Below are 57671 nucleotides of genomic sequence, written 5' to 3' on the forward strand. Positions count from 1 at the left end.
AGAGGCCAACATGGGAGAAGCCCTGCACGGGGATCTCGTCCGCGTGGCCGTGGCCGCCCGCGCCCCCGAAGACAAGAAGCGGGAGTGCGAAGTTCTCGAGGTTGCCGAGCGGCGCTGCACCAAGGTGGTTGGCACCTTCCGCCACCGAGGAGACTTCGCGTTCGTGGAGCCGGACGACCAGCGCATTCTGCAGGATGTGTACGTCGCCCCGGATGCATTCAGCGGTGCGGAGGACGGCGAGAAGGTGATGGTGTCCATCGAACGGTTTGACGACCGGAAGGCCTCTCCCGAGGGACAAATCCTCCGCGTCATCGGCCCGTCGGACGACCCGAACGTGCGGGTCTTGTCCCTTGCCATGAGCATGGACGTGAAGGCCGACTTCCCCGAGGAGGTGGAGGCTGAAGCCCAAGACATTCCCGTCGAGATTCCCGAGGAGGAGATCGAGCGCCGTCGCGACCTCCGCGACAAGCCGATCTTCACGATTGATCCGGACGACGCGAAGGACTTCGACGATGCCATTCACGTCGAGGAACTAAGCAATGGCCACTACGAAGTGGGCGTCCACATCGCAGACGTGAGTCACTACGTGGAGCCCGATACGGCCATCGATACAGAGGCGCTGGAGCGTGGGACGAGCGTGTACCTCGTGGACCGCACCATCCCCATGCTCCCCGAGAAGCTCTCGAACAAGGTCTGCTCCCTACGGCCCCACGAGGACAAGCTGGCCTTCTCCATTCTTATGGAGGTAACGGGGCAGGGCGACGTGGTGGACCACGAGATTTGCGAGACGGTGATCCACTCCAAGGAGCGCCTCACCTACGACCGCGCTCAAGACTACATTGAGGGCGGCTATCCCAACGACGAGATGGCGGCGGACGTGGTGCAGGCCAACCGACTCGCCAAGACCATTACCCAACGCCGAATGCAGGCGGGCGCCATCGACTTCGGCTCCGACGAGGTAAACGTAATTCTGGACGAGGACGGTACCCCGACGAACATCGTGCGGAAGGAACGCCTCCGGGCCAACCGCCTCGTTGAAGAGTTCATGCTGCTGGCGAACCGAACCGTCGCGAAGCACATCGCCGCGCCGGAGCATGTGGAACGTCACCGTTCAAACGGAACCGACGAGCCGCTCCCCTTCGTGTACCGGGTGCACGACAGCCCAGACAGCGAGAAAATTCAGCAGCTTGCCGAGTACGTTCGCGTCTTTGGTCACGAACTGCCCCTCACCGACGGCAACGCACGCTCTTCAGACCTGGGGGCCCTCATCGATGAGGTCAAGGGAGAGTCCGAAGAACAGGTCATCGTGCGGGCGGCCCTCCGCGCCATGTCGAAGGCTGAGTATGCCGTCGGCAACATCGGCCACTATGGCCTTGGCTTCGACTACTACTCCCACTTCACAAGCCCCATCCGACGGTATCCCGACCTGATGGTGCACCGGCTGCTCAAGCACTACGCCAAGGGCGGGTCGCCTGCGGACATCGAGGATCTTGCGGCCCGGTGCGAACACTGCTCCGAGCAGGAACGAAACGCCGAAGGAGCCGAGCGAGAGTCTGTAAAGCTGAAGCAGGTGGAGTACGTGAAAAACCACGTCGGTGAAAAATTCGACGGGGTCGTCAGCGGCGTGACGAAGTTTGGGGTCTTCGTCGAGATTACCGACCTGTTGGTCGAGGGCCTCGTCCACGTCCGCGAGATGGACGACTACTACGTGTACGACGAGTCGACGTACACGCTTCGGGGCGAGAACAACGGCACCTCGTACCGCCCCGGCGATTCGGTGCGTGTGGAGGTGGCAAGCGCCAGCGTCGAGGACCGCGAAATCGACCTTCTGTTCGTGGACTAGGTCCCGGATTCTTGGGGCTCAGAACCGCTCGTGGGGGCGAGGATGGTGGCCTCGCCCCGCACGCCCGGGCCTCTAGATCGCGGGCGCTCCCGACACATCGCTGGGCACGTCCTCAGCGAAGTCGTGGACCAGCAACCCGCTCCGCAGCTTGGGCTCAAACCAGGTGGACTTCGGGGGCATCAGGCTTCCCTCGTCCGACACGGCCACCAGCTCTTCGATACGAGTCGGGTACATACTAATGGCCATCTGGGCCGTCCCCGCTTCTACCCGAGCCTCCAACGCATCCGTCCCCCGAATGCCTCCGACGAAGCCGATCGTGGGGTCTCGGCGCTGGTCGGTGATGTCGAGCAGAGGCTCCAGAAGATGCTCGCTCAGGCGCGACACGTCCAGCTGGTCAACGACGCGGTTCCCATCCGGGGCCGGAAGGGAGAGTCGGTGCCAGGCCCCATCCACGTACAGGCACACCGTTCCTTTCTGGGCCGGCACCGGATCGTCGACCTTCCGGTCTAGCTCAAAGTTGCGGGCCAGCTGCTCCAAAAAGTCAGTGGGGGAGGCGGGCAGCTCGTGGATGACCCGGTTGTAAGCCATGATGTGCATATGACTCATGGGAAAGAGGACCGCGGTAAACATCTCGTACCCGGGCACATCCGCTTGATCGTCCGACACAGTCCCCGCTGCCTCTCGCAGCGTCGCGGCGGCTCGACTGGCCGCTTTGGATCGGTGGTGTCCGTCTGCGATGTACAGGTGCTCCACATGGTGAAATGCATCGACGAGCGGGGCCGGTGCTGAGGCTTTCCAGACCGTGTGCCGCACCCCATCGTCCGCCTCAAAGTCGTACAGCGGGTCCTGTTCCTGCACGTCCGACACGAGCCCGTGGATTGTGTCGTCGTCACGGTACGTCAACATTACGGGCTCGGCGTGGGCCTGCTGGGCGAGGATGTGCCGGGTCCGGTCGTCCTCCTTGGCCGGACGCGTCTCTTCGTGCTTTACGATGGTGCCCTCGTCGTACTCCCCGACCGAGACCCCTCCGAACACGCCGGTCTGCTCACGGCCGTCCGCCACGAGGCGATAGACGTAGACGGCGGGCTTGTTTTCCTGTACCGTGTGGTCCGCTTCTACAAACTGACGCAGGTTGGCGGCCCCCTGTTCGTAGACAGCGCCTTCGGGCGTGTCCCCCTCCGGAGGCAGGTCAATTTCGGGCCGGGCCACGTGCAAGAAACTTTGCGGTCGTCCCTCGGCTCGGTCTCGCGCCTCGGCCGCATCGACCACGTCGTAGGGCACCGACGCAATCTCCTTGAGGTGCTGAGGACGAGGGCGCACAGCCCGGAATGGATGCACAGTGGCCATGGACGTCAGAACTTTGGTGGCGAATCAATGAGCACTGTTTTAGTATACAGCCCAGCGTGTGAAGACGCACACCCACTTCTCGGTTCTTTAGAAAGGGTTTCTCCTCCCTAGCCTCTCCACTCCTCACCTGTTTGGTACGCACAACTTTGGTGCACACGCCCCCGGCATGGCTGCCGGGCGGATCCGCATTCGCCTCATTGGAACAGTCCAGGACCACTGTGCCCTTCCCCTCCGGAGACTCCTCTCTTCGGCCCGCATGGATTGGGCATAGGCGTTCGGCGAGTCCCCCGCAGATCCTTCTCGGTCCGAGGGACCGTTCCGGTATCTCCCTCCACGGCCCGTTCTCCGTCCAGGAGGCAGCCCGCCGAGGGGCTGCACACGTCGTATCCGGACACCATCGCCCGGGCGCCGCTCGGAGCGCACGTCCCCGCACTCGTTTTGTATCGCAGAATGCCGATGCTCGGCGTCTCTGACCACAATGTTCAAAAGGACATCCGGATGACCAGCGGCGGACCCAAAGACGATTTCGAGGAGGCCTGGAACGGGGCGGGGGTCACCGCGTGGCGGAGGTGGTGGACGAGCAGAGCGACCCCGATGCCCAGCACAGTTCCGGCCAGCACATCGCTGGGGTAGTGCACCCCGAGGTGCACCCGACTCAGTGCCACACTCGTGGCCCATAGCACACCGGGCCCCACGACATACCACCGAGGATAGGACAGCCCCCAGGACGTCACCAGCGCGGCTGAAAGTGACGCATGGCCGGACGGGAACGACAGGCGTGCGTCTTCAGAGGCCGAGGAACGATGACGATCAGTACGTGCCTCCAACGGCCGATGGACATACGGACGGGGGCGCTCCACCACATGCTTTATCCCCACCGCCAGCCCGTAGGTGAGCCCCTGGGTTAGTGTGAGGCGATAGGCGGCAGCCCGTACAGCAGGGTCCTGGGTGAGCACTGCTCCGCCCCACGCGAGGGGCACGGCCCCGTAGAAGACGGGACGCGCCGAGCGGTGTGCTCCCCGCAGCCCCTTGGACACCGCGGGCTGTGTCAGGCAGTACACGGACGCGAGACCGCGCACGTCGAGCGGGCGATCAGGGGACGCTGTGCAGAAACGTGGGGCAGCGGCCCCGGATGAAGGCGGCGGTGACTGCGCCTGAACTGGTTCTCCTCCCCCCGCGCACAGAAGCAAGAGGACCCCCCACACTGATCCGAAGAGGCACCGTCGGACGGCCATGGATCTAGGCCTCTTCGACGGCCGCTTCAGACTCTTCATCGAGATCCCCTTCGTCGTCCTCGTCGGACTCGTCCCCCACCGTCGAGAGTCCGATTTCTCCACGGAGGGCCGACTTGATCTCTTCGCGCTGCTCCGGATTTTCTTCGAGCCACTCCTTCGTGTTTTCACGCCCCTGGGCAATGGTCTCATCCTGATACGAGTACCAGGACCCTCGCTTCTGAAGAATGTCGTACTCCGTTCCAAGGTCGATAATTTCTCCGAGCGACGAAATGCCCTCCCCGTAGATGAGGTCGAACTCCGCTTCCTTGAATGGAGGCGCCACCTTGTTCTTCTTCACCTTTACCCGAGTGCGGTTGCCCACAACATCCTGCCCATCCTTAACGGCCCCAATTCGGCGGATGTCCATTCGGACCGACGAGTAGAACTTCAGCGCCCGCCCGCCGGAGGTGGTCTCTGGGTTCCCAAACATCACACCGATTTTCATCCGGATCTGGTTGATGAAGATCAGGGACGTCTTGGTACGATTGATGTTGCCTGCCAGCTTGCGGAGGGCCTGGCTCATGAGACGTGCCTGCAGGCCCACATGGGTGTCTCCCATGTCTCCCTCCAGTTCGGCCTGCGGCACAAGCGCCGACACGGAGTCGATGACGATCACGTCGAGGGCTCCACTACGCACCAGGGTGTCCGTGATGTTGAGGGCCTGCTCGCCGGTGTCCGGTTGCGAAATCAGGAGCTCATCCGTGTCCACCCCAAGCTGCTCGGCGTAGTTGGGATCAAACGCATGCTCGGCATCAACGAATGCACAGGTCCCATCGAGTTTCTGGGCCTCCGAAACGATGTGGGCTGCCAAGGTCGTTTTGCCCGACGACTCGGGCCCAAAGATCTCAATGATGCGACCGCGCGGCACCCCTCCCACCCCCAAGGCATCGTCCAGTGCGAGCGACCCCGTCGGGATCGCCTTTACCTCCTGGTTGGGATCATCACTGAGACGCATGATCGCCCCTTCACCGTGGTCCCGTTGAATCTGCTCAACGGCGAGGTCGAGGGCCTTGTCCTTCGCTTCTCCGTCTTTGTCTGACATATCGTACCTGACGCGACTCGATCAAAAGAGCAGGACTGGGTGTGCTACGCCCCCGACCAACACATGACTTCGTAGACACGAGAGCAACACGATTCTAACGTGCCTGAGAGGGCACACATGATTTCCAAAAAGATGAACGAAACAACCGACTGGATGGTCCCTGCCCTGAGACTCTGCACACATCATTCGAACATGTAGTGTGGCATCTGAGGGCAGGGCATCTCAACAGCTGCCTGACGGATGTGCCTTCGGCCAAGACACGGTGGGCAACGCTTCAAGGATCCGCCCAAACAGGCCGCATCGGGAGAACTACTAGGCGGGCACAGGAGGGCTTTTGCACGAGAACCACGAGGTCACAGCGCCCTGTGCGAAGCGAGGAAGCACAGCCGGGGAGGCGAAGAACACCCCTCAAACAGCCTCTCAGTCCGTGAGGCGGTTGTACTGCGAGGAGTGTGAGGGATCCATTTGAACGAGAAGATTTTGGGCCTGCCCCTCCATATCGCTTCCCTCGAAAATTGCAGTCAGTTCCTGATTCTTCGTCGAGAAGAAGAGGTTCAGGGCATAGGACTGAGACAAGCGATCGTTGAGCGTCCGAAGCGTCCGAAGCACCTCCATCAGGGTGTCTCGGGCCCCCTCGGTCTCTTGCGCAAACCGGTCAAGCCCCCGTCGATGGTACTCGTAGTACACCCGGCGCAGGGGCTCGTGACGTTGTGCCTGTAGGTTCGAAAGAAGCTGCACGCGGGTCTGCTGGGTCCCCACCGAGGACCAGCCCGGATCTCCGCTTCCTTCTGCCTGGTCGGCCACCGTCTGTGCTCGGTCAAAGTACGGGGTGCCGCCCAAGGGGCGGAACGTATCGTAGTCGTAGCCGAGGATCAAATACGCGTAGAAGTCAAGCACCGACGTCAACGGGTCGTAGCGGTCGAGGTCACGGGTGAGGGAGGAGCCCCGACTGTACTCAAAGCGCCATTCTGGATCGTTAATCCGAGCGACCACCGACGACTGCGTCGTTCCGTAGATGGGGCGGCGGGTGGTGACGATTAGCCGTGCCTGAAACTCAGAAAGACTGACCGACTCGAGAAGAACAATCTGCATCGAGCAGGAAACGCGCTCGTAGGGCAGAAACTCGTCGTCCGTCCAGGAGCGTGTGTTCATGTACTCCTGAACCTGACGTTCAAGATCATCAAGAAAATCGAACTCGGATTCGGCCCCGCTGATCTGCGAGTCGTCAATCTGAACGCGGCACCGCAACTCTTGTCCGTCGGCCACGGGAACAAACAGGAGCACCCCCACGACCACAAATCCCCACACCGCCGCCGGCATTTTGGACACGGCCATAGAAGAAAGATGATCAATTTGTGAAGCAGACTTCCTACCTTTCACGTCGGCGCGAGGTTTCTGACGTCCCTGTCCCGACCCACCGAACTCCACGGTCTCTCGCTTCATCTCACCAGTGCATTCTATGCCATTAGGACTTGCACACGTGAACTGGCCACCGGCCAGTTCTGAGACGAAAGCCCGTCGCTCGCCGGTGAAGCTCCCAACGAATACAGGTCATTCTGAGCAGGGCAAGGCGGAGCTGAAGCGCTGAGAACGCAGTGCCCGAGTGCTACTGGAGAAATCTCTTCAAGTAAGGCGGAAACGACCCTGCAAGGCAGAAACGTTTTCTCTTGCTTTTGGCATTTTCAAAGAGACTCACTCTCGAAGCACTTCTTCGCTAACGCTCAGGGCGCTTCGGTCGCAGGCTCCCTCAGAATGACTTCGATTCCTACGTGGGCAAACAAGGAGTGTCTCCGGCGAAGGGAGTAAATTTCGCTGGCTAACGATCTTAGAAGCTGTTTGGTGGATTGACGTTCAGCCGACACGAGCGTAGCGACTGACGAGGCCCAGCCGAGTAAACACAGTGGGCGATGCTGCAAAATGGCGCTCAAATGACGCCCTGTAGCGGGGGCCGAGCAGGAGCGAGGTCATGCCCGTGGTGAGCTACCGGGCGAATGCAGAAGCCATTTTGCGCCAGGAACGCAGTGACCAAGTAGTTCCCAGGCTGCACGAGATCCACGAAGTCGCAGGCCAGAGAACGTCCGCCAAATAGCTTCTTAACTTTGCGAGTCCTAACCATTCACGACAACTCAGTGTGCCCCGCTTTTTTGAGACGGTTCTTCTTTCAATTCTGAGGACAGAGCCACACGAGACGACCCGCACGGGACTCTCGTGAAGACATCGGCGGATCCCCCTTCGGCTCCGAGGCGCCGATTTCGTCCCGGTCGATGAATCTTTTCTGCACACATGCATCTTGATTTTCTACATTTAGCATCGCCCGTTTGATTTTTTGTAATGCAAAAATTAAAATTATAGCCTAGAGACATGGCATCAGTCGCCCCTTTCTGCCATGCATCGTTTCTTGGGGCTCTTCGTAGTTGGGTGTCTGATGGCGGGCCCAGCACCGGCCCACGGCCAGTCTGCGTACGATCTGTTCGGCAGTGCTCGGTCCTCTGCCCTCGGCTACGCCTCTACGGCCCTCACGACGACATCCGGCGTGTACGCCAATCCGGCGACGCCGGCCCGCCGGTCCCGTGGAGTCTCCTCCTTCTTCGTGCGGGAGTCATTTGGACTCTCGGCCCTCCGGTACGGATCGGTGTCGAGCACCTGGCCCGTCGCTTGGGGCAGCCTCTCGGCTGGGGCCAGCACCTTTGGGGGCGATGGGTACCGGGAGGTTCACTACAGTCTGGGCTATGCCCGTGGGCTCTCGTTCGGAACCAGCCGCCGTACGTACGTCGGCCTCACGGGACGATACTATCACACCCGAATTGATGGGTATGGCGCCGCCGGCGCGATGGGGTTGCACCTCGGGCTTTTGCTTCCGCTCCTGTCGTCGCTGCACCTGGGCGCCCACGCCACGAACGTCAACGGTCCCTCACTGGTCGAGGGGGAGCCGCTTCCCCAGACCCTATCGGTGGGCCTCCAGTATCGTGTAGGAGACGATCTGCGGGTCCTCGCAGATGTGTTCAAGGATCGCGCTTTTCCCAGCGCCGTCCGGGGCGGACTTGAGGTCCGTCCTCTGTCTCTACTGGCCCTTCGGGCGGGCGTCACGACCGCCCCCACCCGGTTCACTGGGGGCGTTGGTCTCCACCTCGACTGGCTACAGGCGCACGTGGCCGCCGAACAGCACGCCGAACTCGGCTGGTCCCCCTCCGTGTCGTTGGAGATTCACTGGTAGCGATGCCCCAATGCCTCCGGTACGCCCCACCTTTCAACCCACCCTGCCAGCGCTCCTTGGGCTACTCCTTCTGATCGCTGCCCCCCCCGGCACGGCTGCCCAGCCATACACAGACACACTGAGTGTAGACACGACAGACCTTGGGCCACGTCTTGAGCGCGTCTTGGACGCACTCAGTACCACGGACCGCACGGGGACGCTGGCAGCCGAGCATCTTGCTGACCTAGAGGCACGCCCCCTCGCCCTCAACCAGGCCTCTGCCGCTGACCTGTCGATGATTCCCGGTCTTTCACTCAGGAACGCCCATCGCATCGTCCGGCACCGGGCCGAGAATGGCCCCTTTGGCGCGTTGGGGGCCCTGCAGACTGTGGAAGGCATCGGCCCCACGACGGTGCACGCTGTTCGTCCCTTTTTGCGACTGGAGGCCCCAACCGCTCCGTCCGTCTTCCCCACATTCGCCGCGATTACGTCGAACCTTAGCGTCCAGCTTACTCAGCGCGTTACACGGCGGCTCGACTTGGGACGTGGGTTCCACGGGAATCAATTTTTGGGACCTCCGGGACGCCTCACGACGCGTCTCCAGCTCGCCCACGAACGTCGCCTTCAACTAGCGTTGACGCTTGACAAGGATCCCGGCGAACCGATTCGGTGGAACCCCGAAACCCAAACCTATGGATTCGATCATGTGACCGGCAGCCTCACCCTGCGTGACCTTGGGCGCCTCGAGACACTTGTTTTGGGCGACTTTACCGCCCAGTTTGGACGAGGCGTTACCCTTTGGCAGGGGCTCCGATTCGGCAAGGGCCGGGACCCAATTGCCCCGCCCCAGGCACACGGCCGTGGCCTCCGCTCCTATCGTTCCGCCTCAGAGACCTCGTTCTTCCGCGGAGCAGCGGCCACACTTGGGCTGCCCGGAGCTCTTTCTCTCACTGCGTTCGTCTCGCGTCGGCATCGGGACGCCTCGATCGATTCCTCGTTCACGGGTGTCGACGGCCCATTTCCCGTGCGGACCGTGTCCGGTGACGGCCGGCACCGGACTCCCAGCGAGCTTGCCCGGAAAGGCACATTCGGGGAGACGACAAGTGGGGGCGCGCTGGAGTACCGGCGGTCGGGGCTTCGGCTCGGAGTCACGGGATATCACGCTCGCTTCTCACGAGCACTCCGGCCCGGCGATCGGCCTTACCGTCAGTTCCGAGTTACGGGCCACGAAACGTCGATGATTGGGGCACACGGAACAGCATTTCTCGGGGATTACACCCTGTTCGGGGAAATCGCTCGGGCTCCTCGTGGCTCCTATGGGGGCCTGCTGGGGGGCGCGCTAAACGGAGAGTACGCGGACGCAGTACTGCTAGGGCGCCGGTATCCACCTGACTTTGCGTCATTCTACGGCAGTGCTTTCGGGGGCGGAGTCCAGACACAGAACGAAACGGGCGTCTACACCGGCCTGCAACTCCGGGTGGCCCCAGCATGGACCCTCGGCGCGTATTTCGATCAATATCGTGCTCCCTGGCTCCAATTTAGCATCCCTCGTCCCTCCACCGGATGGGAGGCGCGCCTGGTTCTTGAGCATGAGCCTCGTCCCTGGCTCTCCAGCTATCTTCAGGTCCGTGTTCAGGAGGACGACGAAGGCACCGAGTACCAACGGGGCAGTCGGCTTCTCGAGGGCCTTCACCGGAAGCGGCGGCACTCGGCGCGCTGGCACACCGAATACGCATTCAGCGACGCTTTCACAGTACGAACGCGCCTCGAATTGTCCCTCCACACGAGCCCAGAGGCCCGTTCACGTGGGTTCTTCTTGGCCCAAGGGGTTCGTTGGACCCCCACCCCTGTTTTGACCGTAGATGCACGTACTGCGATCTTCGATACGGAAGGATTTGCAGCCCGAATTTATGCCTACGAGCACGATCTGAGGTACAGTTTCTCCGCGCCCGTTTTCTTTGATCGAGGACGGCGATCTTATCTCCTGGTGCAGTACGAACCGCACCCGTCGCTCACACTGGAGGCAAAGTACGGGGTCACCAGCTATGAGAACCGTAGCACAATCGGCTCCGGGCTCAATCAAGTAGAAGGATCCCGACGCCGCGCGCTTCGACTACAGGTGCATTGGACCCTGTAGAGAGCGTCAGGAAACACCGAATCTTCGTTGAAGCCTGGCATGATGGTTGATCTAAACGAAGTCCGGCTGGATCTCAGGATCCGTGCGCGCATTGACTTTTTTGCTTCTAGCCGTCGCTTTGCCTGTAGTAGCACGGACCGAGGCCTGTTAAGAAGTGCCTTCCAGCCCTCGTTTTTCTTGGTTCTCTCACCCCCACCCTTTGATCTATGCCTTCACCGGAGAACCCTCACATTTTGGCCGTAGAAGACAACTCGGAAACCCAGCCGTTGTTGGAGCATCTCTTGAAGGAGTCGTACGAAACTGAAGTGGTGCCCGGCGTCGAGGCAGCCCTATCCGCCGTGGAGGCGAGCTCGTTTGAGGTTTTGCTGCTCGACATCAATCTGAGTGAGGACCAGACAGGAACGGACCTGCTTCACCTGATCCGGGAACGGGACGGCATGGCTCAGGTCCCCGCGATCGCGCTCACGGCCTATGCCATGCCGGGAGACCGCGAAGACTTTCTTGAGAAGGGCTTTGACGAATACGTCAGTAAACCGTTTACCCGTGACGACCTTACGGAGGCGATCGACAGCACCCTCAGCCCCGCGTAGTCCTCCCGACCCTGAGAAGAGCCCAGGACGAGAAAAGCCCAGGACCGACGGCCCTGGGCTCGACGCCAGACGGATCCGGAAGTAGCGTGGCACGGCACGCCAGGAGCCCCTAATTCATGCATGTGGCCTTGAGCGTATCACGTCGGTCCGAAAGAAGTGATTCCCATTCGGACTCCTCCACAGGCTCGTCTCCCTTGAAATACTCCCACTCATCGACGCTCTCGTCAGAGATGACGACCGCGTTCGACATGTGAGCCACACGCTTGAGAACCGGAGACGTCTCCATCTGATGGACGAAGGTGATGGTGCACTCGCCGTCGGCGGTCCTCTCTTTCACCGACAGCCAATTGTCGCCACAGACCTGACAACTGTAAAACCGAGATTCTTGCTCCTCGCCGAGCAGGTTATCAAATTGATCCTCTTCTTCGAACACGACCTGCATCGGACGCAGACTTTCACATCCACACGTCTTGCAGCGGAGCGTTTCCATACAGGCAAGGTAGACTGATGAACAGTCAATGTGCCAAAGGTAACGCCGGCTTCGCGTGCAGGTTCGTTCAGTCGCGCTGAAGACCCATTGGGGACCCTGGCCCTCTCCGCACTGGCCCTCTCCGCATTGCACGTTCCCTCACTCAGCTCGAATGGCAGTGCCAGTTTGCAGGTCAAATTCTAGCACATGGACAAAGCGAAATTGGGGTCCACTTCCAATCCCACGCGAGACACCCTCTCGCCGCTCGGACCCTGAATTTCTTGGCTGAACGGGAAGGGCATGACAAATTCGTTCGACCAGTCCAAAACATTCCCTCTCTGAATGATGAGGTCGACGTGGTCGTGGGGAGCTCGTGTTCAACTTCGGGCAGTGAGCCGAACTGCAGTGAGGGGGCATCGTGTTGCTCCGAAACAAGGAGACCGGTGCTCGTGTCTTCTCTTCTCCTTCCCCTTGCAGCCCAAGCCCGTCACAGCCCTTCTCATTTCCCCATTTGCCCGATGACCGTCACCCTCGAAGCCCGCTGGTTTGGCCCAGCGCCCCTCCCTGGTGCCCTTCAAGAATGGTTCACCTCTTCGGGATCGGCAGAGACCTCAACCCAGACGGACCTTTATTTGCCCGCCGAAGACCCAGCGCTCAACCTGAAGATGCGGGACGACCAGATTCAGATTAAACGTCGCCTCGCCGGCCCACTCAGCACCACCTTCAGCGATGCGGCAAGCGGGCGGTGCGAGCAGTGGGGAAAGTGGACGCTGGACCTGGCAGGCCCATCCTCGGCCCTGTGGGACGACGACCCCACCGATCTGTGGGTGCCCGTGGAGAAGACGCGTCACCAACGCTCGTTCGCCCCAGACGAACAGCCTGCCCTTACGGATGCCCTTCCCACGACGCCCCCGGCGACCCTCGATGCGGAGCTGACTACGGTCGAGGCTGCAGGGAACACCGCCTGGACCTTGTGCCTGGAGGCCGAGGGGCCTGCTCAGGGCCTCGCGGACACGCTCATGGCGGCCGGCCCGGTTGTGCTGGACGAGACCCTGCCGGTCTCCCTGACCCCCGACCAGTCATTCGGCTACGTGCGATGGCTACAGCAACGCCCCACCGTCACGACACGGCCCGCCCCCGACGTGCAGATTCCTCGCCGCTAACGAACACGTCTCCCCCCTGTGCACGGTGGAGCGTAAAGCTTTTGTCCCGAACGGGGAGACCTGCCCCGATGCTGCCGTCCAAGGTGGGGGCAGCGCTCGGCGGGTTGGTGCAGGTCCGACGAAGGAAGCTGCCTCCCGTTCAGCCACACGCCCATGCCGCCTGTCCGCGCCCAAGCAATGGCTGTGGACAGGCCCCGACAGAGCTACATGTGCCATCCGGTGCAGGGCCTGCGAGTGATTTCTCAAATGCGACTCGACGCAAACTGTGAGGCATTTCCATCGCCCCTGTTCCCCATGGATTCTCCTTTGTACGTGTGTTTTTGGCACCCTAGCCCTGACCGGTTGCCAGGGCACCCAGTCGGAAACAGCCGGCCAGGCAGTTGCCCCCCCTACAGCGGAGCACTACCGGGCCTTTCAGCGCGCTGATCGCCTCGCGGCATATCTCCGTTCGTCCCCGAATCCGCTGGTCAGCGCTCACCGAGGCGGCCCAGACGCAGGCTTTCCCGAAAACGCACTCCAAACCTTCGGGCACGCCCTTACACAGGGCCCAGTCCTCCTGGAAATTGATGTGCGAATGACCAAAGACAGCGTGCTCGTGCTGATGCACGACGATACGCTCACCCGCACAACAACAGGGCGCGGCGCCGTCCAGGCCCAAACCCTAAAGGAGATACGGTCCGTGCAGCTCGTGACCAACACCGGAACCCCGACTCGATTCGAGGTTCCGACGCTCTCGGAGGCGCTGGCCTGGGCGGAAGGCCGGGCCGTTCTCCAGCTTGACATCAAAGAACATGTGCCCCGCTCTCGGGTGGCTGCGGCTCTCCAGCGGCAGGACGCCCTGGACCAAGCACTGGTCATCACCTACACGCTAGAAGACGCAAAGTGGTACCACCAACGTCTGCCGGACCTCGTCCTCTCGGCGTCGGCGGAAACACGGGAGGACGCCAGCGCTCTGGTTCAGCGGATCGACCCGTCGCGCCTACTTGGATGGGTGGGAATTGGAGAGGTTGCCGACGGCCCCGCCGAGGTCTTTTCGGAGAACGGAGTTCCCATAGCGGTTGGGACCTTCGGGGAAACGGATCGTCAGGCACGAAACCAGGGACTCATCGTGTACCACCGGCTGTTCAATCAGGGGGTCGACGTGGTTTCCACCAATGAGCCCGCCCTTGCCAGCCAAGCAGCCGCCACCTACGCTCCTTAGCCCTCGAACTGAGGGGCAGCGGGCGTCTGCGTGTTCTGGAGTCAAAAGCGCTGAGCCTCCTGTGCCGTGTGGATGCAGTCGTATTCCAGACGCCGGGCGTGGGCTTTCGTAAAACTACGGGTTTTGGACGTGATGGGAACGGCTGTCGTCCAGAAGTCTTTCTGCCGACGGTGACCAGCAATGCGCTGCAGGCAGTTCTTGGCCTCCCCAATGTACGCCGGAGGCTTGCTCGCGTCGTCGCCCACCTCATCGAACCGGAAGAAAGATCTGTACGGTCTTTGGACGAGCGTTTTTCATCAAGACCAAGGGGATGGAGAATGAAATGTGTTACTGGGCAAACGTGCCATCGTAGAGCAACTGCGAGACGTTCTCCCTCGGTCGCCTCTTCCTTGCTTTGTGTCTGAGTGGAAGGCACTTTGCAGCCTATCCAAGGCAAGGCCAATGGGTTGTTGCCTGCGGGCGCGGTGGACGACCGCCCAGACGACCGTCACAGATGGACCTGGAAGTGATTTTCAGCCCCTCTCAAACTAAAAAGCACAGACGAGCCAGCCGCCGCACGCAAAGTCCTCGTTCGCGTACTTTTATCATATCAAGCAGTTTTTATTTTGCAATAACGGCATTAAAAACAGGCGTCTTCGCAGACTGTAGGTAGACAGTGCGGGGACGGCACGAAGCGCACGGCTTGGGCAACCACGGCAAGCTTCATGCACGCCGTAGGTTCTCCGTGATAGCCCTGAACCTACGATGGCGAACGGCGATCACAGGGGCCCAGAACGGCGCCTGTGTGTGTCTATGTGTAGTTTCATGGGTCGCGGATTGGGACCATTCACCTCCAGGGGGACATGCCACTCGTGGTCTGCACAGAAGCGTATTCGAAACCACACTACACGGCAAAAATTCTGAGCAGAGGTCATCCTGAACGGAGCAGAGCGAAGTCGAAGGACCTCTTTGGCGTCAGCGGACGCTCAGCCTCTATGCCTGTGGGGCGTGCAACCAGTGTCGGCCGTGAAAAGGGACCACCGCCTTGGTGCAACACTTTCCCCGACGGCACAGTGTTGCTCTGTACCTTCCATCCACCGTTCGACCACCAGCCCACTGATGCGAACTGTCGTCGTCTTACTTGTCGCTGCTCTCATTCCACCAGTCGCCAACGGGCAGGTTTTGGACACACTGGAGACCGCATCCGACTCGACCGACTACGAAGTCGAGACCTACTTCGTCAGGGGAGACACCGCCTCGTTCTTCACACCACACGACGACGAAGAGGCTGTTCGGACCCTCATCGATCGGACAGGCCAGGGACACTGCAGAGTCATCACCCTGGTGCGAGCAGTCAACCAGCGAAGGGCGGAAACACTCGCAAAGCGCTACGACGGAGAAGTGATCAACACACGCCTGATTGTCCGCTGTGCACCGTTTTCTACCTTACAATTTTCGATGCCAACCTTGACTTTGCACCGGCCGAGGGACAGGAGGAAACGGTTTTCTCATCCGTGCAATGAGACGGACTAGCCGTCCACGTAGGGCACGCTTCGAGACAGTGGAGGAGCCTGGGTGCAGAACTGTGAATCCACCGCCGGAGCACTCTGGCGGTCCAGGTCACACAAAAAGCCCCTCAGCAGATGCCAAGGGGCTGTGGTTGCCAAAGCGGTGGGGGAGGGATTCGAACCCCCGGGACCCGCGAGGGCCCTCCGGTTTTCGAGACCGGTGCATTCGACCAGGCTCTGCCACCCCACCGTGAGTGACGATGGTGACGTACATCGGAGTTCAGGAACACGTTCCCCCTAGTGGGCACAGATCATAGCTAAATCGATGTGAACCTCCCCACCTACTGAGGACTTTTCGTTCCGTCTCGTCCACGGCCCCAGGAGCCGAGACACCACCCGTCATCGGTGCAGGATGAAGTTGGGGAGAGGGGCGACCTCACTGCCGAACGTGGTCGACATCCGTACGGCGGCAGGATGCGGTAGAAAGCTTTGGGGAACCAATGCAGTGGAGACTGCGCGGCGGTTCGGGACCGTGCGCCCTGGCGATCCAGCGTTCCGTAGAACGTCCACTCCGGAGACGTCTCCGAGGTGAGCCCAAGCGCCGGCCATCGCCGCCCTCCACGTGGGACGGATCTTGATCCCATGTCGGACAGGGCCGCCAGGGCAGCTCGCACACTACGGTCCTCCAAGTCTCTCATCTCCCTCGGCAATGGTTGTCGCCGCCTTCATTTTTCTGAGGAGGAGCAGACGGACTGAAGATGCTTGCCAAGGCTATCCCAGATGCTCACGGACGAGGGCCGGAACCTCACTCAGCACCGCGTCCAGCGCCTCAGGATCGCGCCCGCCGGCCGATGCGAGAGACGGTCGCCCCCCCCCACCGCCACCGAGGCGGTCGCCCAACGTCCCCACAAGGTCTCCGGCCCGCAACTGGCCCTCGTCGAGCAGATCGTCGGCCACCGTAGCCACCACGTGTACCTTCTCCTCCTCTTCGTCTACGCTCCCGAGAACCCCAACGGCCCCCTCGCCCAACTTGTCGCGGAACTGCTGACCCAGCTCCTGCAGGTCGTCCGTGGTCGCTCGATCGAGCCGCCCAGTCACAACCGACACCTGGCCCACAGGGGTCGTGTTTTCGGCAATGAAGGTCTCCAGCTGGTCCGAGAGCTGGCCACGGCGCAGCTGGTCAACCTCGTCCTCCAGACGGTCGCGTTCCTCCTGCAGCTCCGCAATGGCCTCCGGCAGGGACGTGTGCAGTGATCGGAACTGTCCTCGCGCTTGGGTCAACGTCTCCAGCTCCGACTCCACGTGCCCCAACGCGGCTCTCCCGGCCACGGCCTCCACGCGGCGCACGCCCGAGGCCACAGACCCTTCGGACACGACCCGAAAGAGCCCAATCTCGCCGGTGGCGTCCACGTGAGTGCCTCCACACAGCTCCATCGAGAAGTCCGGGGCGAACGTGATGACCCGCACCCGATCGCCGTACTGCTCGTCGAACAGGGCCGTCGCGCCACGGTCCATCGCCTCATCGATCGGCACATTGCGCGCCTCCTGCTTTGGAATGTTCTCCTGGATGGCGGTGTTGACCCGACGCTCGATGTGTCGCAGGGCATCCTCCTCGACCGCATCGAAGTGGCTGAAGTCAAACCGGAGCCGATCCGGTGCCACGAGCGACCCTTTCTGCTGCACGTGATCCCCAAGTGTCTCACGCAGCACAGCGTGCATCAGGTGCGTGGCGGTATGGTGCGCTCGAATCTGGTCTCGGCGGTCCGTGTCCACCTTCGCTTCCACAGATCCCTCCAGATGCTCGGGCAGGGTGTCCACCGTGTGCACAATGCGCTCCTCCTCCTGTTGGGTGTCGAGCACCCGCACTTGCTCCCCCTCAACGTGGAGCGTGCCCGTATCCCCAACCTGCCCTCCAGCCTCCGCGTAGAACGGCGTGTGGCTGAGTTCAACCTCGTACTGGTGGGCATCATCGGCCTCTCCCCCCCGCACGGCCCGGATTTCGGCGTCGTCAACGACGTCCCGATCGTACCCAACAAACACGGACGCGTCGCCCTCCGACACCGGCTGCCAAGCATGCACGCTGCTCTGGTCGACCGCAAAGTCGGAGGCAGCTCGGGCACGCTCCTGCTGGCGGTCCATGAGCGTTTCGTACCCCTCCATGTCCACGTCTAGGCCTCGCTCGCGGGCCATCAGCCGGGTGAGGTCGATCGGAAACCCGTACGTGTCGTGGAGAAGAAACGCGATCTGTCCCGGCAGCGCCCCCCCGCGGGCCGTGCGGGCAAAGCGGTGCAGGACCGTGCCCGAGTCGTCGGCATCGACGTACGCCTTCTCGAGCAGATCCAGGGCCTGGGCGTCTTGTTGGAGCTCACCAAGAAGGCCGTCGGTCTCTTCCCCGTCCGTCTCCTGAAAACGGGTGACATGAGGCACGACCCGCTCGAAGAACTCGATGCCTGTGCCCAGGGTCTCCAGGAAGCTCTCCTCCTCGGCCTGGATCGCCCGCTCAATAAACTCTTGTTGTTCGGTGAGCCCGTCGAACTGACCGCCCATCTTTTCGAGCAGCGGGTCGACGAGGCGATGCAGAAACGGCTCTTCCAGTCCCAGGGTCTGGTAGCCGTAGCGAACGGCCCGGCGCAGGATACGACGGATGACGTAGCCTCGTCCCTCGTTGCTCGGCATCGCACCATCGGAAATGGCAAAGGCGATTGTGCGGATGTGATCGGCCACCACACGGAGAGCGATCCGCACCTGCTCGCGTTCATCGTCATCGTCGATGTGCAGGTCGTCGTAGCCCTGAATGTTCGCACGCGGGGAGAGATCGGCCACGGCCTGCAGCAGCGGCGCGAAGAGGTCCGTGTCGTAGGTCGACTCTTCCCCCTGCAGCACAGCCACCATCCGCTCGAAGCCCATGCCCGTGTCCACGTGCTGGTCGTCGAGCGGCTCCAGGCTGCCGTCGGGGTGCGCGTTGTACTGGATGAAGACGAGGTTCCACAGCTCCATTACCTGCGGGTGATCGGCGTTTACCAGTTCTCGTCCCGGGGTTTCGCGTCGGGCCTCTGGGGGACGCAGATCCACATGCAGCTCCGAACACGGGCCACAGGGCCCGGTGTCGCCCATCATCCAGAAGTTTTCCTTCGACGGCTCGTAGAGAATCCGCTCCTCCGGCAGGGACGTCTGTGCGTGCCACAGGTCGTACGCCTCCGCGTCGGCGGAGACGCCAAAGTCGTCGTCCCCTTCATGCACCGTGGCGTAGAGCCGCTCCGGTGCCAGGCCCCACCGCTCCACCAATAACTCCCATGCCCACCGGATCGCCTCGGCCTTGAAGTAGTCCCCGAAGCTCCAATTGCCCAGCATCTCAAAGAAGGTGTGGTGGTACGTGTCGTGCCCCACCTCCTCCAGGTCGTTGTGTTTGCCGGAGACGCGAAGACACTTCTGCGTGTCCACGGCCCGCGAGTACGGACGCTGGCCCGTCCCCAGAAAGACATCTTTAAACTGGTTCATCCCCGCATTTGTGAAGAGCAGAGTGTCGTCCCCCTCCGGCACGAGGGAGGCACTCGGGACGGCCTCGTGGCCCTTCGCCTGAAAAAACTGCAGGAAGTCTTGCCGAATCTCTTCGGAGGAGCGAGACGGATCGGCGGAGGACTGAAGATGCGGATTCATCGGGTGGTGGGGGAGTCGATTTCAGGTGAACAGAACACTCGTACGAAACTCAGGGCCGACAGTGTACGCCTGCACGCTTCAAGTGAGACCTTAATGCACGGGCGAGTCTACCGCGGGCTCAAAATGGTCGTCAGGCCCAGGCCAAGCGCCACTGCGAACGTCCGCGTAGGTTTGAACATCGGGGCGGCTGCGAGGACACCTTAGCGGAAGGGCGTGTACGGCTAAAACCGTTGAGGATTCCGCCCCGAGCCCTTCACGTTCAGAAGACATGACGGTCTCATCCGCTCGGGCGGGCGGGCGAGACGAATCGGTTCTCCGCCACGTACCAGCGCCACGGGCGCTCCACCGCTTTGGAAATGCCGATGCGTGCGGACTGGGCGACCTGCGCATCGTCCACGGCCTCCCCGGCGGCGAGGTACAGCGGAGGAGCCGTCAAACTCTTGGTGTGGGCGTCACCGTCGATCTCGAAGGCCTCCGCGAGCTTGCCGGGACCGTTCGTTAGACGCACCCTACGCTCAACGCCCCGCTCCGCCTGCATGTCGTCGATTCCCTCTTCCGGCTCCACCGCGCGAAGCAGGACGGCCCCGGCCGTGCCCTTCGGCTCCGTCACCACGTTCAGGAGCCAGTGGACCCCGTAGATGAGGTAGACGTACGCCGTGCCCGGCGCGGCAAACAGGTCTTCGCCCCGCCCTTGGCCGGTCACCGCTCCGGTCTTCGGGTCACGCGAGAGGTGCGACGCATGACAGGCCGGGTCGTCCTCCGTGTAGGCTTCAGTCTCTACGATTCGTCCCACGCGGCGATCTCCAGATGGGGCCTCGTGGACGAGACGCTCTCCGAGCAGGTCTCGGGCGACGGACACCGTCGACCGGTCGAAGAAGGACGCAGGAAGAGGCTCCATGCGGAAGCAAACAGTTTTTGGCAATCGGTAGGTTCAGACGGAGTCGCCCTCGTGGCGCCTTCGCCCATTCGGTGTCGTGTCTCTCCTCTCAGAGCCCCGCAGCGTTGTGTACAGTTCGGCACACGGGTGCCGGAGGCCCCTCCTTCCGCTAGGTCGTGCGTTCGATGGCCAGGGCCACGCCCCCGCCCGTTCCGTGACAGATGGAGGCCATGCCCAACGTCCCGTTGTGCTGCCGGAGGGCATGGAGGAGCGTCACCGTGATCCGCGTTCCGGACGCCCCGATCGGATGGCCGAGCGCAATCGCCCCGCCGTGCACGTTCAACTGGTCGTACGGCACGTCGAGCTCGCGGTGGAAGAGGATGTTGTTGATCGCGAACGCCTCGTTGTTTTCGTAGAGGTCGTAGTCGTCCAGCGCCGTATCGGTCGCGTCGAGCACGTTGTGGACGGCCGGGATGGGGGCCTCCGGGAAGCGCCACGACTCGCGGGCCGACCAGCCGCCGCGATGCACCTTCGCAAGGGGCGTGAGGCCGTGGGCCTCCACCGCGTCGGCACTGGCGAGGAGCACGGCCGCGGCCCCGTCGGAAATTTGGCTGCTGTTGCCCGCCGTCAATACGCCATCGTCCGCAAAGGCTGGGCCCAAATTGGCAAGCCCGTCCGCCGTCGTGTCCGGGCGGATGCCCTCGTCCGTTTCCAACGTCTCGGGCCCGGAGCGCGTGTCGTACTCCACCGGGGCAATCTCATCGTCGAAGCGGCCTGCCTCCGTCGCCTCGGCGGCGCGCTGCTGGGAGGTAGCCGCAATCTCGTCGAGGGCCGCCCGGTCGATGTCGTGCTCCGCACAGAGCCGTTCGGTCTGCTCCCCCATCGCGTTGCCGGTCTCTGGGTCGCTGAGGCCGTCGCGATGCATGACGTCTTGCAGCTGCTCCCCCCCCGGCGAGAAGGTGTAGCCCCATCGTGCGTCGGAGTCCAGGTAGAAGCCCGCGTCGGACATCGCCTCGGTGCCACCGGCCAAAATAAGGTCGGCCTCTCCGGCCTTGATCATGGTCGCCCCGTTCATGATCGACATCATGCTGGAGGCGCACACCATGTCCACGGCATACCCATCGACGCTGTCGGGAATTCCTGCCTGGAGGGCAGCCTGGCGCGGGACCAGCTGCCCCTGCCCCGCCCGAAGCACATTGCCGAAGATGTACAGGTCGAGCCCGCCTCCATCGACCTCGGCACGGTCGAGCGCCGCCCGCATCACCGGCGCGGCAAGATCAACGGGAGAGTGGTTCTTAAGCGCCCCGCCGAGGCGCCCCATCGGGGTTCGCACGGCCGCGGCAATGTATACGTCACGCATGGCGAGAAAGGAGGTCTATGAGAGGGGAAACGCTGAGGTAGAGCAAACGAACAGATCAGTTGTCGTCACGGGCATGAAGCTGTGCCCGCAATCCCTCCGGATCCGTGACGGGCGCCTCGCACTGAAAGTCGTGACACACGTACGCCGTCGCCTGGTCTCCAACGGGCGTTTGTGGCTCTACAAACGGGGCGAGGGTCGTGATCTCCGCATCCTCGGGCGGCCGATGGAGCGTGACGGTGGTCGGCGTGTAATGGCCGCGGAGGACACGAAGGAGAGCGTCGGTGTCGGGCGCTCCTTCCTCCCCCACCACCACGACTTCTCGCGGGGTGCCCAGTGCCCAGTGCAGTCCCGAGAGCAGGGCTGTAAACCCGGTCGGGCGACGACGAGCGCTCGCCCCGGCCCACCGGCTCAGGGCCGCCGCACGCTCCTCAAACTCGGTGCGACCGGTGAAGCGGGCCAGACGCAGCAGGTTCATCAGCTGCACCGAGTTGCCGGATGGGAGGGCGCCGTCGGTCGCCTCCTTGGGCCGTACGATCAAGGCCTCTCCGTCTTCGGGGGTCATGTAGAAGCCACCGGCCTCCGCGTCCCAGAAGCGCTCCAGGGCCGTCTCCATGTGTTCCGTCGCCGCCCGGAGCCATGCGGCATCGAACGTCGTCTCGTAGAGCTCCAGGAGCCCCCAGGTCAGAAACGCATGGTCGTCGAGCGTGGCCTGGATGCCGGCGTCTCCCTCCCGGTACCGATGAAGCAGCCGCCCTTCCGCGTCGTGCATCGTGTCGAGCACGAAGTGCCCCGTCTGGACGGCGGCGGTCTCGAAGGCCTTCTCGTCGAAGACCCGAGCGGCCTTTGCAAGCGCCGCCGTCATGAGGCCGTTCCAGTCCGTCAACACCTTGTCGTCGAGCCCGGGACGAGACCGATCATCTCGCACGTCGAGCAGGGTTTCACGAGCCCTGTTGAGGCGATCGCGGAGGGTCTCCTCGTCCGTCCCCCGCTGCTCGGCCGCCGCGGCGAGGGACTGTTCGCGGTGCAGCACGTTCTTGCCAGTCCGCTCCCCCGATCGCTCCTCCTGGTAGTTGCCCTCCGAAGACATGTTGTAGACGTCAATCACGAGGTCCGCGAGGGCGGGCTCCAGATGCTCTCGAATGTCCTCAATCGACCAGACGTAAAACGCCCCCTCTTCCATGTCTCCCTCCTTGTTTAGGCTATCGGCGTCCTCGGCGGAGTAGAACCCGCCATCCGGGGCCCGAAGGTCGCGGAGGACATACGTGAGCACCTCGCGGGCCGTCCGCTTGTATCGGTCGGTGCCGGTTGCCTGATGCGCCTCCGTGTAGGCCAGGGCGTGCATGGCCTGGTCGTACAGCATCTTCTCGAAGTGAGGGAGCTTCCACTGCTGATCGGTCGAATACCGGTGAACGCCATATCCCACCTGGTCGAAGAGCCCGCCCCATCGCATTCGGTCCAGCGTCGTGGTCACCATGTCGAGCGCCTCCTGCTCGCCCGTCCGGTGCCAGTGGCGGAGCAGGAACAGCAGGTTGTGCGGGGCCGGGAACTTCGGGGCCGACCCAAAGCCCCCGTGCGTCCGATCGAATTGCTGGGAGAGCTGCTGGGCCGCCTCGTCGAGGAGCGCCGGCCCGGGCGCCCCCCCGTCCGTCTGGTCGGTAGCAATGCTTCGGAGCCGGTCGGTGACCTGCTCGGCGTCGTCGAGAAGCTTCTCTCGGTCATCGCTATTCCAGAGCTGGTTGACCCGGGGCAGGAGGTCCATGAGGCCCGTCCGCTGAAAGCGCCCCTCTTTCGGAAGGTACGTCGCCGCGAAGAAGGGCTTCCGATCAGGGGTAAGGAGCACGGTGAGGGGCCACCCCCCCTGCCCCCGCATCATCTGACAAACGTCCATGTAGATGCTGTCGACGTCCGGCCGCTCCTCCCGGTCCACCTTGATCGGCACGAACCCGTCGTTCAAGACCGCAGCCACGTCGTCGTCCTCAAAGGATTCCCGCTCCATCACGTGGCACCAGTGGCAGGTCGAATAGCCGATCGACAAGAAGATCGGGGTGTCCTTCTCGCGCGCTTTCTCAAACGCCTCTTCGCCCCACGGATGCCAGTCGACCGGGTTGTCCTTGTGCTGGCGCAGGTACGGGCTCTGTTCGTCGGCGAGGCGGTTGGGCATGGCGTCGGGGGTTCGTGAACCTGTGCGCGAGAATGCGCTCTTCGGACACGGACACTACAGGATTTGACCGAGGTGAATGGCGTTGAGGAAGAGCCCGTTGGTGCCGTACCAGAAGGCTCGGAAGTTGGGGTTGTCCATGAAGAGGATCACCTGGCCTCCGCCCACCTCGTGCGCCTCAATGGACGCGGCCCCACGGGCCTGCACCTTCTGCTCTTCGGAGAGGTAGCCGCTCAGGCGCGGCGTCTCGTCATACGTGCCCACACTCGCCCCCGGCTCGTCGCTCGGGTCGTAAAAGCCAGTCCCCACACGGAAGACGGGCACGCTCTCGCCGTAGCCGTAAGCAATCGGGTGCGTGGGGTCGAGGTTCGTTTCGAAGATGGACCCGCCAATGCCCTGAGCCCCATAGGCATTGTCCAGGTCCGCATACGACTGGTTCTGGACCAGCGAATCCACGTCCAGCTCACGCTCCTCCAGGTCCACCATGCCCTGTTCGATGGGCCACTCCACAGCGTCCTCCACGCCGATGAGTGTGCCGCCATTCTGGACCCAGCTCTCCACCTTCTCTGTCGGCAGGTCGTCGAATCGGCCTCCGGCCAGCACCATGGTGTTGTACCGGTCGAGGTCCGCGTATTGTACGTCGGACAGGTCGACCAGAGACACCGGCACGTTCATGCGCTCACTGAGGAGGTGCCACACCTCGCCGGCATTGTAGGGACTCGTGCCGCTGTACCGCGAGCCGCCGCCCGTCCCCGTGATGATCGCCACCTTCGGGGGCTCCAGAATGGGGGAATTTCGACTGCCAAGGTCCGGCCCCGCTGGCGTCATTCCCTGGTCCACGGCGTAGACGTCGATGTAGTCGTCCGCGGCGATGCGCTGGACCACTTCGTGAATGCTATCGGCGGCCACGTCGCGCTGCTCCACCTGCACGACAATGGCGCCCCGGTCAAACGACTGAGTCGACCCGTTGACGCGCGCCGTGAACGGGTCGGTCATCACACGGGGACGGATGTCGTTGTTGTGGAGCCGCTGCACCGCCCGCGGGGCGTAGTACTTGCCCCAGGGCAGCACGTAGGTGTACTCGGAGCGCCCCCCTACGACCTCCCCACTTTCGTACCTCGGGTCTTGAAGCCGCTGCCCCTGTGCCGGCGCGTCGGAGACGGCCGCGTGGTCGACGCCGAAGGCCAACGGCAGGCTCCAGGTGGAGACGTCGTAGAAGATCGAGTCGGGGTACGAAGAGGTGCGCTCCATCGCCGCCTTCACGAACCGGCCCTGCGGCTGGTCAAGCGGGACCATGTAGGCCTCTCCGGGGCGGAACGTCTGGCCGTCGGCCTGGACTTGCTCACCAAGATCAAACATGCGCACCTCGTGGCGGTCGAGCACCTGGGCGAGGGCGTGGGCGCGGGTCCGCTGCTCCGTCCGATCGACCACGTACGCTTCCGTCTCGGTGTCCTGCAGGGCCTCGTCCCGGTTGGCGAAGAAGTCGCGCTGGTACTCCAGCAGGTCGGTTCGCAGTTCCACGACGGCCCGCATCGTCGAGAGCGAGGTCATGAATTGGTTGCGCACCGTGAAGGGATAGGTCAGTTCGCCCTTGCTCGTCTCCTGCAGCAGCGCCCGCGAGGAGGCCTGCTCGAAGAGAATTCCGATTGAGCCGTTGACGTCGGGATACGTGGATCCCTTTCCGTAGTAGAAGTCGTCAAACGTCTCTCGGGTGTAGTAGAGGGAGCCGATCTGGTCGAGGTAGTCGCCGTGGCGCTCCGCGATGCGGCCGGTCAGCTCCTGATTCATCTCCGGAGTGTTGGGGTTCGTACGGCTCTGCACCCCCGGCTGGAAGAAGTAGGTCGCCTCCGAGCCCATCTCGTGGAAGTCGGTAAGCACCTGCGGCTTCCAGTTGTGGAAGTAGTCGAGACGCCCCTGCGAGGCCGGATGCTGAGCGGGCAGCCAGTCGCGGTTCAGATCAAACCAGTAGTGGTTGGTGCGCCCGCCCGGCCACGGCTGATTGTGCTCGCGGTCCTGCGGGTCGGCCGTCGGCGTGCCGCCCCGATTGCCGTTCACCCAGTCCACAAAGCGGTCGCGCCCGTCGGGATTGAACATTGGGTCGATGAGGGTCACGGCGTTTTCCAGGGCCGCGTCGACGTCCGGCCCATTGCCGGCCGCCAGGTGGTACAGGAGCAGAATCGCGGCCTCCGTCGCACTCGCCTCGTCCCCGTGGACGCCGTACCCCATGAGTACGACGGCCGGACGATCCTGCAGGGCGTCGTCCGACACTTGATTCGGCGCGGTAGTGGCCTGCCGGTTGGCACGTTGGATCTGATCCAGGTTGTCCTGATTGTCCGTGCTCGTCACGACGGCGTGGATGAGCCGCCGCCCTTCGTAGGTGCGACCGTGCTCCCGCAACTGCACCCGGTCGCTCGCCTCCGCGACCGCCTCAAAGTAGCGGACGACCTGGGCCGGACGCGTGTGACGGGTCCCAATCTCGTGGCCGATGACCTCCGTGGGGGTGGGAATGGCATCGTCATAGCTGTCGGTGCCCGGGAGCGGAGTCTCCATGGCCAGTGGGAGGTCCTGTGCCGCTACAGGACCGGCGGTAAGGGAGACGGCGAGGAACAGAAGGAGCCAATACGAACGCGGTGCGGGGATGCCCATAGGGAACGAAAACTGGTGCAGGGAACGGTGGTAACACTCTCAGAGCAGCCCCCTGAAAGCGTTTTCAGTATACGAAACCGCCCCGGCAGGTGAAATGACGGTCCCGTGAAGATCCCACACCCTCCTCGACGGCCGCGTGGGCTGTGAGGACTTTACCGCCGGCGTGCCGGTAGCGACAGAGCCGCGAATGTTGACCTGATGCGATCTGCGGTAGATCAACGTGCATTTATCGCGTCGACGGTCTCGCAGAATCGCTCACATATGCGAAGGGCCCGCACAGGGTCGATCCGCAAGGCGTCCTAATGTCCGCGGGAAGCAAAAAATGGACAGCGAAATTTCGCATCCGGTATGAGCTTCTCCCTGTCTCCACAATGGGGGCCGGGGACGACAGGCGTTGAGATTGGCGACCTGAAGATGCTCCACCTCAGCGCTTTTCTCGCCGTCGCGCTCGCTGCTCGTTCCGAAAGGCGCAGTAGGCATCAACCTGCGCGAGCCCAAGCTTCGCTTCGATGGCCCGGTTTGTTTTTTGCTGAACTCGGCGTCGTTCCATCCCTGGTCCCGTCGCCCGAAGCGGACGACAACTGTTTCGCGGAAGGGGGTCACGTAGAGCCGCTGACTGAAGAGGCCGGCGGCTATGAAGAGATCATCGGGCCCGCCGTCGTAGATCATGCCGTCCGGCCCGTCCGGCTGGAGCGAGGGCGGGGCGTTCTCGAAGGAAGAGACCGTCTTCCACGGCAGCCAGGGCCGCCGCTCTCGCGAGGGACTTCGTGCCGCTGGCGAGGAAGTGCGGGGCGCTCAAATCGTACCCGTTCTGTTCCTGCTTCAGCACCATGCCTCCCTCGTCCCGCACGACGAGCGCGTCCCCGGTGTGCACCGCCGAGTAGTCTGCTTCCCTCTGGAGGCGATCCGGCGTCTCGGGCTCGTCCCGGGGCGTGCCGGGGTCCTGCGCGGAGCAGCCGGAGAATGTACAGCCGCAATATGTCTGTACGGGTGCAGCGCTTCGCTCCCGAAACACTGTTATGACGCGTTACGACGAGTATCGGTCCGGCACCATCCGCCACGACGATGCGGCTTACTGGCGAGCCGGATGGTATTTTGTGACCGTATGCACGGGGGACCGGCGACCATTTTGGGGGCGGGTGCAGAATGGCATCCTCCAGGTCTCCGCGGCGGGGTGTATCGCGGCCCGGGAATGGCAACGAACGCCGGCGGTCCGCCCGTACGTCCGATTGGTCGCGGGGATCGTCATGTCCGGCCACATCCACGGATCGACCAACGAATTCCGATTGTGCGCACATTCCTTTGGGGCCATCATCGGACGATACAAATCGGTGTGCACCAAACAAATCCGGAGAGACAAACGGTCCGAATTTGAATGGCAATCCCAGTTCTACGACCGAATCATTCGCGATGCCGAGGCCGTCCGCACCGTCCGGCAGTACATTTGTGCCACTCGATGGATAGGCCAATTTCGAACGGCCTACCGTCCAGCCGTCGGTCCTGCAGGCGGCTCCACCACCAGCGTCCCGGTGGCGGTGTGGCCACGCGTCTCGGGCCGGTACATCATCTCCGCCTCCGCAGGCGGGTGTTCAAACGTGCCGGCCGTTGTGGCCCGGGCAACGTAGCTGTAGGTGTGCTCGCCCTGTCGCAGCTGATCGGCGTAGAGGAGCACGCGATCGTCTTGCGTTTCGGTATGGGTAAAGGAGCCCCACCACCGGCCCGATCCCGTGTCGGCTTCGTCCAACACGCCCTGGGCACTGGTCGCAAACGCCTCGTTCACCGGTTCGAGGCCGGCGGGAAGCGCGTCGTCGACCACGACGTAGGTGCGGCTCGTCGGCGAGGCGAGGCGCAGGGTCACCTTCACGAGCTGGCCGGAGTCGAGAGTAATCGTCTTGTTGCCGGTAGTCCGGGGAGCGCCGACCGATTCGCCGCGACTGTCCAGCCGTTGGAGGGTCCGCTCTACCCGCAGCCCCTGATCGAGGGCATCCTGCGGCGCGCCGGTGTACGTCGTGAGGCGCATCGAGTAGTAGAGACGTCCGGTACCGTCTTTGGTGATGTCGACCGGCAGTGTGCGGCCTGACGGAAACGCAGCGGTCTCCATCGTCGAGACGGCGGTGCGTAGGCTACGGCCTCGGAAGGACTCCTCCAGAATCGTCTTGCCCGCCAACTGAACGGACGCCGAGAAGTCCGAGGCGACCTGCTCGTAGGTGTCAACGTATTTCTGAAAGGCCGTCAGCACCGCGGCATTGTCCTGGGTCGACGCCCAGTGGCCCTGCTGCCGCCGATCCATGAGGTAGCGGATCATGCGCTGAGCAAGCGGCTGGACGTCGTCGGACGGGGCGGCCTCCAGGAGCGCGGTGAGGCCGAACGCGGTGGCCCGCACGTCGCTGCTGAAAATCCAGCCGTAGCTGTCATCCTCCAGCGCCTGGAGGTAGGCCGTCGTGGCTTCCATCCGGACCCGCTGCCGCAACTGCTCGACGAGGCGCGCCTGTATGTCAGGTAGATTCGGCTGATCCGTGAGGAGAAGCGTGCGCAGGAGGTGGCTCTGCCCCTCCACGCTCGTCGGCGGACGGTCGGCCAGCCAGTTGATCTCGCTCTCCAGGACCTCCCCGTGCCGGGCCAGGGCGAGCAGCATGAAGGCCCGCGTGTCGCGCCACACGGCCTCGGAATAGTAGTCGGGCCGGTCGCTCCGATTGCGCACCATGTCGGCCACCGCGTCGATCGCGTCCTGGGTGAGCGGCTGCGGCACCTCGTAGCCCGAAGCATCCGCCTCGGCCAGCGCCATCAGCGTGTAGGCGGTGACGTACGGATTGACGTGGTCGCCGCCCTCCCACAGGCTAAAGCCGTCGCCCGTCCAGTACGACGAGAGCGAGCCCATCCAGTCCCGGACGGCTTGCGCCCGGCTCTTCTCCTCGAACGCCTGCAGGTCGAACGCGTCGAGGAGCGCATCGCCCGCCAGGAGGGGCCGGACGCGCGAGGTGGTCTGCTCCAGGCAGCCGTACGGGTATTCGAAGAGGTGCTGCACCGCCCCATCGAGCCCCGTGAGGGCGGTGCCGGCAAGAGTCACGTCGAACTGGCCGAGGCCGGGCACGCGCTCGTCGGGCACCCGGAGGGCCTCGCGGGCGGTGTCCTGCGTGGAGGCGAACGTGGCGCTCGCCCGTTTCGTGGTGGGCCGCTTGACCGGAAGGGATTTGACCAGGGCGTCGGTCTGACCGTTCAGCCGGGCCCGGAACGTGACGCGGGCCGTGTCCGCGGTGGGGGCCGTCCAGTCGAACCGAACCTCCCGCGTGGCCCCCGCCGGCAATTGCACCGTTTTGGACGAGTCGTTTCGCAGCGCGAGCTCCTCCGCAGAGGCTTCGACAGTCGCCGTTCCCGCCTCGTCCGACCGGTTTGTGACGAGCACACCGGCCTCGAACTGATCTCCGAGGCGGGCGAAGCGCGGCAGCGCGGGCGTCTGCACGAGCGGCTTGGTGACGACGACGTCGGTCTGCGCGGCCCCGAACGCCTGGTTTTGCGAGACGGCCGAGGCCATGAGGCGGAAGGTGGTGAGGCTCTGCGGGAGCTCAAACGTGACCGACGCCTCCCCGTCCTCGTCCGTCCGAAGGGCCGGATTCCAGTGCGCCAGCGGCCGGAAGTCCTCCCGCACCTCTGATTTTTCCGTGGTGCCGCCCCCGCCCACATCCTCCGCTTTCTGCCCGTAGCTGCGCTGCTCCACGAGGGCGCTCCGCGTTTCGACGCTCGTCACGCCGAGCGGGCGCGGGCCGTAGAAGGTGTCGAACGGATCGGGCAGCCGGTACCCGATGAGGTCGAGCACGCCCGCATCCGCCGCGCTGAACGCAATCTCGCCCGGCACGCCGTCCCCCGAGGCGTTCGTAAGCTGAAGGTCGACGTTCACCTCCTCCCCCGGCCGATACGTGTCCCGGTCGGGCTCCACGTCGACCCGCAGGCGCTTCTGGTCGGGGTCGACCGAGAGGCTCGCGTAGCCGATCTTGAAGCTGGGCGCGCCGGGGTCGCTGCCCGCCTTCGGCGGAGCCGTGCGGCCCTTCAGCAGGATTACGCTCACGAAGACGTTGGGGAGGTGCGCATCGGTAATTGGGACCTCGACCATCGGCGTGCTCCCGGTCAGCGTCGTGACCCGGCTCTGGAGGACCCCCTCCCGCTCCACGGTGATGAGCGCGGTGGCCTCCTCGTAGGGCGACTGCACCATGAGGCGGGCCGTCTCGCCGGGCGCGTAGTCGGTCTTTTCGGGGACAAGGTTGATCCGGTCGTCGTTGTCGCGCTGCCACGCGACGTAGCCCTCGCCCGAGGCGTAGAGGTAGGTCTCGCTGCGAATCGCGTTGCCCCGCACGTCCCGGCTTTTGGCCCGAAGCCGGTACTGGCCGCCCGCGGGCACCGTCATGCGTAAACGACTCGCCTGACCGGGGTTCGTCGTCACCGATGCCGAGCGGACGACCGTCTCGGTGCGCTCGCTGCGCCAGCGGAGGCGCCCGTCGGTCCCCACCTCGCGCACACTGTTCCACTGCAGTCGAACCAGCTCCACCGTCACCCCTTTGTCGGACACAGGCGCGCCGTTCGGGTCCACCGTCACCACGTCGACCGCCAGCGTGCTGTCCTGCGTGAGGTCCATGAACGAGGTGCTCGGCTTGAGGCCGACGTAGAAGCGGCCCGGATGGAGCGTCGCGGTGGTGCGGTCGGAGATTTGCTGCTCGGAGGGGGCGGTGACGGTGCCGCGCCAGACGAGCTGGGCCGGGGCGCCCTGCGGATTGCCGGGGAAGCGCGTCCGGGGGGCCTCCGCGCTGCTCGTGCTGTCGAGGGTGGCTTCCCGGCGAAGAAGCGTTTCGCTGAGGTCATCGGTACCGATGGGGCCGAATTGGTACCCGTCGTACCCGGGTGGTGAATACGATCCGCTGCGCCGGTCCAACTCCACCGTTGCGGGCTGTCCTTCCATCCCCGCCCCGAACAGGTAGCGGGCGGAGAGGCATCCCCCGAAGAAATCCCCCGCTACGTACGCGTCGCGGGAGGTCTGCGCGTCTACCTCGAAGGTGGCCCGTCGAAAGGCATTCACCTGAAACGTGCCGGTGGCGATGCCTTCTCGCTCGTACCGGCGCTCCGCAGTAAGCGTCTCGTTGCCCACTCGTCCTACCCGAACGCGGTAGTCCCCGAGCGACGCGTTTGCCGGGACGGCCCAGTCGAGGTCGAAGGTGCCGAGGTCGCTGGGCTGGAGGCGACGGTCGAGCACGGGTTCGTCCCGCGGGTCGCGGACGAGGACCCGCACGCTGTCTCGGATCGACTGCCAGTCGGCGTCGGTCTTGGCCCGCAGGATGCCCTTGAGGTGCACTGTCTCGCCGGTTTTGTAGAGGCCGCGGTCGGAGAACACGGTTCCCGTCTCTGTTTTGGGGTCGGGTCGCCAGGAATAGTTCAGGTCGAACCGGTACGGCTCCGTGCCGTCGTCGTAGCGACTGGTGGTGAAGGCCACGTCGCCCTCGTGCTCGACGACGACGTACTGGGCCGGATTGTCGTACTCATTGGGTTTCTCCAGCCCCAGTGCATGCCAGCCCGGCGTTTGCGCGCGGCCTTCTTCGTCGGTCGTGCCGCGCCACTGGACCGCATTGCTGTCGTCCCGAAGGGTCACCGCTGCGCCCTGCACCGGATCGCCGGTGGCCAGTTCAGTGACGACGATCACGTTCTGGTGCGGGCTGAACTTGCCGGTGACGCCGAGCCGAGTCACCTGCGCGAGCGCCCGGAGGTCACCCTCGGAATCGTCTTCGCGGAGCGGCGGTCGGTTCAGTCGGACTCCCACGATGCCCGTGCCCGTCTCGCCCGTCAGCATCGAGTCGAGGCGCAGCGGGACGGCCTCCAGCGTGTTGCGCTCGACGGGCAGCTCGTACGTGCGGCGCGCCGCAACGGGGGACCGCGTGGGAACGTCGCTCCCACGGTCGTAGTCGGTGCGCTCGTCGTAGGTCGGAAGCGCGGGCACGATTTCGTCCGCGGAGAGGCGCTCCATGCCGAGCTGCACCGATTCGACGTTGGTCACCTGCAGGGGCACCACCGGGTGCTGGTCCGCCTCAATGACCATCATGCCGGTGTCCATGTGGAAGTGCGGCTCGTACGGCCCCGTCCGGAAGGACCGCTGTGCGTACGACAGCGGCTGCCCGAACTGATCCTCCAGGCCCCGGATCCTCAGCGTGTACCGGGTCTCCGGCTCCAGCGTGACGGGCAGGGAGTGGCTCACGTCCTCACTGACATCCCGCGCTTCCGCCCCCGCCGACCACTCGACAGCCGGCTCAAACGAAAGGGCCTCGCGCAGCTCTCCGAAGCGCACGGGCGTGCTGAACGAAAGCGTAATTTCACGGTCCGGCGCGAAGGGCTGGTCGCCGTAGCGCTGCGGCTGGTCGATCTCCGTGAGTTCGGGCGTCGGCCGCACACGGAACTGGATTCCCTGCTCTTCCCCAAGGCCCAGCTCATAGCCGTCACTGGGCATCCCCTCCTTTACCGTGCCGATGGACTGGCGCGATCCTTGCTTCAGGGAGCGGGCCGGTTCAAACACGAGCGTACTGTCGCCCTCTCGGCCAATCGTCTCTACCGGGAACGACGCCTCGAAATACTCCGGAACCGCCCCCAGATCGAGAGGCAGACTGAACGTCAGTCGAATCGTTTGGTCGGGCGCGGCAAAGTCGGCCCCGTCGGCCGGCGAAGACGACACCAGTTGCGGACGCGGCGTTTGGAACGACCAGCTGTACGGCTCCGATAGGGCCTCTCCATCGAGGTCCGAAACGGTGGAGTCCAGCGTGGCCTCATACTCGGTCGCAGGGCGGAGCGACTCGGACGGCCGGTAGACGAGCGTCTGCGTCCCCGCCCACCGCAGCGATCCGGGCACTGCGGGCTCGACCGTAAGGGCGTCCTCGGGCGGGGGCGTCGCCTCCCCGAGCGCGACCATCGGGCGGCTGAAGGTGACCGTGATCGGCTGCCTCTCCTGAAGTGACTGCAGCTGTCCCCCGGGCGTGGCGCTGAGGATGCGGAGCGGCCCCTCCAGCGTCGGCACATAGTCCTCCGCCTGCTCGGGGGCGTCGAGGGCAACCTGGTCCACGGCCACCTCGTCGCCGGACGGGGCGGGTGTTCCCCCTCCACATGACATGACAAGAGGAACAAAGAGAACGAGCGCAGCAACCTGACGGAGACCGGGAAACATCGGAATGAGGGGCGTCGGGAAGTGGGACTGAGATTTCAGAGGGACGCTGGATGTCGGAATGGATTCGTATCGCGTAGTGCGTAAGGGGCTCTGACAGATGATTTTCAGTTACGCAATACGAAATACGCAATACTACTCATGGAGAGCGAGCAGACACAGCGGATTGACTTCGAGTCTTCGAAGCCGAGACCACCCGAATCTCCACCGTCCGACTGCGCACCGCCTGCCCCTCGTGCCGCGCTCGCAGCTCGATGCGGTGCCGCCCCGGTTGGAGTCGCCACGAGGCGTGCCCCGCCCCGGACGCGTGGCGTTCCCCGTCCACAACCCAGTGCACGTCCCGGAAGGCATCCGGCGTCGTGCCGTTCAGGGAGAGCTGCTGGTAGCGGTCGCGCAGCACCGGATCGACGTAGAAGAGTGCCCCGTCCGCCGGGTAGCGGATGTGAAGCCGGTCCGTGACGTGGAGGCTTCCCGCCGCCGCAGTCGGGAGCTCATGGGAAGCGCGGTGCGTGGATCTCGGCGGCAGGGGCACGTCGTGCTCGTGCATCCAGGCATGGTAGCGCTCAGGGTACACCGCATAGGTCTTCTGCTTGACGTGCTTCGGATCAGTGCCGGGGGCAGCGCGGTCGCCGGTCCGTTGATCAATGGCGACGGTTCGGTGGACGGTGCAGGTGTCCGTCGGCACCGTGCCGGACAGGAAGAGCTCGCGGTGGGGCGCGGGACAGTGCGCGCCGGGCCGTTTGCCGCTGGCGGGGCACACCGTCGCGGATTTGATGCCGGGCGGTTGCTCGAAGTCGCCGCCGCTCCCCAGCACCCGCATGATGCTGTGGAAGAGCGGCGCGGCCCCCGCCACCCCGCTCATCCGGTCCATCGGCGTCCCGTCGAAGTTGCCCGCCCACACGGCCACCGTGTGCCGCGGCGTGTAGCCCACCGTCCAGCTGTCGCGATAGTCTTTGGAAGTGCCCGTCTTGACCGCCACCGGAAACGGCAGCTCCAGCGGCCCACCGCGCCCAAAGCCCGGCGCCCGGGCGGCCGGATCGTCGAGGATGTCCGTAACCAAGTGCGCGACCGCCGGAGAAAGCCCCGTCTGCTGCGGCGCCGGAAGGTCGGGGTGCAGCCCGGAGACTACTTCCGCCCCAAAGAGCACTTCCTCGCTTTGCTCGGGGCGCTCCCTACGGTCGGGGCGCAGCCCAGAGACTACTTCCTCCCTACGGTCGGGGCGCAGCGTGTCGCCCGTAACGGTACGAGCCGAGCGCACGGCATGGACCGGCGGCAAGGTGCCCCCCCGCGCCAGCCCCGCGTAGGCCCGGGCCAGTTCGATCGGCTGCACCTCCCCGCTCCCCAGTGTAAGGCCGACGCCGTAGTGCGAGGGCGCACGATCGAGGGACGCGAAGCCGAAGTCGTGGAGCGTCTCCAGAATCGCCGCAGGGCTGAACTCCCGCGCCAGCCGCACGGCGGGCACATTGAAGCTCGACGCCAGCGCCTCCCGGAGGGGCGTGGGGCCGTGGTAGGTCTCGTCGTAGTTTTCCGGCGTGAAAGCGCCGCTCGCCTCCGGCACGTTCAACTCAATGTCAGCCAGCACCGAGGCGGGCGTATAGCGGCGGGAGGCCAGCGCGTGGGCGTAGGTGAACGGCTTGAGCGCGCTCCCCGGCTGCCGCCGCATGCGGACCCCATCGTTCTGCCCCCCGTGCCGCTCGTCCCAGAAGTCGGCGCTGCCCACGTAGGCGCGGATCGCCCCGGTGCGATTGTCGAGCACCACCGCCGCCGCGTTGGTCAGGGTCTCCTGCCGGAACGTCTGCACGTGCCCCTCCACGAGATCGGCGACGGCCTGCTGGAGCGCCGGATCGATGGTGGTCCGAATCTCGGACAGCGGCGCCTCCGACTCGGGACGGCGGTGGCGGAGCACCCAGCGCGTGAGGTGCGGCGCGCGGAAAACGGACTCGGCATTGTGCAGGTCAAGGGGCACCGCGGCGAGGCGCTCGCGCTCGGCATGCGTAAGGAATCCGGCGTCTTGCATGGCACGGAGAACGTGATGCTGCCGCTGCTCGGCGCGCTCAGGGTAACGGAATGGATTGTAGCGGCTCGGGGCGCGGGGAAGGCCCACGAGATACGCGGCCTCGGCCGTCGTCAGGTCGCGGGCAGACTTCCCAAAGTAGCGCTGCGCAGCCGCCTCAATGCCGTGGAGACGGTTGCCGAACGAGACCCGGTTCAACCAGAGCGATAGGATTTCGCGCTTCGACCGCCACAGCTCCAGCCGGACGGCGAGGTGCATCTCCACGAGCTTGTTTGCGATCGTCGGCGGGGAATTTTCACGCAGTTGCTCCGCCACTTGCATCGTCACGGTAGACCCGCCGCTTACGATTCCGCCCTGTTGCATATTGCTCCAGAGCGCCCGCCCCAGCGCCACGGGGTCGACACCAGGATGCACGTAAAAGCGCCGGTCCTCAATCGCAATCAACGCGTCCGCGACGCTCTCTGGGAGCTCGCGCACCGACACCGTTTGGCTCCAGCCCTCCGGATGCACACTGCGGAGAAGAACCGGTCTTTGAGCAGTAACGTCCAGGCCCTGCCGCTGGGACTCGGGAGCCACGGGGGACGGAAGCGGCCAGAGCAAGGACAGAACCCCCGAAAAAAGCAGAAGAGCTGCTGCTCCCCAAACCGGGTGTTGACGAAGCAGGTGCACAAAACCAGAGAAGCAATCAGGAAGCCAAACGGAACGCGCTACGCTTCAAAGTAGCCAACAACATGTGGGATTGGAAGATGGATTGCGTTCTGGAAGTGTCTCAGGCGCATCCAAATCATCAGAGATGTTCCGATTTATACACCAGGCCGGACGACCCCCACATGTACGTCCATCACATTCGTATGAGTCGGGCCTGTCCGGAGGAGTTGATCAATCGCGTCGAAGAGCGGATAGGAGTCGTTGTCTTCGAGGTGCATTTCTGGATTGCAGCTGGCAGCACGGGCCCGATCGGCTGTATCCGGGCTTGTCCAGGCGCCCGCTGCGTCCGTGGGGCCATCGATGCCGTCGGTGCCCCCGCTCAGAAGCACTGTTGGCTGCGAGGCGTTTTCGAGGGCAAGCGCGCCCCCCAACGCCACCTCCTGATTGCGCCCTCCTTTTCCGTCCCCCGTGACGGTCACCGTGGGTTCACCGCCCCACAGCCAACAGGTCGGGACATCGGACGCCCCCTGGAGCATGGTCTCCACGTGTGCCTTGCCGACCGACCGCGCCTCCCCTTCTACCTCCTCCACGACACGTCGCACCTCGTATCCACGCGCCTCAGCCGCCTCCTGGGCCGCCGTAAGGGCTGTCTTGTTGGAGCCGAGGAGCATACTTTTCGTATGGTCGAAGCAATCCGCTTCCGGGCCGGGCGTCTCCGGACGGCGGCCGTGCGCCCCTGCACTGAGATGGGTGCGAACGGGCGTCGGCACCTCCGTCCACAGGTCATGGACGTAGAGCACGTGCACTGCATCCTCGTACGTGGTCGGACTGGGAACGGTGGGTCCACTTGCAATAACAGACATATCGTTCCCGACGACATCGGAGACGATGAGGCTTCCGACCTCGGCCGGGGCGGCCGCCCGCGCCAACTGCCCCCCGCCCATCTGCGTCAGGTGCTTGCGTACCGCATTCACCTGATGCACACTCGCGCCACTCCGGAGCAGAAGGTAGTAGGTCCGTGTCAAGTCCGGGAGCTCCAGATCGCCCGCCGGCAGCGTGCCGAGAGCCGTTCCGCCCCCCGATACCAACACCAGAAGCAACTCGTCGGCGCCCGCCGCTTCGGCCTGCTCTATGATGCGTCGGGCCCCACGCACCCCCGCCTGTGTCGGGAGCGGATGCCCCCCTTCCACCACGGTCCCCACCGTAGGAGCCGGGCACGACGCCGGAAGGTGCTCCGGGTACCCCTCCGGCACGATGGCGTACCCGTCGGTCATGACGTCCCCGAGCACCCGCTCGACTTTTCCCATCATCGCCATCGCGGCCTTTCCCAGTCCGACGACACGGATGCCATCGTAGTGGTCCAGCGGTCGGGGCGCCCACGCATCCGGGTCGGTCGAATCGAGCAGGCGGTCGGCCTGGACGCGGCGGACGGCCGCACGGAAAATGGCCTTTGCGTCCGTGACACTAGTGTCAAGAAGGCCCGGGGTTGGCACGGTCGGTGGATCACTTTGAAGGAGAACATCGCGAGGTCGTACACGTCGCTGTCGCCGAAAGGGGTCCCGTCGGGCCTTCGTCGGCGGGGGACCGGCAGTAGAGTAGGGCCTGCTCCCCGTTTCGATCCTGCCCCCCGGCGCACACGGGGATCTCAATCACGGCTCTGCGATACAGGGCGCCAAGTCAGACCATCATGCGCAGGACGTTGGCGCAGCGTGTACTGGATCTACTGGAGAGGGTCTCTCATGTCCTCAATTCCGGATGACGACACCAGCACGACCAACTCGGATCCCTCAACCTCAGCCCCGCCGCCCGCGGCGCCTGAAGCCTGCGCCAACTGCGGACGGACCTTCATTGGCGACTATTGCCCCGGCTGCGGCCAGCGGGCAGAGCCGGCGCTCTCCATCCTCCACATCCTTGGGGGGTTCGTCCGAGAACTCGTCGACACGGAGCGGGGACTCTGGCGCACCTTCAGGGACCTTACCCTCCGTCCTGGCACAGCCGTGCAGGACTACCTGACCGGCACGCGCCGACCGTTCACGAGTCCGGGGCGGTACCTCCTAGTCGGCGCTCTCGTCATCACGGTCCTCGCGGCAACCCTAGAGGGGATCGGGGCCCCAACCTCAAACATCGGGCGGCTCGCTGTGATTGCTGCGAACGGTTTCAGCGACGGGGTTCAGGATCCAGGGGACACAGCATCATTCGAAGGAACTGCGTGGAACGCCGCCATTCAGGATCTCGAACAGTTCGGCGCGTACCCTGCGTTGGTGCTCATGCTGATCGCAGGACTCGTCGGGGTCCTCTACTGGGCCCTGTTCCGCCGAAGCATGACCTTTCCGGCCGAGGCCTTCGCCGTAGCGACGTACGCAACCGCCCACGCGGTTATCCTCTACCAGTCCACCGACTTCGTCTTCGAACTCCTTGTGCACTACGGCGCACTGGGGACTCAAGCCTCGCTCGTGTTCGAGCGGGCCTTATCAGTGGCGTTTCTCTTCGTGTATCCCGGTGTTCTTACGTATGGATGCTTTGGGGCAAGCGTGTGGAACGGCGTAAAGGGAAGCCTGGGGTTTTTGTGGGGGTACATCGAAGCCCCCCTGGTGGCCCTTGCGGGGCTGGCAGGGTACGCCGAGTGGCTGGCCTGGACGAATCCGGACACCTACTCCGGGGACGGACCGGGAGCCGCCATCGCCGGTGCCTTCTTCGCCGTTCTCCTTCTCGTGCACGGCCTCCTTGAGCTCTACGCTCGCTACCAGTAGGGCAGCGTCCAGGACAATTTATCGTCGGGTTATCGTCGGGCCCACCGGTCGGCCCGCAGTTCGGGGTGCCGCGGAACCGCCTCGGAGTTGAAAAGTGAAGGCGTCGCACGTTGTATTTTTGAGATGCGCGCCCAAGTCATGGAGGATCCCTCACCCAACGGAGAGTCTACCACCGCCGACTCCTCAGTCGGCCGCCTGCACGTGCTCACCGACTTTCATCTTCAACAGGACCGGTCTCATGCCGAGTTGGCCCGGCTTGCCATTCGGGGCGGGGCCGACACCATTCAGTTCCGGCAGAAGCACGGCGGCATCCGAAACCAGCTTCTGGAGGCACGAGAGGTGGCCGCCGTGTGTGCCGACGCCTCCACGCCCCTTCTGATCGACGACCACCTCGACATCGTGCAGGCCACGGACGCCGACGGGGTGCACCTCGGGCAGGAGGACTTTCCGGTCGACGCGGCCCGCTCGGTGCTGGGCCCCGACCTTCTCATCGGCGGCACGGCCAGCAAGCCCCACCAGGCAGCGGAGGCCTACGAACTGGGGGCCGACTACATCGGCTTCGGGCCCGTCTTTCCTACGACCTCGAAGCGCAACCCAAAGTCCGTAAAGGGCCCCGACGGCCTGGCCGATGCGTGCGAAGCAGTTCCCATCCCCGTCATCGCGATTGGGGGCATCACCCACGACCGGGTGAGGAGCGTCTTGGACGCAGGCGCCCACGGCGTGGCCGTTCTGTCCGCCGTCTGCACCGCCCGCAACCCCAAGCAGGCGACGGCCCGCTTCCGGGCCGCCATCGACGGCGTGCTCCGCGAGACGGACGCGTGACTCAGGAGGGCGGCCCCGCTGCCGCCCGGAGGGCCGCCACGAGTCCGTTCGGGGACGGTGTGTCCGCCACCGCCTCGACGACGTGTCCCTCGGCCTCCAGGGCCCCCGCCGTGGTCGGCCCGATGGCCGCGACCCGATAGTCCTGCACGTCCGCATCCGCCGCCTGGCGCACTGCGTCCAGGCCCGACGGGCTGAAAAAGACAAGCCACGCTTCCTGCTTCGGGGCTGGCAGGCCCAGGTCGGCCCGAATGTGCGTCTCGTACACCACCACCTCCTCAAACGGAACCGCCGCGGCCCGGAGGGCCTCTGAGAGCGTGTCCCGCCGTCGATTCCCGGAAAGGAAGAGCAGGGGCGCGTCCGGAGCCTCGTTCGTGATGCGCGCCGCAAGGGCCTCTGCGGTCCCCGTATCGGCCCCACGAGGACGAAGACCGATGGAGCGAAGGCGTTCGGCAGTTTTCGGCCCCACCGTGTACGCCCTACGTCCCGCCCATCGCTGCGCGAGGGGGGCATGGTCGGAAAACACGCGGGCAAGAGCCGTCACGGCGCGTGGGCTAGTGACGAGAAGCGCCGCGTGCCGGTCCGCCGACTCCAAGTGAGTTCGGAGCTGCGCCTGTTGGGGAAACGCGAAAGCGAGTACAGGCTTGCAGACCGCCCGCAGCCCCGCCTCACGACAGGCAGCACGGTACCGGTCCGGCGCCTCCGCGTCCGCGGACCGGAGCAGCACGACGTCGGGAGGGACACCCATGGCAAACAGTGGATTCCCAGAGGGTCAGGAAGCCTCAAGCGCTCACTCAATCCGAGTCGCGGGTTGAGAAGCGGAGATGACCGTCGGAGTGATCGATTCATAGGATGGAGTAGCCGCTCGATCCTTGAACCGATCCGCTCCAACGGTCGATGAAAAACATAAAAACCAATGATCTCGAAACCCACCTGCTCGAATGCTACCTGTTCATCGACGACTATTTGCAGTCTCACCCGAATGTGGCCGGATGGCGCCGCTCGAACAACGATGATCCGGATTTCACCGACGCCGAGGTAATCGTAATTGCTCTGATGCAGGGATACTTTCGCACCGATACGCTGAAACGCACCTACGAGTTGGTCGCGGCCAATGCCGAGAAGACCTTTCCCGACCGCGCCGGATACAAGCAATGGATTCGTCGCCTGCAGCGGCTGCCTGACCAGGTCGGGCGGTTGGCCAGGGCGGCTGCGCTGCGCGGGCTCGCCGGTGGGGGGCGGAAGCTCTATGCGGCAGACTCGCTGCCGATTCCCCTCTGCGACCCAGCCCGTTACGGCCGAGCCCGCCTGCTGGGGAAGGACGGAGCGAAGTTCGGGGTAAATGCATCGGGAGACTGGTTTTACGGATTCAAGATCCACGCACTCATTCATCAGCCGACCCAGATTGTAATCACCGCGATGCTCCTTCCAGGCAACCGAAGCGACCAAGTCGCCGCCCGCGCTCTAGCCAGATCGACGAGCGGAGGAGTCCTTCTGGCCGACGAGGGCTATCGGGGAGCCGATCTCTTCGATTGGCTTTACGAGGAGGCACAAGTGCTTCGGGTGATGCCGTCAGACGACCCTGATGAGGGCCACTCGGCCGTCAGTCAGTCCAGGCAACAGGCCGAGAGTAGTTTTTCGGGCCTCTGGCGCCGATTCTGCGATCGGGTCTACGCTCGGTCCTGGCACGGCCTCTGGACCAGTCTGCTACTGAAGGTGCTCCATTTCAATCTGAAGCGAGCTGACATTGCGTCTCCACCAGTCGATTCAACCCGCGACTGAGATTCACTCAGGGCCGAAACGGCGAGGTCGACGACGCCTGCCGCTGCTCCCCAAGCACGTCGTCCAAAATTTGGTCTCCGCCCATCTCCAACAGGTCAGCGGCTAACTCACGTCCCACGGCGGCTCCGTCCTCCGGCGCACACCGACGCTGGTCGCGGTGGTGCTCGCTGCCGTCAAGGGCAGCGATGCAAGCGTCCAGCACCAGCGCGCCATCGTCCATACGGGCCCACGCCCCGAGCGGCACCTGGCAGCCCCCGCCCACCGTTTTCAGGAAGGCCCGCTCCGCGTCCGTGGCACACCCACTGGGGCCGTGGTGAAGCGTCTTCCGAAACAGGTCGCAGAGCGCTTCGTGATCCTCCCGACACGCAATGCCGAGCGCCCCCTGTCCCACCGCCGGCACGATGCGCGACGGATCGATCCGATCGCAAATGTGGACCGACAGCCCGAGTCGCGCGAGGCCCGCCACGGCCAGGACCATCCCCGTCCAGTCGCTTTGGGCCAGCTTTTCGATGCGGGTATCCACGTTGCCCCGAACCGGCACAACGTCAAGGTCGGACCGCCACGTGAGCAACTGGGCCGTGCGGCGGAGGGAGGCAGTCGCGATCGTGGCTCCCTCCGGAAGGTCCTGGAGTGAACCGTCGAAGGAGGGGTGCGCGACGAACGCGTCGCGCGGGTCCGCACGCTCCCCGATCGCGGCCAGTGAAAGGCCCGAGGGAATGGTCGACGGGATGTCCTTGAGCGAGTGGACGGCCAGATCGACGGTCTCGTCAAGCAAGGCGCGGTCCAGTTCTTTGGTGAAGACCGCCTCCTCCCCAATCTCCGAGATCGGCGTGTCCGTCGACTCGTCGCCCCGTGTCGTGATGGTCTCCAACTCGACGCGGTGCCCAGCCGCTTCGAGCTTCGACCGTACGACGTTGGCCTGCCGGAGGGCCAGCTCACTGCCCCGGGTGCCAAGAACGAGCGGATCGGGAATCGGCATGCGCAGTCCACGGGAAGTTCGGAAGAGAGTGCAGGCTGCGCTCTTCGTACACGAAGCGCGAGGTCCCCAAGAATGTCGGGCGCTCCCCCCATTGGTGCGGTGTGCACTCGGGGCGCCGACCGGCTTGGGACCTTACCGGTCGTTCTCCCCCTCGGGATGGGGCACGGCCTGGTGCGCCGCGGAGAGGCGGAGGGCCTGTTGCACCTCCTCTGTCTCGTTGCCGTCGGCCCCAGGGTCGTGGGTCAGGTAGGGACAGCGGGACGGGGCCTCGCCCAGGTCAGGGGGATCAGCGTCGGGCGCTTCCGTCAAGGGCCGCCCGGCGGCCTCCTCGTCGGAGGGAGCGAAGAGCGCGTGCAGCAGCTCGATGCCCTGAACGAAATCGATGCTTTCCGGGTCGACGTTCTTGAGCCGCACGATGGGAACCGCCAGCAGTTTTTGCATGATCGACTCGGTGAGGCGGTCGACCTCTTCACGATCCATGCTGGTACGATGGGCGTGGCGGTCGACCTCCTGCTTCCGAATCGTGTCGAACGTGCTGCGGATCGCCTGGATGGCGGGCTGAAGGGCCTGTTGGTGAAAAACCCAGGTGACGAAGTCCTCCAGGAGCTCCTCGCAGATGGACTCCGCCTGAGGCACGGCATCGGCCCGACGCTCGCGTACCTCATCGGTCCAGGCCTGCAGGTCGTCCAGGTCGTACAGCCGATACTTTGGGCGGTCGCCCACGGCCGGGTCCACGTTGCGGGGCATTGCCACGTCCACGACGAGGGTCGCCTCATCGGGGGCGGGCAGCGCAGCGGCCCGGAGGACCGGGTCGGACGCACCGGTGGCCACCAGCACGAGGTCGGCGGCGGCGGCGGCCTCGTGGCGCTCGGCCCACGGCTCCGTGTCGCCACCAAACGACGACGCCACGTCTCGGGCCCGGTCGGGGGACCGGTTGACGACGGTCAGGGACTGGGGAGAATCCTCGACGAGGGCCTCCAGGGCAAGGCGGCCCATTTTTCCCGCCCCCACGAGCGCGACCGCAGCGTCTTCGAGCCCGCTTCCGTCGGCGGGGGCAGAAAGCGCTTGCCGTGCCATTTCCACGGCCGCAGTCGAAACCGACGCCGCCCCGTGAACCAGTCCGGTCTCCGAAGAAATACGCTTGGCAGCCCGAAACGCAGTATGGAGGAGCCGATGCATCACGGAATGGACACCGCCGGCCTCCACCGCCCGTTCATAGGCCGCCTTGACCTGTGCGAAGACTTGACGCTCGCCGAGCACCACGGAGCGGAGACCGCTGGTTACCTGCAGCAGGTGCCGCACCGCCGCCTCGTCCCGCTCCTGAAAAGCGGTCTCTTCCGGCCAGGGTGCGCCGGCCCCTTGTCCGAGCAGGGCCTTCACCTGACGCAGGTCCGCCTCGGTGCCGTAGAGGTATGCCTCCGTGCGGTTGCAGGTGGACAGGACCACTACCTCCGCGTCGGCACTCAGGCTGAGACTGGCATACAGAGCCTCCTGCTCTTCCGCACTGAGCGCGAACGTTTCGGTCCGCTCCAGCGAGGTACATTCGTGATTCAGCCCGACTGCGTAAAACCTCATAGAGCTCGTTGAGAGACACAAGCCTTTGATGCAAATCTGTTACACGAGGCAGGGGGCTCTGTTCGCAAACAGGGTTGAATAAGACGTCAACGCCCCGGAGGCACCAGACGTTCATCCGAATCCAGCCCCCCCAGGAGATCCAAAACAATTCCGGAGGAGGACCGGGCAGCTTCCTCTAAGAAGGCCCCAAAATCAAGATCGGAGGTGCCGTCCGCGTGGTCCGAAATGGCCCGCACCACGAGGTACGGAACGTCGTTCATCACACAGACCTGGCCCACGGCCGCCCCTTCCATCTCCACACAATCGCCGTCCAGTTCGTCACGGAGCCGACCGCGCTGCGACTCGTCTTCGACAAACGTGTCGCCGGTCAGCACGCGTCCCGCCTGAACTCGGCGATCAGTGGGTCCCACCTTCAGGGCACGGCGCCGGAGGACCGGATTCGTCTCGAAGAACCGGTGCTCGGTGAAGGGAATCTGCCCGCGGGGCAGGCCCATGAAATCCACCTGCACGTCGTGGTGCACACAATCGCTCGCCACCACGATGTCGCCGATGTCAAGCGCAGGATTTAGGGCTCCGGCCGAGCCCGTACAAAGAACGGCGTCGGCGCCGAACGCATCGATTAGAATCTGCGTGCACAGGGCGGCATTGACCTTTCCCACCCCGGCCCGGACGAGGGCGAGATCGTGTCCGTGCCAGTAGGCCTCATGGATCGTCAGGCCTGCACGCTCGGTCGAGGCCCGGAGGGTGCAGTGCTCCAGATATCGCTCCATCTCGACATCCATTGCAGAGATGATGGCCAACGACATAGACAGGAAGACCTCAGTTATCGCATGACGTATTGATCGACGGGCCCTTGGTAGACCGCACGGCGATCGTTGTCGGCGAGCTCACCGACAATTGCTCCGAGAAGCCCTCCGGCGAGGCCAATGAGTCCTCCATAGTACAAACCGAGTGCCGCTCCAAGCCCACAGGAGGATCTACACGACAGGGCCGATGTCCCAAAGAGAAAGAGTCCGGGGGCAGCACCAACGGCGAGCCCCGCCAATCCTCCCCCGCCTCCTACGTGTGCCACGATCCGCTGCACCTCGTGGATCGAACGGGAGCGGGTGGTTTCATCGATCTGGGGAGTGCGCGCCCACCGATCAGGCGCTCCGGGATCCGTGTGGAGTCGATACCGAATGGAATCTGGCGACACGCGAACGTATTCCGCATCCTTGACTCGGTCTCCGGAGACCCACACAATCGTCGCATCGGCCGTTTCGAGGACCCGATTAACCTCCGAAAGCCGGGTGGGGGGCTGGGCAATCTCGGGACCCTGCGCGCAACCGACGAGGAAGAGGACCGAGAGGGCAAGGAAGAGGGAATAGATTCGACAATGCATCTCGTCGGGGCTCTGCGAAGCGGGTCGTTTGGGGTCGACGGAGCCGCAGGCATTGCCGATCAAGTAACGACAGTGCTCCCTCCCCATTCACGTGCTACCGCAGTTCGCACGCTACCGCACGACCGATCCATTTTCGGCCGCGGCCGTCACCGGAACGAACGTGCCGTCCGGCTCCTCCGCCATCAGCACCATCCCTTCACTCTCGAACCCGAACATTTCCTTCGGGGCCATATTGGCGACAACGACCACCTCCAGCCCCACGACCTCATCGGGAGACATCTGCTCGGCCACGCCCGCCAGGATCTGCCGCTCCTCCACGCCGATGTCCACGTCCAGCCGGAGGAGCTTGTCGGCGTCGGGCACCGGCTCGGCGGCCGTTACGGTGCCGGCGCGCAGGTCGAGGTTGGTGAAGTCGTCGAAGGAAATGTTGTCTTTCAGCTCGTCGTAATCCATGTCAGTGGGGGATGGGTCTGAATCTCGTTCAGCGGCCCGCTCGCGGAGCTTCTCGATCTGGGCCTCGATGGTGTCGTCGTCGATTTTCTTGAAGAGCGGCTCTGGGTCTGGGCCGCTCAGGATCGGGTGGCCGGTGGGCAACAGGGGCGTTCCGGCGTCCGCCCATCCGACCGCGTCGGCAGGATTGTCGTCGGGCGTGCTGGTGCGCACATTCTCCAGCCCGAGGCGCTCCCGCAGCTCCGCCGCGGCGCTGGGCACCACCGGCTCAAACAGAATGGAGAGCGCGGCGCACACCTGCAGGCTGACGTGAATCGTGTTCGCGCAGGCCTGCGGGTCGCTCTCGTTGGTATGCCACGGCTCCGTCTCGTTGAAGTACTTGTTGCCACGGCGCGCCAGCGCCATCGTCTCGAAGACGGCGTCTCGGGTGCGGTGCTCCTCGTAGGCCGTGCCGATCGTGTCGGGCGCCTCGGCCATCCTGTCGAGCATGGCCCGGTCGGCCTCCGAGGGGTCTTGCAGGGACGGGACCGTGCCGTCGAAGTAGCGCTGCGCAAACGTGAGCGTCCGGTGCACAAAGTTGCCGAAGACGTTGGCAAGCTCCCCGTTCACGTGCTGCTGAAACCCGTCCCAGCTAAAGTCAGCGTCTTTCGTCTCGGGGAGGGTGGTGGCGAGGGCGTAGCGGAGCAGGTCGGGGGCGTGCCGCTCGTCTGCGAAGTCGTCGAGGTACTCGTGGAGCCAGACCGCCCAGCCGCGGCTCGTGGACAGCTTCTCGCCCTCCAGGTTCAGAAACTCGTTCGCGGGCACGTTGTCCGGCAGGACGTAGTTGCCATGCTCCATGAGCATGGACGGAAACATGAGGCAGTGGAAGACAATGTTGTCCTTGCCGATGAAGTGCACGAGGCGGGTGTCGTCCTCTTGCCAGTAGTCGGTCCACTTTTCGGGATCGCCCTGCGCTTCGGCCCACTCTTTGGTGGCCGAGATGTAGCCGATGGGGGCGTCGAACCACACGTAGATGACCTTTCCCTCTGCCTCCAGCCCGTGCCGTTCGGCCACGTCTTCGGGCACTGGCACGCCCCAGGGCACGTCGCGGGTGATGGCGCGGCCCTTCAGCCCCTCGTCGAACCAGCTCTGGATCTGCCCGAGGACGTTGTTTTTCCACTCCGGGTGCGCGCCGATCCAGTCTTCCAACTGGGCCTGAAGCTCACCCAGTGGAAGGTGCCAGTGAGTCGTCTCTTTCAATTCAGGCGTCGCGTCAGTGAGCGTGCTCTGCGGGGTCTCCAGCTCGGTGGGGCTGAGCGACGAGCCGCACTGCTCGCACTGGTCGCCGTAGGCTTCCTCGTAGCCGCACACCGGACACGTGCCCACCACGAACCGATCGGCCAAAAACATCTCGGCCTCTGGGTCATAGAGCTGCTCGTCAGTGCTGAGGTCGAAGCCATCGTTCTCGTCGAGCACCCGGAAGAAGTCTTGGGTCGTCTCCACGTGCGTCTCGCTGGAGGTGCGCCCGTAGTGGTCGAAGCTCATCCCGAGCCGCTCGAAGCTATCGCGGATCTGGGGATGGTAGGTGTCGATGATGTCTTCTGGGGTTCGATCCTCGCGGATGGCCCGCATCAGAATGGCGACGCCCATCTCGTCGGAGCCGCAGATGAAGGCCACGTCCTCGCCCTTCAGCCGCTGGTAGCGCACGAAAAGGTCCGCCGGCAGGTAGGCCCCCGCCAGGTGGCCGATGTGAATGGGGCCGTTGGCGTACGGAAGGGCCGCGGTGACGAGCAGCCGCTCGAATGCAGGAGAGTCTGCCATCGGTGGTCAGTCGGGGACGTGCAAAGCGTGGAGAATGTCTTCGGGAACGGGGGCCTTGGGGACAGCCAGTCCGCCCCGGTGACTCCCTCCGGGACGGGTTCTACCGGGTCTAGTTGAAACTCACCCCGTCGAGCGGATCGCCCTCTTTCTTCCGAAGGGCTTCCTCGGCAAACCAGGCCTCCTCTACCTCCTGGGTCGTATCCGGGAGGTCTTCGTGGGGCTTTTCGTAGCCCTCGATGTCCTTGAGCCAGACGAGTGTCTTGGTCCGCATCGTGCCGTCCTTCGCCTCAAACTCGATGTCTTCTTCCCGGGCGGCGCAGGTTCCCTCGGCCTCCCCGTACACACCGCCCAGCTTGGGGTGGCGCAGCAGAATGCGCACACGCTCCCCATAGTCGAATCGACTGTCCTGAAAGTCAGCGTCGCTGTACGTTGCCACGGGTCGTTGCAATTCTTCGCGGGAGATTGGAGCATGCGTATCAACCGGTGGGCACTTCCTCCGGATCCAAGTATATGGATCAGCGGATGCTTCTGCGTGTTCACGACGCGTGAGCCCCTTGTGAAAACAGCAACGCCCCGCCTCTCTCTCCAGCCTCTGGTCCCCTGATGTCCAGCTCTCGTTTCTCCCCCCGCACGGCGACCGTCGAGCGCACCACTGCCGAGACGAATGTGTCCATTGCCCTCACCCTCGATGGCGACGGAACCTACGACGTCGACACCGGCGTCGGCTTTTTCGACCACATGCTATCTCTCTTCGCCAAGCATGGCGCACTCGACCTCACGGTGCAGTGCGACGGCGATCTGGAGGTGGACGACCACCATACGGTCGAGGACGTGGCCATCGGCCTTGGCCGTGCCCTCAACGACGCCCTCGGGGACAAGGCCCACATCGCCCGCTACGGCCACGCCTACGTCCCGATGGACGATGCATTGGCCCGGGCTGTGGTCGACCTCTCGGGACGAAGCTACTGTCACCTGGAGGCCGCCTTTCAGCGGGACCAGGTCGGCGGCCTGTCCACGGAACTGGTCGAACACGTGTGGCGCTCTGTAGCGGATCACGCCCGCTGCAACCTGCACCTGACGGTCCTCCACGGCCACAACGCCCACCACAAGATTGAAGCCCTCTTCAAGGCCGCCGCCCGTGCCCTGCGCGGGGCCGTTCATCGCCGGGCCGCCCACGCCGAGGTGGCCTCCACCAAGGGCACGCTCGCCTGACGGCAATGCCCAGGACCTGCGGCCGGCGGAGAACCGGTGTTCACTTCTGAGGCGTTGGGGACATGTGCCCCCACACGACGACGTCTTGTCGCGTCCCACTCCCTGCCCTTTTGCGAACCACGCCCCCCTTCCATGCTTTCAGACGATACGGTTGCCGTCATCGGCGCCGGCAATATCGGCCACGCCCTCATCGGCGGGATGATCGGCAGCAACCTAATCGAGGCCGAGGACGTGATCGCGACCCGCCGGACCCCCTCGGCCCTCGACGCGATGGCGGAGGAGTTTCCCGGCCTCCGGACCACCACCGACAACGTGGAGGCTGTGCAGGACGCCTCCCTCATCCTGCTTACCATCAAGCCCCAGAGTCGGGCCGAGGTGATCACCAACATCCGCGACCATGTGGACCGCGGAGTTCTCGTCATCAGCGTACTGGCCGGCATCACCAGTGAGCGACTTCAACTCGGGTTCGGGCAAGACCAGCCCGTAGTCCGCGCCATGCCCAACACCCCGGCCCTCGTGGATGCGGGCGCAACCGCGCTCGCCCCCGGCACCTACGCAACCGACGGCCACTTGGACAAGGCGCGGTCGATTTTCGAGGCTGTGGGGGACGCCGTGGTCGTGCCCGAGGAGCACATGGATGCCGTGACGGGACTCTCGGGGAGCGGCCCGGCGTACGTGTACATGTTCATCGAGGCGCTTACCGACGCGGGGGTAAAACAAGGCATGGCCCGGAGCGACGCCTCGAAGCTGGCTCGCCAGACGGTCTACGGCGCTGCGAAGTTGGCCATCGACACGGACAAGCACCCCGCCATCCTGCGCGACGAGGTGACCACGCCCGGGGGCACCGCCATCGCCGCGGTGTCGTCGCTCGAGGAGCACGGCCTTCGCACCATGCTCATCAACGCCGTCGGCACCGCGACCCAACGCTCCGAAGAGCTCAACGACGAGTAGCGGCCATGTCGCCGCGCACCGAGGTGCGGTGTTCACCTGCCCACGCCTGGACTGTTTTTCCTGCACTCTTTTGTCCCCATGACGACCCTCATCGACTACGGCATCGGCAACCTTCGATCAATCGGAAAAGCCCTCGAGACAGTGGGGGCAACGGTACACCGGACCGACGATCCTGCGGCCATCCGGGACGCCGAGCGCCTCGTTCTGCCAGGGGTCGGGGCGTTCCGGGCCTGCATCGATGAAATTCGCCAGCGTGGCCTGGAGGGGCCGATTCACCACGCCATCGACCGCGGCGTCCCCTTCCTGGGGGTCTGCGTCGGAATGCAGCTGCTCTTCGAGACCGGCCATGAGAAGGGCGAGCACGAAGGACTCGGCGTCCTCCCCGGCCACGTTGCTCATTTTCGGGACACCGGCGCGGGCATGCCCGAGGACCTCTCGGTCCCACACATGGGATGGAACGCGATCACCCCCACTCGCCACCACCCGCTGCTCGACGGGCTGGGGGACGCGCCGTACGTCTATTTCGTGCACTCCTACCATCCCGTGGCGGACGCCTCGGACGATGTGCTCACCACCACCGCCTACGGGCACACGTTTCCGTCCGTCGTGCAGCGCGACAACGTGTTCGGCGTCCAGTTCCACCCCGAAAAGTCACAGGCCGCCGGCCTCGGGCTGCTTGAAAACTTCACTGCGCTCCCAACGGCCAATGAGGCCGAGACGGTCTCGACCTAAAAGGTTTCCCGAACGGGTGCGGCGTTAAAGTGTGGACCTAGAGAAACTGAATCAACAGAAGGACGACACAACTTATTCCGCCTGCGAGAACGGTTAGGGATCGAATGGCGGTGTCGACAGAATTTTCCATGAGGCTGAAATCACCAACGCTTGGCACCAGAGTTCTTCCGTGTCTTTCGGCCTTGGCAATCGACCAAAAACGGTGCCAGCACCGTCGACCTACGGGGCTACGCCCTATTTGCCTCCCAAAACCGCTCCTTCGTGACTCGGCCGTGTAACTCCTACACGAGGAAGACACCTGTATGGGGGCTGTTTTCTCCTCGTTTCTCCCCGACAACACCTCCCCCAACAGAAAAAGCCCGCCCCTGGTGGGACGGGCTCCGGCTTTTTGGCATCGGCGCTTTTTGGCATCGGCTGCACCAGCGTTATCCGACCGGTGAGGCGTTGAGGGCACTGAGTCCCTTCTCCGTTCGCTCCGTCTCGAACGCAACGGCCTGACCCTCGCGCAGGTCGTCGCCGCCCGTCGCGCCGGTGATGTTGCTTACGTGCAGGAATACGTCTTCACCGCCCTCCTCGGGCTCGATGAATCCAAATCCCTTTTCGGCGTCAAACCACTTAATCGTTCCGCGTTGCATACTGTAATCGTCGTTGTGTTTGTTGGTGCGCTCCGCCGTTGCCGCACAGGCCGCACGTCTGTTTGGCGTGGCGAGGCAGCGAGGGAAACGCAAGGTTAGTATTGAGTTAACACCTGCATTCACGGTCGTCTTCACAGTTCCAGGCCACGGCGGCCTGGGCGGCTTCTTCACTCAGTTCCCGTTTTCCGTTTTGCCCCGGCCCAAAGGTCCCCCAACGAACATTGCGCCGCCTCGCGAATGGAAGAGACGGTTCTCACGAGAGTCTTTGTCCTGCCCCCCCTTCGTTGAATGCCCCTTGTCATTCCTGCGATCGACATCCGCGACGGCCGGTGCGTGCGCCTGCATCAGGGCGACTACGACGACGAGACCGTGTACTTCGAGGACCCGGTCAAGATGGCAAAGCTGTGGCGCGTGCAGAACGCGCAGACGCTCCATGTGGTTGACCTTGACGCGGCCCGGGGCGAAGGCGACCACAACCGCGACGTGATCGGGGCCATGTGTGACGCGCTCGACATCCCGATCCAGCTCGGGGGCGGCATCCGTTCCATGGATCAAATTGAGGCCGCCCTGGACCGAGGCGTCTACCGCGTCATACTGGGCACCGCGGCCGTCCGCAACCCCGATTTTGTAGAGCAGGCCGTAGACCGGTTTTCGGCCCAGCAGGTGGTCGTAAGCATCGACGCCCGCGACGGAGAGGTCCGTGTGCAGGGGTGGACCGAAGGATCGGGACTCGACGCGGTCACCTTCGCACAGGACATGGAGCGACGAGGCGTGCGTCGTCTCGTCTACACCGACATCAGCCGAGACGGGACGATGGACGGCCCCAACATTCAGGCGTACCGGGCGCTCGGCCGCCAGCTCTCCCACGCCAAGATCACGGCGTCCGGCGGCGTGGGTGACCACGAAGACCTGCTCGACATTCAGACCCTCCAGCCCTACGGCATCGATTCGGTGATCGTCGGCACGGCGCTCTACGAAAACCGCTTTCCCTGCCAGCAGTTCTGGGCCTGGCAGGACAAGGACGCGGTCGACCTCAACACCTTCTCGACGGCCTCTCTCCGGTAGTTCCTCTTCGCCTGCCTCCTTCTTTTCCTTTCCCGCCCCGCATGCCCCTCGCGAAACGCATCATCCCCTGTCTCGACGTGGACGACGGCCGCGTCGTCAAGGGCATCAACTTCGTCGACATTCGCGACGCCGGCGACCCGGTGGAGCAGGCCCGCACCTACGACGCCGCCGGGGCCGACGAGCTCGTGTTTCTCGACATCACCGCCACGCACGAGGACCGCGACATCATGCACGACGTGGTGCGCCGCACCGCCGATCAGGTCTTCATCCCCCTCACCGTGGGCGGCGGGCTCCGCTCGGTCGACGACATGCGGGCGATGCTCCAGGCCGGGGCCGACAAGGTGGCCATCAACTCCGCGGCCGCGAAAGACCCGGACTTGATCGCCCGCGGTGCCGACGCGTTCGGCAACCAGTGCATCGTCGTGGCCATCGATGCGAAGCGGCGGGACGGGGACGGGCCTCCGTGGGAAGTGGTGGTCCACGGCGGCCGAAAGCCGACCGGCAAGAACGCCGTGGAGTGGGCCGTGGAAGCAGAATCTCGAGGAGCCGGCGAGATTCTGCTCACCTCAATGGATCGGGACGGCACCAAGGACGGCTACGACCTGGACCTGCTCCGCGCCGTGACGGAGCGGACCCAAATCCCCGTGATCGCCTCGGGCGGGGCCGGCTCCCTCGATCACCTGCGGGCGGGCCTCGTCGACGGCGCGGCCAGCGCGGTGCTGGCCGCCTCGATCTTCCACTTCCGCGAGTACACCGTGGAGGAGGCCAAAGAGCACCTTCGCAACGCCGGCCTTCCGGTGCGCCCTGCCCTGAACAACTGGACCGATCGATATGCCCCCACGGACTGACGATTCCCCCGACATGACGGCCGTCCGCCTGTTGAAAGGGGCCGCCCTCGTGTTTGCCACCCTCGGCGCGGGAATGGCGGCCTGGGGGCTCGACAAGTGGATTCGTTACCCGGAGGCTCGCGCAAGCCAGTTCGGGGTCGAAGCCCCACTCTGGCCCGCCTTCACTCTGTTCATCGTGCTTGCCGCGACCGTGGGGGTCCGCCTTCTCTGGATTGCAGCGGGGCGCGCTGAGGACGGCGAAGACCTCTTTGCCCGGCGCCACCGCCGTCGTCGGTCGGACCCGCCGCCCCCTCCAGAGTCCGAGTAGGGCCTAGGTCGTTGCCAAAAGGTTCTCGAGGATCGTTCGGGCACGACAGTAAACGCCGTCGACCTCGCTTGCCCGTGGGCCCGCCACATTCAGCACATGTACATCCGCTTCTGCCCCCCACGCGTGAATCATCGGCACGGGCACCGGATCGACCAGACGAACGTGGAGGACGGGGGCCTCTCGTGCGGCGGCCTCGCGCCGTGTAAGGGCCGTCCCCCCGCCCAACGGAGCGGGCGCAATGATGAGCGTCCCGTCGCTGTCCCGCACGTTCCACGCCGTCCGCTGTGCATACGCGTCCGTCGGCGTTTCCCGCAGTGGGTAGCGGTGGGCAATCGGACCGTCTTCCGCCCGCCGCCCCCGCGGACACCATCCCCCAACCGGCACGTCGCAGGCCAGTGCCGCATCGAGCGCCGCCCGGTCGACCCCCGTCTGCCCACCGGATACGATCTGTCGGAGCTGCACGCGCCTTCAGGGTCGTGTGGAAAAAATCGCAATACCCTGAACCCTCCGATCACCGTTCGGTTTCGACAAAAAACCCCTTTGCAGCCCACTTCCATCCCCCAAAACCGCTCCGGCATGCACACCCTCTACGGCGGTCGACCTTTCAGACGAATTCCGGACCAGGGGAACCAGACCTAAAGACGCCGACGGGCACAGCCCCGGAGACAGTGCCGACGCATCCTCCGTTCCCGGCGCGCACTCCGTGCCGACGTCCCTGACAAGCCAGTCTATACGTCTCCCCACCTCGAACGGGATCAACCGCGCCCTGCGGACGATTTGTCCGCTGCACGGCCGGGCGAGCCCGGGGGCCGTCAATTTTTCGTGATCGGACGGCGGGCCCACGATAATTGGAGCAGTCGGCCGTTAGGTTGGTCCGATGCTCTGGGTCCCTTGCCGTTCTCACTTCCTCGTCGCCCCAACAACGATGTCACGACGCGCTGCGCTGCTCGGCCTTCTACTGTGCATGATGCCCGTCCTCTCAGCGGGCGCGCAGGACGACTCGTCCCTTCAGGCGTTGCAATCACGCTACGGCGCCCTGGAGGGCCTCCGGGCCACCTTCACGCAGGTAAGCGCCACCGGGTTTGCGGACGACTCAACCCGGGTCGAAGGGACTGTGCTCCTTGCCGGGAACCAGTATCGGGTGGAGACGCCGACGCAGACCGTTGTGACGGACGGCGCCACGACGTGGATCTACTCCCGCGCCGATAGTCAGGTCGTGGTGAACACGGCCGAGGCGGAGGCCTCCACCCTAACGCCACAGACCTTTCTCACGACCGCAGCGGCGAGATACGACCTCACCTCCACCCGCTCCGCCTCACGAAACGATGCCCCACACGAAGTACTGGCCCTAACCGCGGCGAATTCGTCGGCGCGATTCGAGGAAGCAACGTTGTGGGTCCGGCGCTCCGATCGCATTGTCACGCGCCTCCGGGCCGCCGACCAGAACGGGTCGACCTTGGACCTTCGACTGCGTAGCATCCGGATCGATCCGCGCATCAGTGGGGATCCTTTTTCATTCTCTGTGCCCGAGAACGTAGAGGTCGTAGACCTTCGCCCTGCCAACTGAGGGACGGCTCGGGGGCTGAACAATTCTGGAACGAATCTCACAACGCGTCGTGAGTCGACGGCGGTGGTTTCAAATCGGGAGCTTCGTCCTGGCGGGCGGCCTTTTGGTCCTCGCCCTGTACGGCGTAGAGATGGACAACATCTGGACGGCCTTTCGGGAGGCCGACTACCGCTGGCTGCTCCCCTTGGTCGTGCTCGTGCTGGGCAGCAATCTGTTTCGCGCCTGGCGCTGGCAGATCCTAGTGGAGGCGCTGCCCAGGCCCGAGGATCAGGAGAAGAGTGCCCTCTCTTCTGCCCGCATGCTGGAGGCCTCCTTCTCCTCGGTCATGATTGGCTACATGGTAAACTACGTGGCCCCCCGGATGGGGGAGGTGGCACGGACCGCCAACCTTTCCGCCCGCACCCGCCACCGCTTTAGCAGCATCCTTGGCACCGTCGTCTCTGAACGCATTTTCGACACGGCCGTGCTGGGAGCAGCCCTCTTGAGTGCCGTCGGGCTGCTGTTTGATCGTCTCGACGTGCTGCGCGAACAATTCGTGAGCCCCGCGTGGGCCCGCCTCCAATCCGTTTCCCTCGACTGGCTCCTGGGTGGCATGCTCGGCGCAGGACTGCTGCTTCTCGTCCTCGTGTGGGGCACTCGTTGGCTCTTTCGGCGCAACGACACGTGGCCGAGGCGCGTTTGGGAAACCACCCTCAAGCCCGTCGCCGTATCGTTTCGGGAAGGCATGGCGACGCTGGTGGGGTCGCCACGCCGAGGGGCCATCGCCCTCTCAACGATTGGCATGTGGGCCGGATACCTGCTGATGGCCTACCTCCCCTTCCGAATGCTCCACCTTGCCGAGCCGTACGGCATTGGACTTCTGGATGCATGGGCGCTCATGGCCATCGGTGCAATCGGCATTCTGGTGCCCTCCCCCGGGGGCATCGGGTCGTACCACTACATCACCGAGCAGGCGCTCGTCCACCTGTACGGCGTCCCGTCGGCCGAGGCCCTCACCTATGCCGTCCTCACCCACGGGGCACAGCTCGTCTTCTATATTCTGGCCGGCCTCGTGGCGGTGGTGTATCAGGGCAGTGGCCTCCGCCCCGTTTTCGCCGCTTGGGGCAGTTCCACGCCCAAAAATGCCGCGGCGGACGTCCCGGCGCCCCACCCCCCGCGTGATGAGGGCGAGCCGTCCGCGTCCGTGGCCTCTTCGGGCGGTCCCTCCACCAGCGACTGAGACAGTGGCAAAGCCCCATTCCCCAGTGCATCCCCCAGTGAAAGTGGGACGGCCCCCACAGGGAGATTCCAAACACCGCGCCTCCAGAGTCGTCCGCCGCTCCCGCCATGGCTGAAAGAAGCGGTGCACCCTTCCGCTCTTCGCAAAATTTTGCTGGCAGCCCGTTCGCTCATTTCCTTATTTAAGGAGAGCATCCTGCATCCCCTCTTCTTCTCCAAATCCTTCAGCATCCCATGAAAGTTACTGTGATCGGTGCCGGCAATGTCGGCGCCACCGTCGGCGAATGCGTGGCCCGGCTCGACGTGGCAAATGAGGTCGTCATGGTCGACATCAAAGACGGCATGCCGCAGGGCAAGGCCCTCGACATGCGGGAGTCGAGCCCCATCCACGGCTTCGACACCCGCGTGACGGGCACGAACGACTACGGCCCCACGGAGGACTCGGACGTGTGCATCATCACGGCCGGCCTGCCCCGCAGCCCCGGAATGAGCCGCGACGACCTGTTGGCCAAGAACACGGAGATTGTGGGCGGCGTGACCGAACAGTTCGTGGAGGGCAGTCCGGACAGCACCATCATTGTAGTGGCAAACCCGCTCGACGTGATGACCTACGTCGCCTACGAGGCGAGCGGCTTCCCCACGAACCGCGTGATGGGCATGGCCGGCGTGCTCGACACCGGCCGCTTCCGCTCCTTCATCGCCGAGGAGCTGGACGTCTCGGTCCGCGACGTGCAGGCGCTCCTGATGGGCGGGCACGGCGACACGATGGTGCCCCTGCCCCGCTACACCACGGTCGGCGGCATCCCGGTCCCGCAGCTCATCGACGACGATCGGATTGAGGAGATTGTGGAGCGCACAAAGGGCGCCGGCGGCGAGATTGTGGACCTGATGGGTACCTCCGCCTGGTACGCCCCGGGCGCCGCAGCGGCCGAGATGACAGAGGCCATTTTGAAGGACAACAAGCGCATCCTCCCCTGCGCGGCCTACTGCGATGGCGAGTATGGCCTGGAAGATCTCTTCATCGGTGTGCCCGTAAAGCTTGGGGCCGGGGGCGTGGAAGACATCATCGAGGTCGACCTCGATGCCGACGAGAAGGCCAAGCTCAAAACCTCTGCCGGACACGTGCACGGCAACCTGGACGACCTCCAGCGCCTTCGCGACGAGGGCAAGATCGGATAGCCCGACGCGAGATAGACGGGAGGCGGCCTCACGGCCGCCCTGCCCCGTCTTACTTCCGTACGTCCCGGAGTGGATCCGAGGGCTCCCGGTGCTCCTCCGGATGGGCCTCGTCGTGACGACGAGGCTCAA

Annotated in this window: 41 protein-coding genes and 1 tRNA gene (2 of these 42 only partly in view); 18 read left to right on the forward strand and 24 right to left on the reverse strand. The window is 64.4% G+C overall.

The annotated features are described in order from the left end of the window. Positions 1–1843: the 3' portion of a ribonuclease R gene (rnr, locus tag B7R93_RS12885; protein ID WP_103021163.1), read on the forward strand. The gene continues 263 nt to the left of window position 1, outside the view; only the last 1843 of its 2106 coding nucleotides appear in the window; its start codon lies off the left edge, out of view; the stop codon is at positions 1841–1843. Positions 1844–1915: 72 nt separating this feature from the next. Here the strand turns inward: rnr and B7R93_RS12890 are convergent, their stop codons facing one another. The 4 genes from B7R93_RS12890 to porD all read right to left on the reverse strand — a co-directional run bounded on the left by B7R93_RS12890 (position 1916) and on the right by porD (position 6841). Beyond that, entirely contained in the window at positions 1916–3163 is a 1248-nt protein-coding gene (locus B7R93_RS12890; RefSeq protein WP_232798419.1) for a DUF1015 domain-containing protein, read from the reverse strand. Between the two features lie 509 nt (positions 3164–3672). After that, the gene (locus B7R93_RS12895; RefSeq protein ID WP_232798421.1) at positions 3673–4269 is read right to left on the reverse strand and encodes a phosphatase PAP2 family protein; all 597 of its coding nucleotides are present in this window, start codon (positions 4267–4269) and stop codon (positions 3673–3675) included. Positions 4270–4429: 160 nt separating this feature from the next. Then, positions 4430–5506, reverse strand: a complete 1077-nt coding sequence (gene recA / locus B7R93_RS12900) for a recombinase RecA (RefSeq protein WP_103021166.1) — start codon at positions 5504–5506, stop codon at positions 4430–4432. 420 nt (positions 5507–5926) lie between these two features. After that, positions 5927–6841, reverse strand: coding sequence for a type IX secretion system protein PorD (gene porD, locus B7R93_RS12905; RefSeq protein ID WP_232798422.1), 915 nt, complete (start codon positions 6839–6841; stop codon positions 5927–5929). 1051 nt (positions 6842–7892) lie between these two features. On the opposite strand from porD, the gene B7R93_RS12910 reads away from it, so the two are divergent. The 3 genes from B7R93_RS12910 (at position 7893) to B7R93_RS12920 (ending at position 11426) form a co-directional block, all read left to right on the forward strand. Beyond that, on the forward strand, positions 7893–8720 hold the full coding sequence (locus B7R93_RS12910) for a hypothetical protein (protein ID WP_103021167.1): 828 nt from the start codon (positions 7893–7895) through the stop codon (positions 8718–8720). Positions 8721–8883: 163 nt separating this feature from the next. Next, positions 8884–10836: a helix-hairpin-helix domain-containing protein gene (locus B7R93_RS12915; protein WP_232798424.1), complete on the forward strand. Its 1953-nt coding sequence runs from the start codon at positions 8884–8886 to the stop codon at positions 10834–10836. Between the two features lie 206 nt (positions 10837–11042). Further along, positions 11043–11426, forward strand: coding sequence for a response regulator (locus B7R93_RS12920; RefSeq protein WP_103021169.1), 384 nt, complete (start codon positions 11043–11045; stop codon positions 11424–11426). A 109-nt stretch (positions 11427–11535) separates the two neighbouring features. On the opposite strand, the gene B7R93_RS12925 is transcribed toward B7R93_RS12920, so the two are convergent. Beyond that, complete coding sequence (locus B7R93_RS12925; protein ID WP_232798425.1) at positions 11536–11868, reverse strand: hypothetical protein; 333 nt, start codon at positions 11866–11868, stop codon at positions 11536–11538. Positions 11869–12413: 545 nt separating this feature from the next. On the opposite strand from B7R93_RS12925, the gene B7R93_RS12930 reads away from it, so the two are divergent. Next, complete coding sequence (locus B7R93_RS12930) at positions 12414–13058, forward strand: hypothetical protein (protein WP_103021171.1); 645 nt, start codon at positions 12414–12416, stop codon at positions 13056–13058. 265 nt (positions 13059–13323) lie between these two features. Continuing rightward, a complete protein-coding gene (locus B7R93_RS12935) occupies positions 13324–14259 on the forward strand; it encodes a glycerophosphodiester phosphodiesterase family protein (RefSeq protein ID WP_103021172.1) in 936 nt (311 codons plus the stop codon). Positions 14260–15907: 1648 nt separating this feature from the next. On the opposite strand, the gene B7R93_RS12950 is transcribed toward B7R93_RS12935, so the two are convergent. From B7R93_RS12950 to B7R93_RS12995, 10 genes are all read right to left on the reverse strand, one after another. Further along, a tRNA-Ser gene (locus B7R93_RS12950) sits at positions 15908–15996 on the reverse strand. A gap of 521 nt (positions 15997–16517) precedes the next feature. Then, complete coding sequence (alaS, locus tag B7R93_RS12955) at positions 16518–19403, reverse strand: alanine--tRNA ligase (RefSeq protein ID WP_103021174.1); 2886 nt, start codon at positions 19401–19403, stop codon at positions 16518–16520. Between the two features lie 277 nt (positions 19404–19680). Beyond that, entirely contained in the window at positions 19681–20301 is a 621-nt protein-coding gene (locus B7R93_RS12960; RefSeq protein WP_103021175.1) for a DNA-3-methyladenine glycosylase, read from the reverse strand. 148 nt (positions 20302–20449) lie between these two features. Next, positions 20450–21640, reverse strand: coding sequence for a thiolase family protein (locus B7R93_RS12965; RefSeq protein WP_103021176.1), 1191 nt, complete (start codon positions 21638–21640; stop codon positions 20450–20452). Positions 21641–21695: 55 nt separating this feature from the next. Beyond that, complete coding sequence (locus B7R93_RS12970) at positions 21696–23801, reverse strand: thioredoxin domain-containing protein (RefSeq protein WP_103021177.1); 2106 nt, start codon at positions 23799–23801, stop codon at positions 21696–21698. Positions 23802–23855: 54 nt separating this feature from the next. Next, on the reverse strand, positions 23856–26348 hold the full coding sequence (locus tag B7R93_RS12975; RefSeq protein WP_232798427.1) for a M14 family metallopeptidase: 2493 nt from the start codon (positions 26346–26348) through the stop codon (positions 23856–23858). 739 nt (positions 26349–27087) lie between these two features. Beyond that, positions 27088–27459, reverse strand: coding sequence for a hypothetical protein (locus B7R93_RS15380; RefSeq protein ID WP_157942302.1), 372 nt, complete (start codon positions 27457–27459; stop codon positions 27088–27090). A 465-nt stretch (positions 27460–27924) separates the two neighbouring features. After that, positions 27925–33579: an Ig-like domain-containing alpha-2-macroglobulin family protein gene (locus B7R93_RS12985; protein ID WP_232798429.1), complete on the reverse strand. Its 5655-nt coding sequence runs from the start codon at positions 33577–33579 to the stop codon at positions 27925–27927. 190 nt (positions 33580–33769) lie between these two features. After that, the gene (locus B7R93_RS12990; RefSeq protein WP_198598678.1) at positions 33770–36220 is read right to left on the reverse strand and encodes a penicillin-binding protein 1C; all 2451 of its coding nucleotides are present in this window, start codon (positions 36218–36220) and stop codon (positions 33770–33772) included. A gap of 227 nt (positions 36221–36447) precedes the next feature. Beyond that, positions 36448–37785 carry a glycerate kinase type-2 family protein gene (locus tag B7R93_RS12995; RefSeq protein ID WP_232798431.1) on the reverse strand — a complete coding sequence of 446 codons (1338 nt, stop codon included), beginning with the start codon at positions 37783–37785 and terminating at the stop codon, positions 36448–36450. Between the two features lie 246 nt (positions 37786–38031). Here B7R93_RS12995 and B7R93_RS13000 point away from each other — a divergent pair, with 246 nt between their 5' ends. Then, positions 38032–39042, forward strand: a complete 1011-nt coding sequence (locus tag B7R93_RS13000; protein ID WP_103021181.1) for a DUF3667 domain-containing protein — start codon at positions 38032–38034, stop codon at positions 39040–39042. A gap of 138 nt (positions 39043–39180) precedes the next feature. Then, a complete protein-coding gene (gene thiE / locus B7R93_RS13005; protein ID WP_103021548.1) occupies positions 39181–39864 on the forward strand; it encodes a thiamine phosphate synthase in 684 nt (227 codons plus the stop codon). A gap of 1 nt (position 39865) precedes the next feature. On the opposite strand, the gene B7R93_RS13010 is transcribed toward thiE, so the two are convergent. Continuing rightward, the gene (locus B7R93_RS13010; RefSeq protein WP_103021182.1) at positions 39866–40609 is read right to left on the reverse strand and encodes a uroporphyrinogen-III synthase; all 744 of its coding nucleotides are present in this window, start codon (positions 40607–40609) and stop codon (positions 39866–39868) included. A 149-nt stretch (positions 40610–40758) separates the two neighbouring features. Here B7R93_RS13010 and B7R93_RS15950 point away from each other — a divergent pair, with 149 nt between their 5' ends. After that, positions 40759–41643 (forward strand): transposase, encoded by an 885-nt coding sequence (locus B7R93_RS15950; protein ID WP_232798433.1) that lies wholly within the window; start codon positions 40759–40761, stop codon positions 41641–41643. A 7-nt stretch (positions 41644–41650) separates the two neighbouring features. Here B7R93_RS15950 and hemC read toward each other — a convergent pair whose 3' ends face one another. From hemC to B7R93_RS13045, 5 genes are all read right to left on the reverse strand, one after another. Beyond that, positions 41651–42622, reverse strand: a complete 972-nt coding sequence (hemC, locus tag B7R93_RS13020) for a hydroxymethylbilane synthase (RefSeq protein WP_103021183.1) — start codon at positions 42620–42622, stop codon at positions 41651–41653. A gap of 132 nt (positions 42623–42754) precedes the next feature. Further along, complete coding sequence (gene hemA / locus B7R93_RS13025) at positions 42755–44197, reverse strand: glutamyl-tRNA reductase (protein ID WP_103021184.1); 1443 nt, start codon at positions 44195–44197, stop codon at positions 42755–42757. A gap of 86 nt (positions 44198–44283) precedes the next feature. Continuing rightward, a complete protein-coding gene (locus B7R93_RS13030; protein ID WP_103021185.1) occupies positions 44284–45003 on the reverse strand; it encodes a 5'-methylthioadenosine/adenosylhomocysteine nucleosidase in 720 nt (239 codons plus the stop codon). Positions 45004–45689: 686 nt separating this feature from the next. Continuing rightward, the gene (metG, locus tag B7R93_RS13040) at positions 45690–47828 is read right to left on the reverse strand and encodes a methionine--tRNA ligase (RefSeq protein ID WP_103021187.1); all 2139 of its coding nucleotides are present in this window, start codon (positions 47826–47828) and stop codon (positions 45690–45692) included. A gap of 109 nt (positions 47829–47937) precedes the next feature. Continuing rightward, a complete protein-coding gene (locus tag B7R93_RS13045; RefSeq protein ID WP_232798434.1) occupies positions 47938–48264 on the reverse strand; it encodes a hypothetical protein in 327 nt (108 codons plus the stop codon). Positions 48265–48431: 167 nt separating this feature from the next. On the opposite strand from B7R93_RS13045, the gene hisB reads away from it, so the two are divergent. From hisB to hisH, 3 genes are all read left to right on the forward strand, one after another. Next, positions 48432–49040 (forward strand): imidazoleglycerol-phosphate dehydratase HisB, encoded by a 609-nt coding sequence (hisB, locus tag B7R93_RS13050; RefSeq protein ID WP_103021189.1) that lies wholly within the window; start codon positions 48432–48434, stop codon positions 49038–49040. Between the two features lie 132 nt (positions 49041–49172). Next, the gene (gene proC, locus B7R93_RS13055) at positions 49173–49991 is read left to right on the forward strand and encodes a pyrroline-5-carboxylate reductase (protein ID WP_103021190.1); all 819 of its coding nucleotides are present in this window, start codon (positions 49173–49175) and stop codon (positions 49989–49991) included. 78 nt (positions 49992–50069) lie between these two features. Beyond that, positions 50070–50723: an imidazole glycerol phosphate synthase subunit HisH gene (gene hisH / locus B7R93_RS13060; RefSeq protein WP_103021191.1), complete on the forward strand. Its 654-nt coding sequence runs from the start codon at positions 50070–50072 to the stop codon at positions 50721–50723. A 425-nt stretch (positions 50724–51148) separates the two neighbouring features. Here the strand turns inward: hisH and B7R93_RS13065 are convergent, their stop codons facing one another. Continuing rightward, on the reverse strand, positions 51149–51358 hold the full coding sequence (locus B7R93_RS13065) for a cold-shock protein (protein WP_103021192.1): 210 nt from the start codon (positions 51356–51358) through the stop codon (positions 51149–51151). 288 nt (positions 51359–51646) lie between these two features. Here B7R93_RS13065 and hisA point away from each other — a divergent pair, with 288 nt between their 5' ends. From hisA to B7R93_RS13080, 3 genes are read left to right on the forward strand one after another with little or no spacing between them, the layout of a single operon-like run. Next, the gene (hisA, locus tag B7R93_RS13070) at positions 51647–52423 is read left to right on the forward strand and encodes a 1-(5-phosphoribosyl)-5-[(5-phosphoribosylamino)methylideneamino]imidazole-4-carboxamide isomerase (RefSeq protein WP_103021193.1); all 777 of its coding nucleotides are present in this window, start codon (positions 51647–51649) and stop codon (positions 52421–52423) included. Positions 52424–52464: 41 nt separating this feature from the next. Continuing rightward, a complete protein-coding gene (gene hisF, locus B7R93_RS13075; RefSeq protein WP_103021194.1) occupies positions 52465–53271 on the forward strand; it encodes an imidazole glycerol phosphate synthase subunit HisF in 807 nt (268 codons plus the stop codon). Continuing rightward, a complete protein-coding gene (locus B7R93_RS13080; RefSeq protein WP_232798435.1) occupies positions 53255–53578 on the forward strand; it encodes an ABC transporter permease in 324 nt (107 codons plus the stop codon). Before hisF ends, B7R93_RS13080 begins: the two co-directional genes overlap by 17 nt. A gap of 3 nt (positions 53579–53581) precedes the next feature. On the opposite strand, the gene B7R93_RS13085 is transcribed toward B7R93_RS13080, so the two are convergent. After that, complete coding sequence (locus tag B7R93_RS13085; protein ID WP_103021195.1) at positions 53582–54040, reverse strand: putative molybdenum carrier protein; 459 nt, start codon at positions 54038–54040, stop codon at positions 53582–53584. Between the two features lie 463 nt (positions 54041–54503). On the opposite strand from B7R93_RS13085, the gene B7R93_RS13090 reads away from it, so the two are divergent. The 3 genes from B7R93_RS13090 to mdh all read left to right on the forward strand — a co-directional run bounded on the left by B7R93_RS13090 (position 54504) and on the right by mdh (position 57542). Further along, positions 54504–55145, forward strand: a complete 642-nt coding sequence (locus tag B7R93_RS13090) for a LolA family protein (protein ID WP_103021196.1) — start codon at positions 54504–54506, stop codon at positions 55143–55145. 49 nt (positions 55146–55194) lie between these two features. Further along, complete coding sequence (locus B7R93_RS13095) at positions 55195–56364, forward strand: lysylphosphatidylglycerol synthase transmembrane domain-containing protein (RefSeq protein ID WP_232798436.1); 1170 nt, start codon at positions 55195–55197, stop codon at positions 56362–56364. Between the two features lie 233 nt (positions 56365–56597). Next, positions 56598–57542, forward strand: a complete 945-nt coding sequence (gene mdh, locus B7R93_RS13100; protein WP_103021198.1) for a malate dehydrogenase — start codon at positions 56598–56600, stop codon at positions 57540–57542. A 49-nt stretch (positions 57543–57591) separates the two neighbouring features. Here mdh and B7R93_RS13105 read toward each other — a convergent pair whose 3' ends face one another. Further along, positions 57592–57671, reverse strand: partial view of a cation diffusion facilitator family transporter gene (locus tag B7R93_RS13105; protein WP_232798437.1) — the end only. It continues 895 nt past the right edge of the window; only the last 80 of its 975 coding nucleotides appear in the window; the start codon falls outside the window, past its right edge; its stop codon occupies positions 57592–57594.

This window comes from Salinibacter altiplanensis (assembly GCF_002894645.1).
Taxonomy (GTDB): Bacteria; Bacteroidota; Rhodothermia; order Rhodothermales; family Salinibacteraceae; genus Salinibacter; species Salinibacter altiplanensis.

Coding starts and splice junctions, on each gene's coding strand:
- recA (WP_103021166.1), bottom strand. CDS start 5,506: ATGTCAGACAAAGACGGAGAAGCGAAGGACAAGGCCCTCGACCTCGCC.
- porD (WP_232798422.1), bottom strand. CDS start 6,841: ATGGCCGTGTCCAAAATGCCGGCGGCGGTGTGGGGATTTGTGGTCGTG.
- B7R93_RS12910 (WP_103021167.1), top strand. CDS start 7,893: ATGCATCGTTTCTTGGGGCTCTTCGTAGTTGGGTGTCTGATGGCGGGC.
- B7R93_RS12920 (WP_103021169.1), top strand. CDS start 11,043: ATGCCTTCACCGGAGAACCCTCACATTTTGGCCGTAGAAGACAACTCG.
- B7R93_RS12925 (WP_232798425.1), bottom strand. CDS start 11,868: ATGCAGGTCGTGTTCGAAGAAGAGGATCAATTTGATAACCTGCTCGGC.
- B7R93_RS12930 (WP_103021171.1), top strand. CDS start 12,414: ATGACCGTCACCCTCGAAGCCCGCTGGTTTGGCCCAGCGCCCCTCCCT.
- alaS (WP_103021174.1), bottom strand. CDS start 19,403: ATGAATCCGCATCTTCAGTCCTCCGCCGATCCGTCTCGCTCCTCCGAA.
- B7R93_RS12960 (WP_103021175.1), bottom strand. CDS start 20,301: ATGGAGCCTCTTCCTGCGTCCTTCTTCGACCGGTCGACGGTGTCCGTC.
- B7R93_RS12965 (WP_103021176.1), bottom strand. CDS start 21,640: ATGCGTGACGTATACATTGCCGCGGCCGTGCGAACCCCGATGGGGCGC.
- B7R93_RS12970 (WP_103021177.1), bottom strand. CDS start 23,801: ATGCCCAACCGCCTCGCCGACGAACAGAGCCCGTACCTGCGCCAGCAC.
- B7R93_RS12975 (WP_232798427.1), bottom strand. CDS start 26,348: ATGGAGACTCCGCTCCCGGGCACCGACAGCTATGACGATGCCATTCCC.
- B7R93_RS12985 (WP_232798429.1), bottom strand. CDS start 33,579: ATGTCATGTGGAGGGGGAACACCCGCCCCGTCCGGCGACGAGGTGGCC.
- B7R93_RS13000 (WP_103021181.1), top strand. CDS start 38,032: ATGTCCTCAATTCCGGATGACGACACCAGCACGACCAACTCGGATCCC.
- thiE (WP_103021548.1), top strand. CDS start 39,181: ATGGAGGATCCCTCACCCAACGGAGAGTCTACCACCGCCGACTCCTCA.
- B7R93_RS13010 (WP_103021182.1), bottom strand. CDS start 40,609: ATGGGTGTCCCTCCCGACGTCGTGCTGCTCCGGTCCGCGGACGCGGAG.
- B7R93_RS15950 (WP_232798433.1), top strand. CDS start 40,759: ATGAAAAACATAAAAACCAATGATCTCGAAACCCACCTGCTCGAATGC.
- hemC (WP_103021183.1), bottom strand. CDS start 42,622: ATGCCGATTCCCGATCCGCTCGTTCTTGGCACCCGGGGCAGTGAGCTG.
- hemA (WP_103021184.1), bottom strand. CDS start 44,197: ATGAGGTTTTACGCAGTCGGGCTGAATCACGAATGTACCTCGCTGGAG.
- B7R93_RS13030 (WP_103021185.1), bottom strand. CDS start 45,003: ATGTCGTTGGCCATCATCTCTGCAATGGATGTCGAGATGGAGCGATAT.
- metG (WP_103021187.1), bottom strand. CDS start 47,828: ATGGCAGACTCTCCTGCATTCGAGCGGCTGCTCGTCACCGCGGCCCTT.
- hisB (WP_103021189.1), top strand. CDS start 48,432: ATGTCCAGCTCTCGTTTCTCCCCCCGCACGGCGACCGTCGAGCGCACC.
- proC (WP_103021190.1), top strand. CDS start 49,173: ATGCTTTCAGACGATACGGTTGCCGTCATCGGCGCCGGCAATATCGGC.
- hisH (WP_103021191.1), top strand. CDS start 50,070: ATGACGACCCTCATCGACTACGGCATCGGCAACCTTCGATCAATCGGA.
- B7R93_RS13065 (WP_103021192.1), bottom strand. CDS start 51,358: ATGCAACGCGGAACGATTAAGTGGTTTGACGCCGAAAAGGGATTTGGA.
- hisA (WP_103021193.1), top strand. CDS start 51,647: ATGCCCCTTGTCATTCCTGCGATCGACATCCGCGACGGCCGGTGCGTG.
- hisF (WP_103021194.1), top strand. CDS start 52,465: ATGCCCCTCGCGAAACGCATCATCCCCTGTCTCGACGTGGACGACGGC.
- B7R93_RS13080 (WP_232798435.1), top strand. CDS start 53,255: ATGCCCCCACGGACTGACGATTCCCCCGACATGACGGCCGTCCGCCTG.
- B7R93_RS13090 (WP_103021196.1), top strand. CDS start 54,504: ATGTCACGACGCGCTGCGCTGCTCGGCCTTCTACTGTGCATGATGCCC.
- mdh (WP_103021198.1), top strand. CDS start 56,598: ATGAAAGTTACTGTGATCGGTGCCGGCAATGTCGGCGCCACCGTCGGC.